The organism is Pseudomonas sp. MWU13-3659, assembly GCF_023757525.1.
Classification (GTDB): domain Bacteria; phylum Pseudomonadota; class Gammaproteobacteria; order Pseudomonadales; family Pseudomonadaceae; genus Aquipseudomonas; species Aquipseudomonas entomophila_E.
The window spans coordinates 1-50,954 of record NZ_JAMSHW010000033.1; the positions used below are offsets into that span (position 1 = coordinate 1).

Annotated in this window: 47 protein-coding genes and 2 tRNA genes; 23 read left to right on the forward strand and 26 right to left on the reverse strand. The window is 64.7% G+C overall.

The genetic code is table 11. The features are described from left to right. The first annotated feature begins 520 nt into the window (after positions 1-520). From NGM28_RS24845 to NGM28_RS24890, 10 genes are all read left to right on the forward strand, one after another. Positions 521-2,245 carry a tetratricopeptide repeat protein gene (locus tag NGM28_RS24845; RefSeq protein WP_240066598.1) on the forward strand — a complete coding sequence of 575 codons (1,725 nt, stop codon included), beginning with the start codon at positions 521-523 and terminating at the stop codon, positions 2,243-2,245. 3 nt (positions 2,246-2,248) lie between these two features. Then, positions 2,249-2,866: a lipoprotein insertase outer membrane protein LolB gene (gene lolB, locus NGM28_RS24850; protein WP_213659570.1), complete on the forward strand. Its 618-nt coding sequence runs from the start codon at positions 2,249-2,251 to the stop codon at positions 2,864-2,866. A 4-nt stretch (positions 2,867-2,870) separates the two neighbouring features. Further along, the gene (gene ispE / locus NGM28_RS24855; RefSeq protein ID WP_252091957.1) at positions 2,871-3,731 is read left to right on the forward strand and encodes a 4-(cytidine 5'-diphospho)-2-C-methyl-D-erythritol kinase; all 861 of its coding nucleotides are present in this window, start codon (positions 2,871-2,873) and stop codon (positions 3,729-3,731) included. Positions 3,732-3,751: 20 nt separating this feature from the next. Next, positions 3,752-3,826, forward strand: a tRNA-Gln gene (locus NGM28_RS24860). A gap of 45 nt (positions 3,827-3,871) precedes the next feature. Then, positions 3,872-4,813: a ribose-phosphate pyrophosphokinase gene (locus NGM28_RS24865; RefSeq protein ID WP_016391678.1), complete on the forward strand. Its 942-nt coding sequence runs from the start codon at positions 3,872-3,874 to the stop codon at positions 4,811-4,813. A gap of 123 nt (positions 4,814-4,936) precedes the next feature. Continuing rightward, positions 4,937-5,533: a 50S ribosomal protein L25/general stress protein Ctc gene (locus NGM28_RS24870; protein ID WP_011532196.1), complete on the forward strand. Its 597-nt coding sequence runs from the start codon at positions 4,937-4,939 to the stop codon at positions 5,531-5,533. Between the two features lie 79 nt (positions 5,534-5,612). Further along, a complete protein-coding gene (gene pth / locus NGM28_RS24875; protein WP_213659568.1) occupies positions 5,613-6,197 on the forward strand; it encodes an aminoacyl-tRNA hydrolase in 585 nt (194 codons plus the stop codon). A gap of 22 nt (positions 6,198-6,219) precedes the next feature. Further along, the gene (gene ychF / locus NGM28_RS24880; protein WP_252091960.1) at positions 6,220-7,320 is read left to right on the forward strand and encodes a redox-regulated ATPase YchF; all 1,101 of its coding nucleotides are present in this window, start codon (positions 6,220-6,222) and stop codon (positions 7,318-7,320) included. 168 nt (positions 7,321-7,488) lie between these two features. After that, positions 7,489-7,779 (forward strand): cupin domain-containing protein, encoded by a 291-nt coding sequence (locus NGM28_RS24885; protein WP_252091962.1) that lies wholly within the window; start codon positions 7,489-7,491, stop codon positions 7,777-7,779. A 211-nt stretch (positions 7,780-7,990) separates the two neighbouring features. Next, the gene (locus tag NGM28_RS24890) at positions 7,991-9,166 is read left to right on the forward strand and encodes an MFS transporter (RefSeq protein WP_252091964.1); all 1,176 of its coding nucleotides are present in this window, start codon (positions 7,991-7,993) and stop codon (positions 9,164-9,166) included. Here the strand turns inward: NGM28_RS24890 and NGM28_RS24895 are convergent. The 3 genes from NGM28_RS24895 to NGM28_RS24905 form a co-directional block, all read right to left on the reverse strand. Continuing rightward, complete coding sequence (locus tag NGM28_RS24895) at positions 9,144-10,070, reverse strand: LysR substrate-binding domain-containing protein (RefSeq protein WP_252092005.1); 927 nt, start codon at positions 10,068-10,070, stop codon at positions 9,144-9,146. The genes NGM28_RS24890 and NGM28_RS24895 overlap by 23 nt on opposite strands. Before the next feature lie 114 nt (positions 10,071-10,184). Beyond that, on the reverse strand, positions 10,185-10,805 hold the full coding sequence (gene ycaC / locus NGM28_RS24900) for an isochorismate family cysteine hydrolase YcaC (RefSeq protein WP_240066617.1): 621 nt from the start codon (positions 10,803-10,805) through the stop codon (positions 10,185-10,187). A 35-nt stretch (positions 10,806-10,840) separates the two neighbouring features. Continuing rightward, the gene (locus NGM28_RS24905; RefSeq protein ID WP_252091966.1) at positions 10,841-11,530 is read right to left on the reverse strand and encodes a hydrolase; all 690 of its coding nucleotides are present in this window, start codon (positions 11,528-11,530) and stop codon (positions 10,841-10,843) included. 541 nt (positions 11,531-12,071) lie between these two features. On the opposite strand from NGM28_RS24905, the gene NGM28_RS24910 reads away from it, so the two are divergent. From NGM28_RS24910 to NGM28_RS24925, 4 genes are all read left to right on the forward strand, one after another. Then, positions 12,072-12,461, forward strand: a complete 390-nt coding sequence (locus tag NGM28_RS24910; RefSeq protein WP_252091968.1) for a YybH family protein — start codon at positions 12,072-12,074, stop codon at positions 12,459-12,461. Positions 12,462-12,548: 87 nt separating this feature from the next. Next, on the forward strand, positions 12,549-14,048 hold the full coding sequence (locus NGM28_RS24915; protein WP_252091970.1) for a purine-cytosine permease family protein: 1,500 nt from the start codon (positions 12,549-12,551) through the stop codon (positions 14,046-14,048). 13 nt (positions 14,049-14,061) lie between these two features. Further along, positions 14,062-15,492, forward strand: a complete 1,431-nt coding sequence (locus NGM28_RS24920) for an aldehyde dehydrogenase family protein (RefSeq protein ID WP_252091972.1) — start codon at positions 14,062-14,064, stop codon at positions 15,490-15,492. Positions 15,493-15,665: 173 nt separating this feature from the next. Beyond that, positions 15,666-16,883 (forward strand): DUF3422 domain-containing protein, encoded by a 1,218-nt coding sequence (locus NGM28_RS24925; protein ID WP_252091974.1) that lies wholly within the window; start codon positions 15,666-15,668, stop codon positions 16,881-16,883. A 114-nt stretch (positions 16,884-16,997) separates the two neighbouring features. On the opposite strand, the gene NGM28_RS24930 is transcribed toward NGM28_RS24925, so the two are convergent. The 5 genes from NGM28_RS24930 to NGM28_RS24950 all read right to left on the reverse strand — a co-directional run bounded on the left by NGM28_RS24930 (position 16,998) and on the right by NGM28_RS24950 (position 24,202). Further along, the gene (locus tag NGM28_RS24930; protein ID WP_252091976.1) at positions 16,998-19,400 is read right to left on the reverse strand and encodes a DUF3772 domain-containing protein; all 2,403 of its coding nucleotides are present in this window, start codon (positions 19,398-19,400) and stop codon (positions 16,998-17,000) included. A 54-nt stretch (positions 19,401-19,454) separates the two neighbouring features. Continuing rightward, positions 19,455-20,513 carry a bifunctional DNA-binding transcriptional regulator/O6-methylguanine-DNA methyltransferase Ada gene (ada, locus tag NGM28_RS24935; protein WP_252091979.1) on the reverse strand — a complete coding sequence of 353 codons (1,059 nt, stop codon included), beginning with the start codon at positions 20,511-20,513 and terminating at the stop codon, positions 19,455-19,457. 131 nt (positions 20,514-20,644) lie between these two features. Then, complete coding sequence (locus NGM28_RS24940; RefSeq protein WP_252091981.1) at positions 20,645-21,271, reverse strand: DNA-3-methyladenine glycosylase family protein; 627 nt, start codon at positions 21,269-21,271, stop codon at positions 20,645-20,647. A gap of 137 nt (positions 21,272-21,408) precedes the next feature. Continuing rightward, positions 21,409-22,569, reverse strand: a complete 1,161-nt coding sequence (locus tag NGM28_RS24945; RefSeq protein ID WP_252091982.1) for an MFS transporter — start codon at positions 22,567-22,569, stop codon at positions 21,409-21,411. A gap of 418 nt (positions 22,570-22,987) precedes the next feature. Continuing rightward, on the reverse strand, positions 22,988-24,202 hold the full coding sequence (locus NGM28_RS24950; RefSeq protein WP_252091984.1) for an MFS transporter: 1,215 nt from the start codon (positions 24,200-24,202) through the stop codon (positions 22,988-22,990). Between the two features lie 192 nt (positions 24,203-24,394). On the opposite strand from NGM28_RS24950, the gene NGM28_RS24955 reads away from it, so the two are divergent. Further along, on the forward strand, positions 24,395-25,327 hold the full coding sequence (locus NGM28_RS24955) for a FecR family protein (protein WP_240066628.1): 933 nt from the start codon (positions 24,395-24,397) through the stop codon (positions 25,325-25,327). A gap of 96 nt (positions 25,328-25,423) precedes the next feature. Beyond that, positions 25,424-25,500 (forward strand) — tRNA-Met (locus tag NGM28_RS24960). 67 nt (positions 25,501-25,567) lie between these two features. On the opposite strand, the gene NGM28_RS24965 is transcribed toward NGM28_RS24960, so the two are convergent. Beyond that, entirely contained in the window at positions 25,568-26,185 is a 618-nt protein-coding gene (locus tag NGM28_RS24965; protein ID WP_252091986.1) for a LysE family translocator, read from the reverse strand. Positions 26,186-26,366: 181 nt separating this feature from the next. Between NGM28_RS24965 and NGM28_RS24970 the strand changes: the two genes are divergently transcribed. After that, the gene (locus tag NGM28_RS24970; RefSeq protein ID WP_252091988.1) at positions 26,367-27,272 is read left to right on the forward strand and encodes a LysR substrate-binding domain-containing protein; all 906 of its coding nucleotides are present in this window, start codon (positions 26,367-26,369) and stop codon (positions 27,270-27,272) included. Here the strand turns inward: NGM28_RS24970 and NGM28_RS24975 are convergent. Beyond that, on the reverse strand, positions 27,212-27,796 hold the full coding sequence (locus NGM28_RS24975) for a D-Ala-D-Ala carboxypeptidase family metallohydrolase (protein ID WP_240066631.1): 585 nt from the start codon (positions 27,794-27,796) through the stop codon (positions 27,212-27,214). The two genes, NGM28_RS24970 and NGM28_RS24975, sit on opposite strands and share 61 nt — an antisense overlap. 67 nt (positions 27,797-27,863) lie before the next feature. Between NGM28_RS24975 and NGM28_RS24980 the strand changes: the two genes are divergently transcribed. Beyond that, the gene (locus tag NGM28_RS24980; protein ID WP_252091990.1) at positions 27,864-29,027 is read left to right on the forward strand and encodes a hypothetical protein; all 1,164 of its coding nucleotides are present in this window, start codon (positions 27,864-27,866) and stop codon (positions 29,025-29,027) included. A gap of 102 nt (positions 29,028-29,129) precedes the next feature. Here NGM28_RS24980 and rimI read toward each other — a convergent pair whose 3' ends face one another. After that, positions 29,130-29,585 (reverse strand): ribosomal protein S18-alanine N-acetyltransferase, encoded by a 456-nt coding sequence (rimI, locus tag NGM28_RS24985; protein WP_011532177.1) that lies wholly within the window; start codon positions 29,583-29,585, stop codon positions 29,130-29,132. Continuing rightward, positions 29,582-30,373 (reverse strand): energy transducer TonB, encoded by a 792-nt coding sequence (locus NGM28_RS24990; RefSeq protein WP_240066633.1) that lies wholly within the window; start codon positions 30,371-30,373, stop codon positions 29,582-29,584. The genes rimI and NGM28_RS24990 overlap by 4 nt, the downstream gene beginning before the upstream one ends. A 305-nt stretch (positions 30,374-30,678) precedes the next feature. On the opposite strand from NGM28_RS24990, the gene mksB reads away from it, so the two are divergent. Genes mksB through mksF form a run of 3 tightly spaced genes read left to right on the forward strand, consistent with a single transcriptional unit; the run spans position 30,679 to position 35,493 of the window. Further along, positions 30,679-31,968 (forward strand): Mks condensin complex protein MksB, encoded by a 1,290-nt coding sequence (gene mksB, locus NGM28_RS24995; protein ID WP_252091992.1) that lies wholly within the window; start codon positions 30,679-30,681, stop codon positions 31,966-31,968. Then, positions 31,958-32,665: an Mks condensin complex protein MksE gene (gene mksE, locus NGM28_RS25000; protein WP_240066635.1), complete on the forward strand. Its 708-nt coding sequence runs from the start codon at positions 31,958-31,960 to the stop codon at positions 32,663-32,665. Before mksB ends, mksE begins: the two co-directional genes overlap by 11 nt. After that, a complete protein-coding gene (mksF, locus tag NGM28_RS25005) occupies positions 32,662-35,493 on the forward strand; it encodes an Mks condensin complex protein MksF (protein ID WP_240066636.1) in 2,832 nt (943 codons plus the stop codon). The genes mksE and mksF overlap by 4 nt, the downstream gene beginning before the upstream one ends. Before the next feature lie 126 nt (positions 35,494-35,619). Here mksF and thiO read toward each other — a convergent pair whose 3' ends face one another. The 5 genes from thiO to pilV are packed head-to-tail and all read right to left on the reverse strand — an operon-like array spanning position 35,620 to position 38,644. Further along, the gene (gene thiO / locus NGM28_RS25010) at positions 35,620-36,717 is read right to left on the reverse strand and encodes a glycine oxidase ThiO (RefSeq protein WP_240066637.1); all 1,098 of its coding nucleotides are present in this window, start codon (positions 36,715-36,717) and stop codon (positions 35,620-35,622) included. Positions 36,718-36,770: 53 nt separating this feature from the next. Further along, positions 36,771-37,169 (reverse strand): type IV pilin protein, encoded by a 399-nt coding sequence (locus NGM28_RS25015; RefSeq protein WP_252091994.1) that lies wholly within the window; start codon positions 37,167-37,169, stop codon positions 36,771-36,773. Between the two features lies 1 nt (position 37,170). Beyond that, the gene (locus NGM28_RS25020; RefSeq protein ID WP_252091996.1) at positions 37,171-37,641 is read right to left on the reverse strand and encodes a hypothetical protein; all 471 of its coding nucleotides are present in this window, start codon (positions 37,639-37,641) and stop codon (positions 37,171-37,173) included. Next, positions 37,638-38,285: a PilW family protein gene (locus NGM28_RS25025; protein ID WP_252091998.1), complete on the reverse strand. Its 648-nt coding sequence runs from the start codon at positions 38,283-38,285 to the stop codon at positions 37,638-37,640. Before NGM28_RS25025 ends, NGM28_RS25020 begins: the two co-directional genes overlap by 4 nt. Beyond that, complete coding sequence (gene pilV, locus NGM28_RS28740; protein WP_286089088.1) at positions 38,282-38,644, reverse strand: type IV pilus modification protein PilV; 363 nt, start codon at positions 38,642-38,644, stop codon at positions 38,282-38,284. Before pilV ends, NGM28_RS25025 begins: the two co-directional genes overlap by 4 nt. 142 nt (positions 38,645-38,786) lie before the next feature. Between pilV and NGM28_RS25035 the strand changes: the two genes are divergently transcribed. Next, positions 38,787-39,233 carry a GspH/FimT family pseudopilin gene (locus NGM28_RS25035; RefSeq protein ID WP_502943904.1) on the forward strand — a complete coding sequence of 149 codons (447 nt, stop codon included), beginning with the start codon at positions 38,787-38,789 and terminating at the stop codon, positions 39,231-39,233. A gap of 1 nt (position 39,234) precedes the next feature. Here the strand turns inward: NGM28_RS25035 and ispH are convergent, their stop codons facing one another. The 6 genes from ispH to murJ form a co-directional block, all read right to left on the reverse strand. Continuing rightward, positions 39,235-40,182 carry a 4-hydroxy-3-methylbut-2-enyl diphosphate reductase gene (gene ispH, locus NGM28_RS25040; protein ID WP_240066642.1) on the reverse strand — a complete coding sequence of 316 codons (948 nt, stop codon included), beginning with the start codon at positions 40,180-40,182 and terminating at the stop codon, positions 39,235-39,237. A 14-nt stretch (positions 40,183-40,196) separates the two neighbouring features. Next, positions 40,197-40,634, reverse strand: a complete 438-nt coding sequence (locus tag NGM28_RS25045; RefSeq protein WP_240066643.1) for an FKBP-type peptidyl-prolyl cis-trans isomerase — start codon at positions 40,632-40,634, stop codon at positions 40,197-40,199. Next, a complete protein-coding gene (lspA, locus tag NGM28_RS25050) occupies positions 40,627-41,142 on the reverse strand; it encodes a signal peptidase II (protein WP_240066644.1) in 516 nt (171 codons plus the stop codon). The genes NGM28_RS25045 and lspA overlap by 8 nt, the downstream gene beginning before the upstream one ends. Further along, the gene (gene ileS / locus NGM28_RS25055; protein ID WP_252092001.1) at positions 41,135-43,966 is read right to left on the reverse strand and encodes an isoleucine--tRNA ligase; all 2,832 of its coding nucleotides are present in this window, start codon (positions 43,964-43,966) and stop codon (positions 41,135-41,137) included. Before ileS ends, lspA begins: the two co-directional genes overlap by 8 nt. Then, positions 43,963-44,913 (reverse strand): bifunctional riboflavin kinase/FAD synthetase, encoded by a 951-nt coding sequence (gene ribF / locus NGM28_RS25060; RefSeq protein WP_252092002.1) that lies wholly within the window; start codon positions 44,911-44,913, stop codon positions 43,963-43,965. Before ribF ends, ileS begins: the two co-directional genes overlap by 4 nt. A gap of 119 nt (positions 44,914-45,032) precedes the next feature. Beyond that, entirely contained in the window at positions 45,033-46,571 is a 1,539-nt protein-coding gene (murJ, locus tag NGM28_RS25065; RefSeq protein ID WP_252092003.1) for a murein biosynthesis integral membrane protein MurJ, read from the reverse strand. Positions 46,572-46,820: 249 nt separating this feature from the next. Between murJ and rpsT the strand changes: the two genes are divergently transcribed. Next, positions 46,821-47,099, forward strand: a complete 279-nt coding sequence (gene rpsT / locus NGM28_RS25070; RefSeq protein WP_003247625.1) for a 30S ribosomal protein S20 — start codon at positions 46,821-46,823, stop codon at positions 47,097-47,099. A gap of 197 nt (positions 47,100-47,296) precedes the next feature. Here rpsT and NGM28_RS25075 read toward each other — a convergent pair whose 3' ends face one another. The 3 genes from NGM28_RS25075 to NGM28_RS25085 are packed head-to-tail and all read right to left on the reverse strand — an operon-like array spanning position 47,297 to position 50,859. Beyond that, positions 47,297-49,597: a PqiB family protein gene (locus tag NGM28_RS25075; RefSeq protein WP_240066647.1), complete on the reverse strand. Its 2,301-nt coding sequence runs from the start codon at positions 49,595-49,597 to the stop codon at positions 47,297-47,299. Then, positions 49,590-50,213, reverse strand: coding sequence for a paraquat-inducible protein A (locus NGM28_RS25080; RefSeq protein ID WP_240066648.1), 624 nt, complete (start codon positions 50,211-50,213; stop codon positions 49,590-49,592). The genes NGM28_RS25075 and NGM28_RS25080 overlap by 8 nt, the downstream gene beginning before the upstream one ends. Beyond that, complete coding sequence (locus NGM28_RS25085) at positions 50,200-50,859, reverse strand: paraquat-inducible protein A (RefSeq protein WP_213658356.1); 660 nt, start codon at positions 50,857-50,859, stop codon at positions 50,200-50,202. The genes NGM28_RS25080 and NGM28_RS25085 overlap by 14 nt, the downstream gene beginning before the upstream one ends. Between the last annotated feature and the right edge of the window lie 95 nt (positions 50,860-50,954).

Here is a 50,954-nt window from a genome sequence, read left to right on the forward strand (position 1 = left end):
AAATCAGATACTTAGAAAGCACGCATATCCATTTGGGTGTTCTTTTCAACTTGAACCATTCAAAAGTTGCGCAACTTCTTGCGCAGTGGTGGCAAAAAGTTGCGCAGTTGGCTGTACATGACGAATACCAAGGCCTGCATCGAACTATCCACACACTTATCCACATTTGAGTGCGCAACTTCTTGCACAGTTGACCGGAAAGTCAAAAACAAAAAAACGGTGGAAGCAATAGCGTTGTGTTGAGTGGGCCGGCCTCTTCGCCAGCAAGCTGGCTCCTACAGGTACGGTGCTGGGGCTGGGTACCTGTAGGAGCCGGCTTGCCGGCGAACCCAGACGACACCGACCGCCATAAGAAGCAACCGTTGACTAGCCTGTTGCCATGCCTGTGCACGAACCTCCCACGCCAGGCATTGTCCCTATGACCGAAGCCACGCTTCACACCACGACCTTCGCAGGTGGGTTTGCCATCGCGCTTGTGTCATCATGCTCCGACCGCCGGTTAGCCCTTCTAAAGCCTTCTATGAACAGACCCTACGCATTGCTGCTTGCCTTCGCCCTGCTCCAGGGCTGCCAAAGCCTGGCCCCGCAGAAGACGGACGACCAACCGCCCGCCGCCAACGCCGGCAAGAGCGCGGAAAAGCCCGTGGTGTATGGTTCGTTCACCCAAGACACGCTCTACAGCCTGCTGGTGGCCGAGCTGGCCGGCCAGCGCAACCGCTTCGACATCGCCCTGGCCAACTACGCCGACCAGGCGCAGAAAACCCAAGACCCTGGCGTCTCCGAGCGCGCCTACCGCATCGCCGAATACCTCGGCGCCGACGAGCCGGCCCTGGACAGCGCGCTGATCTGGGCCCGCAACGACCCGCAGAGCCTCGACGCCCAGCGCGCCGCGGCCATCCAGCTGGCCCGCGCCGGGCGCTACGACGACTCCATGGCGTACATGGAGAAAGTGCTGCAGGGCAAGGGCGACACCCACTTCGACTTCCTCGCGCTGTCCGCCGCCGAAACCGACCAGGCCACCCGTGACGGCCTGATGCAGAGCTTCGACCGCCTGCTGGTGAAGTACCCCGACAACGGCCAGCTGGTGTTCGGCAAGGCGCTGCTGCTGAACCAGGACGACAAGCCCGAACAGGCTCTTGAACTGCTGGAAAGCCACCCGGCGCAGAACGGCGAGATCGCTCCGATTCTGCTGCGCGCCCGCCTGCTGCAAGGGCTGGACCGTGGCCCGGAAGCGCTGCCGCTGCTGCGCGGGGCGATCCGCGACAACCCCGACGACAAGCGCCTGCACCTCACGTATGCGCGCACCCTGGTTGAGCAGGACCGCATCAACGATGCCAAGGCCGAGTTCGAAAGCCTGCTGCAGCAGTACCCGGAAGACGACGAGATCCGCTATTCCCTGGCCCTGGTGTGCCTGGAAACCAAGCAGTGGGATGAAGCCGAAGGCTACCTGCAGGAAATGGTCGAGCGCGACGCCAACACCGACGCCGCCCACCTGAACCTTGGGCGCATCCGCGAGGAGCGCCACCAGCCGGCTGCCGCCCTGCGCGAATACGCCTTGGTCGGCGCAGGCCCGGATTACCTGCCGGCGCAACTGCGCCAGGCCGACATCCTCATCGCCAATGGCCGCAGCGCGGAGGCCTCGCGCCTGCTCGCCGAAGCCCGCGAGGCGCAGCCCGACTACGCCATCCAGCTGTACCTGATCGAAGCCGAAAGCCTGGGCAACAATGGCAAGGAGGCCCAGGCCGCGCAGGTGCTGGAGCAGGCGATCAAGCGCTACCCGGACGACCTCAACCTGCTCTACACCCGCGCCATGCTCGCCGAGAAGCGCAATGACTTGGGGCAGATGGAAAAAGACCTGCGCGCCATCATTGCCCGCGAGCCGGAAAACGCCATGGCCCTCAACGCCCTGGGCTACACCCTGGCCGACCGCACCACCCGCTACACCGAGGCGAAAGCCCTGATCGACAAGGCCCACCAGCTGACCCCGGACGACCCGGCGGTGCTCGACAGCCTGGGCTGGGTCGCCTACCGCATGGGCAACCTCGACGAAGCCGAGCGCCAACTGCGCCAGGCCTTCGAACGCTTCCCCGACCATGAAGTCGCCGCCCACCTGGGCGAAGTGCTGTGGGCCAACGGCAAGCGCCGCGAAGCCCGCCAGGTCTGGGGCAAGGGCTTCGAGGCCCAACCCGACAGCCCCATCCTGCGCAAGACCCTCCTGCGCCTGACCGGATCCGAGAGCCTGTAAACCATGTTCCTGCGTCATTGCATCACCTTCACCCTCATCGCCCTGCTCGCCGGCTGCGCCGGCTTCGGTAGCAAGGAAGCCGTGCAAGGCCAGGGCAACCCGCAACTGTGGCGCCAGCACAAGCAACAGTTGAGCAGCCTCGACGGCTGGCAGATCAACGGCAAGGTCGGCATCCGCGCGCCCCGCGACTCGGGCAGCGGCACGCTGTTCTGGCTGCAGCGCCAGGACTACTACGACATCCGCCTGGCCGGCCCGCTCGGCCGTGGTGCCGCGCGCCTGACCGGCCGCCCCGGCGGGGTGATGCTGGAGGTGGCCAACCAGGGCCGCTTCGAAGCCGACAGCCCCGAAGCCCTGCTGGAAGAACAGCTCGGCTGGCGCCTGCCGGTGTCGCACCTGGTCTGGTGGGTGCGTGGCCTGCCCGCCCCGGACAGCAAGAGCCAGCTCACCCTCGACGGCGACAGCCGCCTGGCCCGCCTCACGCAGGATGGCTGGCAGGTCGAGTACCTCAGCTATATAGAGCAGAACGGCTACTGGCTGCCCGAGCGCCTGAAGCTGCACGGCGAGAACATCGACGTCACCCTGGTGGTCAAGGACTGGCAGCCGCGCCAGCTGGGGCACTGAGGCGATGGAAAAGCTCACCCTGCCGGCCCCGGCCAAGCTCAACCTGTGGTTGCACATCACCGGCCGCCGCGCCGACGGCTACCACGAGCTGGAAACCGTGTTCCAGTTCCTCGACCACGGCGACGAACTGAGCTTCTCGCTTCGCGAGGACGGGGTGATCCTGCTCCACAGCGAAATCGCCGACGTACCCCACGACAGCAACCTGATCGTGCGCGCCGCGCGCAAGCTCCAGGAACAGTCCGGCACCAAACTCGGCGCCGACATCTGGCTGCACAAGGTACTGCCCATGGGCGGCGGTATCGGTGGCGGCAGCTCCGACGCGGCGACCACCCTGCTGGCGCTCGCCCACCTGTGGCAACTCGACTGGAACGAGGATCGCCTGGCCGCGCTGGGCCTCGCGCTCGGTGCCGACGTGCCGGTGTTCGTGCGTGGCCACGCCGCGTTCGCCCAGGGTGTCGGCGAGCAACTGACCCCGGTCGACCCCGCCGAACCCTGGTATGTCGTGCTGGTGCCGCAAGTGTCTGTCAGCACAGCGGAAATTTTTTCGCATCCGGAGTTGACACGTGATTCTCTCCCCCTTAAGATGCGCCCCGTTCCCGAGGGAAACAGTCGAAATGACTGCCAACCGGTAGTAGAGCAACGTTACCCCGAAGTTCGCAATGCGCTGATTTCACTGGGTAAATTCACGGAAGCTCGAATGACCGGCACTGGAAGTTGTGTGTTTGGGGCCTTCCCAAGCAAAGCCGAAGCTGATAGAGTTCTGGCCCTTCTTTCAGAGACCCAAACAGGGTTTGTGGCGAAAGGAAGCAATGTTTCGATGTTGCATCGCAAGCTGCAAAGTCTGATCAAGAAGTCGAGTTCATAAGAATTCGCAGCAACAGATACAGGGGCGTCGCCAAGCGGTAAGGCAGCAGGTTTTGATCCTGCCATGCGTTGGTTCGAATCCAGCCGCCCCTGCCATTTCTTATACTCATCCAGGTTACCCTCAGCCTTCAGGTACTGCGCGTGTCCAAGATGATGGTCTTCACGGGGAATGCAAACCCCGATCTGGCTCGGCGTGTCGTACGTCAGCTGCATATTCCACTGGGTGACGTTTCTGTCGGTAAATTCTCCGACGGCGAAATCAGTGCTGAAATCAACGAAAATGTCCGCGGTAAAGACGTCTTCATCATTCAGCCCACCTGTGCCCCAACCAACGACAACCTGATGGAACTGGTGGTGATGGCAGATGCCTTCCGCCGCTCCTCAGCGTCGCGAATCACCGCCGTGATTCCCTACTTCGGATACGCCCGCCAGGACCGCCGTCCGCGTTCGGCACGTGTAGCCATCAGCGCCAAAGTCGTCGCTGACATGCTCACTGTCGTGGGTATCGACCGTGTACTCACCGTCGACCTGCACGCTGACCAGATCCAGGGTTTCTTCGATATCCCCGTCGACAACATCTACGGCTCGCCCGTACTGGTCGACGACATCGAAGACCAGCGTTTCGAGAACCTGATGATCGTTTCCCCGGACATCGGTGGTGTTGTGCGCGCACGCGCCGTCGCCAAGTCCCTGGGTGTCGATCTCGGGATCATCGACAAACGCCGCGAGAAGGCTAACCACTCCGAGGTTATGCACATCATCGGCGACGTCGAAGGACGCACCTGCATCCTGGTAGACGACATGGTCGACACCGCCGGCACCCTGTGCCACGCGGCCAAGGCCCTGAAAGAACACGGTGCCGCCAAGGTCTATGCCTACTGCACGCACCCTGTCCTGTCGGGCCGCGCGATCGAGAACATCGAGAAGTCGGTACTGGACGAGCTGGTGGTGACAAACACCGTGCCGCTGTCCGCCGCTGCTCAAGCCTGTGACCGTATCCGCCAGCTGGATATCGCACCGGTTGTCGCTGAAGCGGTACGCCGCATCAGCAACGAAGAATCGATCAGCGCGATGTTCCGCTAAGCGGAACACTCGCTGACGAAAAGCGCCCCGCCCCAACACTGGTTGTTGGGGCGGGGCTTTTTTGCCATCCCCGTCTGGCGCTGGTCGCAAACGCCTTTCGGGAGGCTATTTTGGAGAAACAAAATGACTGACTTCATCCTGAACGCCCAAGCGCGTACTGACCTGGGGAAAGGTGCGAGCCGCCGCCTGCGTCACTCCGCCAACATCCCTGCCGTTGTCTACGGTGGCGATAAAGAAGCCCAATCCCTGACCATCGTGGCCAAGGAAATCGCCAAGCTGTTCGAAAACGAAGCTGCCTTCAGCCACGTGATCGAACTGAACGTCGATGGCGCCAAGCAAAACGTCGTGGTCAAGGCCATGCAGCGTCACCCGGCCAAAGGCTTCATCATGCACGCCGACTTCGTTCGCGTCGTTGCTGGCCAGAAGCTGACCGCCAAGGTTCCAGTTCACTTCGTCGGCGAAGAAGCCCCGATCAAGAAAGGCGGCGAGATCTCGCACGTCGTTTCCGAAATCGAAGTGTCCTGCGAAGCCAAGGACCTGCCTGAGTTCATCGAAGTCGACCTGTCCAAGGCCGAAGTCGGCACCATCATCCACCTGTCGGACCTGAAAGCTCCGAAAGGCGTAGAGTTCGTTGCTCTGGCCCACGGTGATGACAAAGCTGTTGCCAACGTCCACGCCCCGCGCGTTGCCGCTGAAGCTGCTGAAGGCGCTGCCGAGTAATCCACTCGCACGCCGGCGTTGATCGGGTTACAGTGCCGCGCGCACCGTAACCCACCAACTCCAAGGAAGAGCCCCTGACGTGACCGCCATCCAGTTGATCGTCGGCCTGGGTAACCCCGGCCCCGAATACGAACAGACCCGGCATAACGCAGGGGCTCTTTTCGTTGAACGCCTTGCCAGTGCCCAGCGCGTGTCGCTGACCGCTGACAAGAAGTATTTTGGCCTGACGGCTAAGTTCAGCCATCAAGGCAACGATGTTCGTTTGCTGATCCCCACCACCTACATGAACCGTAGCGGCCAGTCCGTGGCGGCTCTGGCCAATTTCTTCCGCATCAAGCCGGAAGCGATCCTGGTGGCCCACGACGAACTCGACCTGCCCCCCGGCGTCGCCAAGCTCAAGAGAGGCGGCGGCCATGGCGGGCACAACGGCCTGCGCGACATCATCGCGCAGCTCGGCAACCAGAACGACTTCCACCGCCTGCGGCTTGGCATCGGCCACCCGGGCGACGCCAAACTGGTCTCCAACTTCGTCCTGGGTCGCGCGCCGCGCGCCGAGCAGGAGAAGCTCGACGCCAGCATCGATTTTGCCCTCGGCGTGATGCCCGACGTGCTTGCCGGCGACTTCGCCAAGGCGATGCGCGAACTGCACAGCCAGAAGGCCTGACACTTTAGAAAGGGGAATACCCATGGGTTTCAATTGCGGCATCGTCGGCCTGCCCAACGTCGGCAAGTCCACCCTGTTCAACGCCCTGACCAAGTCTGGCATCGCGGCGGAGAACTTCCCCTTCTGCACCATCGAGCCGAACAGCGGCATCGTGCCGATGCCCGACGCGCGCCTCAACGCGCTGGCCGAGATCGTCAAGCCGAACCGCATCCTCCCCACCACCATGGAATTCGTCGACATCGCCGGCCTGGTCGCCGGTGCCTCGAAGGGTGAAGGCCTGGGCAACAAGTTCCTCGCCAACATCCGCGAGACCGACGCCATCGCCCACGTGGTGCGCTGCTTCGAAGACGAGAACGTGATCCACGTCTCCAACAGCGTCGACCCCAAGCGCGACATCGAGATCATCGACCTCGAACTGATCTTCGCCGACCTCGACAGCTGCGAGAAGCAACTGCAGAAGGTCGCGCGCAACGCCAAGGGCGGCGACAAGGATGCCCTGGCGCAGAAGGCCATCCTGGAAAAACTGATCCCGCACTTCACCGAAGGCAAGCCGGCGCGCAGCCTGATGAAGCACATGGCTGACGACGAGAAGGCCGTGATCCGTGGCTTCCACCTGCTGACCAGCAAGCCGGTGATGTACATCGCCAACGTTGCCGAAGACGGCTTCGACAACAACCCGCACCTGGACGTGGTCAAGGCCATCGCCGAGGAAGAAGGCGCGGTCGTGGTGCCGGTGTGCAACAAGATCGAAGCCGAAATCGCCGAGCTGGACGAAGGCGAAGAGAAGGACATGTTCCTCGAGGCCCTGGGCCTGGAAGAGCCTGGCCTGAACCGCGTGATCCGCGCCGGCTACGAGCTGCTGAACCTGCAGACGTACTTCACCGCTGGCGTTCAGGAAGTACGTGCCTGGACCGTGCGCGTGGGTGCCACCGCACCGCAGGCGGCTGGCGTGATCCACACCGACTTCGAGAAAGGTTTCATCCGCGCCGAAGTGGTGGCCTATGACGACTTCATCCAGTTCAAGGGTGAAGGCGGTGCCAAGGAAGCTGGTAAGTGGCGCCTGGAAGGCAAGGACTACATCGTCAAGGACGGTGACGTGATGCACTTCCGCTTCAACGTCTGAGCCAACAGGCCACGATGGGAAAAGCCCCTTGAGCGTTCGCGTTCAAGGGGTTTTCTTTTTTCTGCGGCTTAGGTGAGCTTTTCGCTGACTGACTGCCAGCAGATTTGCATTTATCGCCCCCTGCGGCCCGGTCCAGGCTAGACGCTTTTGCGCAGACAGGACTCGCTCATGAAACACGCTCGCCCCCAGGCTATCCCTACCGTGCAGGTGGACACCGACGAGGTCATCGTCACCGAATGGCGCTTCGCTCCTGGCGCCGAAACCGGGCGTCACCTGCATGGCCATGACTATGTGGTGGTGCCAATGACCGACGGCACCTTGCTGCTGGAGACCCCGGAAGGTGAGAAACGGGCAGCACTGGTGGCGGGGCAGAGTTACTTCCGCAAGGCGGGGGTCGAGCATAACGTGATCAATGCCAGTGACCATGAGATCGTGTTCATCGAGACCGAATTGAAGTAGTTCATCTGTGCGGGGCGGTTCGCCGGCAAGCCGGCTCCTACAAGGACGGCGCCGCACCTTCACCCACCTTGCGCAACCGTCTACAATTCTTCCTGCTTGAACCGGGATAACCGAAGCACTGCCTCGAAACCCGATGGACCTGACCACTGCCGGTCAACCGTCGGGACAAATGGGTCCGGACCTTGGCCGGCCTGTTTATCGGAGGCAACACATGAACCCGCGTATCTGGCTGCTGGCCCTGGCGACATTCGTCACGGGCATGGCGGAAAACATCACGGTCGGCATCCTGCCGGCATTGGCCGATGGCCTGGACGTTCCGCTCGGCGTGGCCGGGCAGCTGACCACCGTCTTCTCCCTGAGCTTCGCCCTCGCCGCGCCCTTCTCTCCCCTGCTCACCACACGCCTGCCGTTGCGTGGCCTGCTGTGCGCCACGCTGGCGTTGTTCGCCCTGTGCAACCTGCTGGCGGCATGGGCGCCCGGTTATACCGCGCTGTTGATCGCCCGCATCGGCATGGCCGCGACCAGCGCACTGACCTGCCTGACCTGCACCTTGATGGCCACGCGCATGGCGCCTGAAGCCCTGCGCGGGCGCGCCATCGGGGTGATCTTCATGGGCATCTGCAGCTCGCTGATACTCGGTGTGCCAGCCGGCATGCTGCTGTGCGACGCCTTGGGCTGGCGCGGCGTGTTCGTCGGCCTGAGCGCACTGGCGGTGGCGGTACTGCTGATGGCCTGGCGTGGGCTGCCGACGCTGCCGAGCAACGAACGCATCGCCCTGGCCAGCTACGTGCGCCATCTGCGCGACAGCCGCCTGACGGCCGCGCAGGGGGTGTCGCTGTTGATGATCGCCGGGCATTTCACCGTGTTCGCCTACCTCGCCCCCTATGCCCAGCAGGTCGCCCACGTGCAGCCACACTGGCTGGCAGCGGTGTTCGCGGCATTCGGCATCGCCGGTGTCTCGGGCGGCTATATCGGTGGCTGGATGGCTGATCGACTGGGTGTGGCCAAGGCCATCCTGATAGCGCCTTTGCTGTACCTCGCCAGCCTGCTGGTGCTACCGCTGAGCGCAGGTACGCCATGGCTGTTCCTGCCGGCGATGATGCTCTGGGGCGGGTTGAGCTGGACCACCTCGCCGGTGGTGCAGAGCTACCTGGCCAAGCGTGGGGAGGAGACCTTCCCGGCAGGCATGAGCCTGAACATGTCGGCCATGCATCTGGGCGTCGGGCTGGGTTCGGCCATCGGCGGCGTGGTGATCACCGAAGCCACGCTGGCGGTCACGCCATGGGCCGGAGCGTTGCTGACAACCGTAGCGGCAGGGCTGGCGACCTGGGCGGCGAGCCTGCCCAAAGGCCATGCAGCCGGCATCAGCGAACGCGAACTGGCTTAGCCTGGGTGTGCTCCTGCTCGAACGCCTCGGCGAGAAAATCGATCAGCTTGCGCACCGCCGGCATCAGGCCGCGCCGGGAAGGGAACAGGGCCACCACCTCCCCTTCTCGGGGCACCCAGCCCTCGAGGGCGTGGACCAGCCGCCCGCTGGCAAGGTCAGCGCTCACCGCCTCTTCCGGCAGCAGCACCACGCCCACCCCCGCCAGGGCCCCCGCGCACAGCACCGCCAGGTCATCCGACACCACGCGCGGGCGGTGACGCACGCTGGCCTCGGTGCCCTCTGGCCCCTCCAGCATCCAGCTGTAGTCCTGCACGTTACCGCCCCAGCTCAGGCTTGGCAGCGTCGCCAGCTCCGCGGGCGACGCGGGGCGCCCGTGCTCAGCCAACAAGTCGGGTGAAGCCACCAGGCACTGCCGGCTCGGCGCGAGCCTACGCATGACCAGCTCACTGCTTTCCAGTGGCTGGTGCTGCACGCTCAGCACCAGGTCGAAGCCCTCGCCGATCACATCCACCCGGCGGTTGTAGCTTTTGACCAGCAACTCGACCACCGGGCATTGCGCCATGAAGTTCGCCAGCATCGGCGCCAGACGTGAATCGAGCAGCAGGGTACTGCTCGCCAGGCGCACGATGCCACGGGGTTCGCCGCGGTTGCGCTCGACCGCATCCTCGGCGGCAATCGCCTGTTCGAGCATGCCCAGGCAATGGCGGTAGTACTCCAGGCCCACTTCAGTGACCTGAAACTGCCGCGTGGAACGCTGGATCAGGCGCACGCCCAGCCGCTCCTCGAGCTTGGCCACGCGCCGGCTCAGGCGCGACTTGGGCAGGCCGAGGATACGCCCGGCAGACGCGAAGCCGCCGTACTCCACCACCTTGGCGTAGAGGTACAGGTCATTGAGGTCGAACATCGGCAACACTCGTCCACGGTTCACCGCTGCATCATCCGTCATGCGTCGAGGATCGTCACGGTGGTCGTGGCACCATGACCGGCCCGGGCCCCGACGAGGGGCCCAGGCACACAGTCACTTGGCCAGCTTGCTGTAGCTGGTCATCAGGTTGCGATAGTCGGGGATGTGGTTGGAGAACAAGGTGCCCAAGCCCTCGATATCGTTGCGCCAGTCACGGTGCAACTCGCAGGCCACGCCAAACCAGGTCATCAGTTGCGCGCCGGCAGCCTCCATGCGCCGCCAGGCCGAATCGCGGGTCAGCTCGTTGAAGGTACCGGAGGCGTCGGTGACCACGAACACGTCGAAACCTTCCTCCAGTGCCGACAGCGCCGGGAAGGCCACGCACACTTCCGTCACCACGCCCGCGATAATCAGTTGCTTCTTGCCGGTGGCCTTCACCGCCTTGACGAAGTCCTCGTTATCCCAGGCATTGATATTGCCGGGGCGGGCGATGTACGGCGCGTCCGGGAACTGCTCCTTGAGCTCGGGCACCAGCGGGCCGTTGGGGCCGGTTTCGAAGCTGGTGGTGAGCAGGGTCGGCAGCTTGAAGTACTTGGCCAGGTCCGCAAGTGCCAGTACGTTGTTCTTGAAACGATCAGGGTCGATGTCGCGCACCAGCGACAGCAGCCCGGTCTGGTGATCGACCAGCAGTACCGCGGCGTTGTTCTTGTCCAGGCGCTTGTATTGGAATGCCATGATGCTTCTCCTTGCGTGGATTGGAATGCGTGGGTTCAGTTGCGTTGCGAATCCAGCTGCTCGTGCTCGGTGACGACGGCCTGCGCCTTCGTGTAGCTCTCGATCAGCAGTTGGTAGTGCGGGAACACCGCGCTGTAGGCTTCGGCCCACTGGGCGGCATCCGGGCGGTTCCAGGTGCGTTGCACCTCGGAGCAGACGGCGGCGGTGTCCATCGGCACCACGCCGGCCTGGACCACCCGCGCCAGGGTCACTTCCTGGGCCATCTTGGAATAGGTGCCTGACGCATCGATGACCGCGAACACCTGGTAGCCGGCGGCCACCGCGCTGATGCTGGGGAAGGCCATGCACACGCTGGTGATGGTGCCGGCGATGATCAGTTGCTTGCGCCCGGTCGCTTTCACCGCGGCAACGAACTCGGGGTTGTCCCAGGCGTTGATCTCGCCTTTGCGGGCTACATACTTCGCGTGCGGCGCGGCCTCATGGATTTCCGGAATCAGCGGGCCGTTGGGCCCTTGCGGTACCGATGCAGTGGTGATGACGGGGATTTTCGCCAGGCTGGCGATCTTGGCCAGGGTGATGGCGTTGGCCCGCAGTTCGGTCATGGGCATGTCCTTGACCGTCTGGAACAGGCCGCTCTGGTGGTCGATCAGCAGCATCGTGGCGTTGTCGGGGTCGATGCGCGGCACCTGGCCTTCGAAGTTGGCGGCTTGCGAGAAATTGCTCATCGTTCTCTCCTCTATGATTTGGAGAACAGGCCATCCTGGCCGATGCGGTCGGGCCGCGCCCCACAACTCCACCGTGGGGATTAACAGAGTAGGCAACGCAGGCTGAACGAAGCGACCGTCAGTCGGCGGGCCATGGCAGATGCCCGTGCGGCCTGTGGCCAGGCGGGCGGCAGGACCAACGGTAGAGAGGAGAGACGCCGGCCGGTAGGCCCATGGGTGAACCCTCAGCGTTGCGCTGGGGGAACGATGATGGATGTAAAGCGGTGCGGCTGTCCGCGAGCACGGGGCAAGCTGATCTGGCACGACCTCTGTAGGAGCGGCTTTAGCCGCGATCATCCGCGAAGCGGATGCCAGGTACCGTGATACCCGCATCGCGGCTAAAGCCGCTCCTACAGAGAGCTCCGTTTCCTGGGCAGGAACTCGCCCATGCATTGGTTCACGATTTCCTGAACTGATTATTTGTCCACAGCGATTTTTCCCTCTGCCCACCCCCACCAGAATCGCTTCACCAACAATCACAATAAACCGTGAGGCCACTCCTGTGGACCAGACACTCCAGGTACGGCAAGCCGCCGCCGACCTCGTCGCCGCCTTCGCCAGCAACGACACCGCCCGTTACTTCGCCTGTTTCAGCGAAGACGCCACCTTCCTTTTCCATACTGTGCCGCAACCGCTGCTGTCGCGCCGCGCCTATGAAGATCTCTGGGCGAGCTGGCAGGCCGGCGGCTTCGCGGTGCTCGGCTGCGAATCCAGCAACGCGCAGGTGAGCCTGCAGGGCGACCTGGCCATCTTCATGCACGACGTGGCCACGCGCCTGCGCGTCGCCGGTGAAGTGCTCGACCTGAACGAGCGCGAGACCATCGTCTTCCGCCTGCACGGCGAACGCTGGCTGGCCTGCCACGAGCACCTGTCGGTCGTCTCGCCAAGCTGATCTCTTTCCAAGCGGCCCTGCCGCACTGCCATCGCACCCACAACAAGGCCGCCCGACGGCTGACAACATTCGCGCTGGAGCACCCCCATGAGCCACTCGACCGGTATCGAGACCAATGGTGTCGAACAGATCCCCGACGATCAACGCGACGCTTCCCCGCTTGACCTGTTCCGCCTGATCTTCGGCGGCGCCAACACCTTCGCCACCGCGGTGCTGGGCAGTTTCCCGGTACTGTTCGGGCTGTCGTTCCAGGCCGGGGTCTGGGCGATCCTGCTCGGCGTCGGCGTGGGCGCGCTGATCCTCGCGCCCATGGGCCTGTTCGGCGCGCTCAACGGCACCAACAACGCGGTGTCGTCCGGCGCGCACTTCGGCGTGCACGGGCGTATCGTCGGTTCGTTCCTGTCACTGCTCACCGCCGTGGCGTTCTTCTCACTGTCGGTGTGGAGTTCGGGCGACGCCTTGGTTGGCGGCGCCAAGCGCCTGGTCGGCCTGCCGGAAAACGACCTCACCCTGGGCCTGGCCTATGGCCTGTTCGCGGTACTGGTGCTGGTGGTGTGCATCTTCGGTTTCCGCTTCATGCTGTGGGTCAACAAGATCGCGGTGTGGGCCTCCAGCCTGCTGTTCCTGCTGGGCATCTTCGCCTTCGCCGGGCCCTTCGACGCAGGCTACGCTGGCAGCGTCAGCCTCGGCCAGGCGGGCTTCTGGGCGGCATTCGTCGGTGCGGCGATCCTGGCCATGAGCAACCCGGTGTCGTTCGGCGCTTTCCTCGGCGACTGGTCGCGCTACATCCCGCGCGAAACGCCCAAGTCGCGCATCATGCTGGCGGTGATCCTCGCCCAGGCCGCCACGTTGATCCCGTTCCTGTTTGGCCTGTGCACCGCCACCCTGGTGGCCAGCCAGGCGCCGGACTACATCGCCGCCAACAACTACGTCGGTGGCCTGCTGGCGATCTCGCCGGGCTGGTTCTTCCTGCCGGTGTGCCTGATCGCGGTGATCGGCGGCATGTCCACCGGTACCACGGCGCTGTATGGCACCGGCCTGGACATGTCCAGCGTGTTCCCGCGCCTGCTCAGCCGCGCCGCCGCCACCCTGCTGATCGGTGTGCTGGCCATCGGCTTCATCTTCGTCGGCCGCTTCACCTTCAACCTGGTGCAGAGCGTGTCGACCTTCGCCGTGTTGATCATCACCTGCACCAGCCCGTGGATGGTGATCATGATCCTCGGCCTGATCACCCGTCGCGGTTTCTATCACGCCGACGACCTGCAGGTGTTCACCCGCGGCCAGCAAGGTGGCCACTACTGGTTCGACCACGGTTGGAACTGGCGCGGCATGGGTGCGTGGATCCCCAGCGCGGTGGTCGGCCTGTGCTTCGTCAACCTGCCGGGGCAGTTCGTCGGCCCGCTGGGTGAACTGGCTGGCGGCATCGACCTGAGCCTGCCGGTGACCCTGGGTATCGCCGCCGTGCTGTACCCGATCCTGCTCAACCTGTTCCCCGAACCCGCTGGCGTGTATGGCCCCCGGGGCCCGCGCTGGGTGCGCTGCAAAAGCACGCCCGTGAAGCCCGTGACCACCGCCGAAATGGCCTGACTGGAATCCGACCATGACCACACCTCACTACATCGACGGCCGCTGGGTCGAAGGCCAGGGCAGCGACTGCATCGTTGTCCACAACCCATCCGACGGCCAGCCGTTCGCCGAACTGACAGCCGCCAGCACCGACCAGGTCGACCAGGCCGTGGCCGCCGCGCGCCGCGCCCTGGCCTCCTGGAAGACCGTCAGCGCAGCCGAGCGCGCCACCTACCTGCGCGGTTTCGCCGAGCAGTTGGGCCAACGCCGCGATGAGCTGATCGCCCTGCAGATGCGCAACAACGGCAAGCCGCGCCACGAAGCTGAGATCGACCTGGACGACGCCATCGCCACCTTCGCCTACTACGCCGAGCTGGCCGAGCAATTGCCGGCGAAAAACCGCGACGTGCCCCTGGCCGCGCCGGGCTTTACCGCCCGCACCCGCCTGGAACCTGTTGGCGTCGTCGGCCTGATCGTACCGTGGAACTTCCCGCTGGTGACCAGCGCCTGGAAGCTCGCCCCGGCCCTCGCGGCGGGCTGCACCGTGGTGCTCAAACCCTCCGAAGTCACCCCGCTGATCGAACAGGCCTACGGCCAGATCGCCGAGCAGCTGGGCCTGCCGGCCGGCGTGCTGAACATCGTCAACGGCAAGGCCGAGACCGGCGCCGCCCTGAGTGGCCACAACGGCCTGGACAAGCTTTCGTTCACCGGCAGCAATGGCGTCGGCAGCCAGGTGATGCGCGCCGCAGCGGCCCAGTGCCGGCCGGTGACCCTGGAGCTGGGCGGCAAGTCGGCCATCGTGGTGTTCGATGATTGCGATGTGGATCAGGCGGTGGAGTGGATCGTCGCCGGCATTACCTGGAACGCTGGGCAGATGTGCTCGGCCACCTCGCGGCTGCTGTTGCAGGAGGGCATTGCCAACGCGCTGCTGCCGCGCTTGCAGGCAGCGCTGGAGGCGTTGCGCGTGGGCAACCCGCTCACTGAGGAAGTCGACATGGGGCCGCTGACCAGCCAGGCGCAGTGGCTCAAGGTGGCCGGCTATTTCGCCACTGCCCGCGAAGAAGGCCTGAAGTGCCTGGCCGGCGGCAAGGCGCTGGACCGTGACGGCTGGTTCGTCAGCCCGACGCTGTATGTGGAGGTGCCCGAGAGCAGCCGCCTGTGGGGCGAGGAGATCTTCGGGCCGGTGCTGTGCGCACGGCGTTTCAGCACCGAAGCCGAAGCCATCACCCAAGCCAACGACAGCCGCTTCGGCCTGGTGGCCACCGTCTGCTCCGCCGACCTGGAACGCGCCGAGCGCGTGGCCGACGCACTGGAGGTCGGGCATGTGTGGATCAACTCGGTGCAGGCGGTGTTCGTCGAAACTTCGTGGGGTGGCACCAAGGGCAGTGGGATCGGGCGTGAGCTGGGGCCCTGGGGGTTGTCGGGGTATCAGTCGGTGAAGCATGTGACGCGGTGCCTGGGCTGAGGGCGTAATCCCGCCTTCGCCTGTTCCGGCCCCTTCGCCGGCAAGGCCGGCTCCTACAGTCGCCACGTTCATTGTAGGAGCCGGCCTTGTCGGCGAATGAGCCGTGACTTTTCCCCTCCGCCGCGAAGTCCCACCTCCTGGTAGCCCCACAATCACAACACCAGGCCAGCCCCATGCACCCTCTTCGCACCGCCCTGCACAACGAACTGCACGCCCGCCCGTCGCTGTATTTCGACGACCCTGCCCACGTCCACCACCTCGCCCTGCTCGGCGGCGAGGCCGACTGCCGGGCCCTGCTGCAACGCTGTTGCCCCGAGGCCCTCGACACCCAGGCTGCACAGGGCATCACCCGGCTCGACGGCCACCCGTTCAAGTGGGAGCGGCACGCTGAGTTTTTCACCCTCACCCTGGTGGTGCCCTGCGCCAGCCACGACAGCGACTGGCAGCCTCTACCCGCCGCGCTCGCCGAGGCCATCGCCCCGCAGGCGGCGCAAGTGATCAACGCCGTGCAGGTGCTGGTGCGCGACGAACAGGGCCTGGACCTCGCCCGCTACGGTTTCAAGGACCCGTGCGGCTCCAGTGTCGGCGGTGGCGATGCGGTGGTGTGGAGCGATTTCCGCCTCACCGAAGACGGCACCAACCGCTTGCTGTTCATCAACCGTCGGCTCAACGCCTACCGCCAGGGCCGCATGATCCGCCGCCTGTTGGAGATCGAGACCTATCGCATGATGGCCTCGCTGACCCTGGACACGGCCAAGGCCCTGGGCCAGGAGCTGGATGGTTTCGACAAGACCCTGGTCAGCCTCTCCGAAGGCAGCACCAATGTTGCGCCCCACGACTCCAAATCCCTGCTCGAAGCCATCGCCCACCTGTCGCGCCAGGTGGTGGATCGCACGGTACAGACCCGCCACCGCTTCGGCGCCAGCCAGGCCTATGCGCAACTGGTGTTCGAGCGCCTGGGCGAACTGCGCGAAAGCCATGTCGCCGACTGCCAGCGCCTGGGGGTGTTCATCGAGCGGCGCTTCAAGCCGACCCTGCGCTACTGCATGGCCACCGAGCAACGGCTGGAACAACTTGCGAAGAACGTCGCCAACCTGGGCGACCTGCTGCAGGCGCGGGTGCAGGTGGAAATGGAAGAGCAGAACGCCGAGATCCTGCGCAGCCTCAATGCCCGGGCTGATGCCCAGGTGAAGATCCAGCGGGCGGTGGAAGGCTTGTCGATCATTGCGATCACCTACTACCTGTTGAACCTGTTCAAGCTGCTGTATGGCGGGTTGAATGTGCTGGGGGCGGGGTTGACGGCACGGGAGGCCCTGCTAGGGATGGCACCAGTGGCAGGGCTGTTGCTGCTGGTGATCCTGCTGAGGATTCGAAAGGCCAAGCAGCATTGAGTACCAATGGGGCGCTTTGCGCCCATCGCGGGTAAACCTGCTCCTACAGGGGCAGCGTTGAGCCTGTAGGAGCGGGTTTACCCGCGATGGGCTGCAAAGCAGCTCCAACGGGCATCAAGCGGACTCGTCGGCCGCCCGCCCGCTCTCCTGCACCAACACCATGCTCTGCGGCGAAGACAGGGCAATGCCCTCCTCGCGCAAGCGCCCGAGGATGGTGAACAGCAGGTCGCTGCGCGTGCTCGATACCTGCCGAGGCGAAGCCACATAGCCACTCACCCCGATCACCATGCCACTGCTTGTCAGGTCCTTGAACGTCACCGACGTGGCCGGCGCATCGAGGATCGACTCGTGTTCCTTGTACGCTGCCAGCAGCACCTCGCGCACTTTCCCGGGGTCGGTTTCCAACGGCAGCGTCAAGGTGACGCTGACTACCCCGAGGGCGTTGGCCATGGTCACGTTGCGCACGTTCTGCGAGATGAACTGCGAGTTGGGCACGATCACTGTCGAACGGTCGGACATCTGGATCTCGGTGGCGCGCACGTTGATCCGGCGAATATCACCTTCGACACCGGCCAGGCTGACCCAGTCGCCCACCTTCACCGGGCGCTCCGTAAGCAGGATCAGGCCGGAAATGAAGTTCTGCACGATCTGCTGCAAACCAAAACCGATACCCACCGACAGCGCACTGACCACCCAGGTCAGGCTGGTCAGGTTGATGTGCAGGGTGGACATCACCAGCATGGCCAGGAACAGGAAGCCGAGGTAGCCGACCAGGGTCACCAGCGAGGCGCGCATGCCGGCGTCCATGTCGGTTTCCGGCAGCAGGCGCTCGCTCAGCCAGCGCTTGACCACGCGGATGGCGAACCAGCCGCCGAGGAAGATCGCCACGGCCAGGAAGATGTCCTGGGGCACGATGTTGAGGTTGCCGAGTACCTTGCCGCCGGTGCCGTCCCAGTCCGCCAGGCTCAGCAGCAGCTCGCCCGGGCTGGTGCCCGAAGGCATGAACACCAGCAACGCGGCGGCGAACAGCAGCAGCGTGCGGCCGATACCCGCCAGCACCGTGCTGGCCTGGGCCTGGTGCCGTTGCTGCAGGCCCAGGGCCGAGGCCAGGGCCAGGCCACCCGGCTGGCGAGGGGACAGCAACGTTTCGCACAAGTCGCCGAACACCGTGACCAGCAGGTAGGCGCAGGTCACCACCACGCTGATCCACAGCAACTTGGCGGTGAGGAAGTACGCCAGCGTCAGGTAGCCAGCCAGCAGCGTCAACAGGATCGCCACCACCCACACCACGATCACGAACGGGATCAGCCCGGCCAGCCCTTTCGGACGCTCCAGGTCATGCAGACGATGGGCGCGGCGATAGCGCAGCAGGGCCACGACAAACAGCAACGACACCACCAGCGCGGTTACGCCGTTGGTGGCCAGGGTCAACGCCAGGCTGGTACCGATCACGCTGTTGATGCGCTCCTGGGTGAGCAGCACCATCAGCGCCAGGGCCAGGGCCTTGGGGAACCAGCCCAGGGCGCTGGCCACTTCGTCGGCGATGGGTGGCAAGCGCCAGGATGGGCGCTGCAGCATCAGCATGGCGCGGCCCAGGCCGGAGATGAAGGCGCTGAACACCACGAGGGCGAGGATGTGGTTAGTCAAGCTGGCGAGGTCGGGGCCCAGGTCGGCGCTGCTTTCCAGGCCCCAGCGCAGCAACGACACCGAACCGGAGATGGTGCCCAGGGTCGCCAGGCTGACACTCAGCGCCAGGGCGCTGCGGCGCAGCCGGCCTTCGGGCAGCCAGCGAATCATCGCATCGGCCAGCAGCCGCTCGAGCACCCGGCGCACCAGGGTCCAGACCAGCACGGCGGCGACCAGGGCGGTGATGAACCACCAGCGGTGCTCGGCGCTGAAGGCACTGGCCATGGCGTCCGACGCCTCGCCGCGCAGGTCGCGCAGGCGGGCCACGTCGTCGTCGGTAGGGCGGATCAGGCTCGACCAGAACGCCGGGCTCAACGGGCTGGCGGCGCGGCTGGTGATCTGCGAGTTGAACAGGCTGCGGCGCAGGTTGACGATTTGGGTGGACAGGTCACGGGCCGACTGGGCCAGCGTGGTGGCGTCCTTCTGCTCGGCCAGTACTTCGTTTTTTTCGTCGGTGAGCTGCTTGCGCTGGCGGGTCAGGCTCAGGGCCTCTTCCGGCATCTGCGGGCCGAGCACGTTGAGCTGGTCGTCCAGGCGTTGCACGTCGGCGGTGCGCTGGGTGACCAGCACATCGGCCTGACGCTGCACCTGCAGAGCCGACTGGCGCAACTGCGCGAGCAGGTCGTCGTTGGCATTGCTGGTGACGCCCTGGCGGATCTGGTCGAGCCGTTCGCTCAACTCCTCCAGGCCAGCGTTCTCGTCCAGTACCTGCTGTTCGGCCACGGCCAGGCGCGACACCGGCGTGGCCGGCTGGGCCCAGGCGGGCACGGCCACGCACAACAGCAGGGCCAGAAGCCCCGCATAAAATCGGTCAAGGCTGACACGCCTCATCGAATGTTCCTCTATACAACTCGACAGGGCGTGAATTCTACGCGGTCCGGGCGCTTAAGAGAGTGCCGTTTCTCGGTCCAGCAGCTGCCGTTTGCGTTCAACGCCCCAACGGTAGCCGCTGAGGTCGCCGTCGCGGCGCACCACCCGGTGGCAGGGGATGGCCACGGCGATGTGGTTGGCCGCGCAGGCCTGGGCCACCGCCCTGAACGCCTTGGGCGCGCCGATGCGCTCGGCGATGTCGGTATAACTCACCCGGGTGCCCGCCGGCACCTCGCGCAACGCCTGCCAGACCCGCTCCTGGAAGGCCGTGCCCTGCACGTCCAGCGGCAGGGCCAGCCCCAGCGCCGGGGCTTCGACGAAGCCCACCACTTCGGCGACCAGCCGTTCGAAGCCGGTATCGCCGCCGATCAATCGCGCCTTGGGGAACTGGTCCTGCAGTTCGTCGAGCAATGGCTCGGGCTCGTCACCCAGCAGGATCGCGCAGATGCCCCGCTGGCTCTGGGCGACCAGGATCGCCCCCAGCGAACACTGCCCCAGGGCAAAGTGAATGGTCGCGCCCTCTCCGCCCGCACGGTACTCACGCGGGCGCATGCCCAGGCGTTCAGCGGCGCTTTCGTAGAAGCGGCTGTTGGAGTTGTAGCCGGCGTCGTAGATGGCTTCAGTGACACTGGGGGCATTGTCCAGGCGCTCGCGCAGGCGCCGGGCACGGAACGCCGAGGCGTAAGCCTTGGGCGTCAGGCCGGTTTCGGCCTTGAACAGACGGTGCAGATGGAAAGGGCTGAGGTTCAGCGCCGCACCCAACTGGTCGAGGTTGGGCGCGGGGTCGCTGGCTTCGATCAGGCGGCAGGCGCGGGCCACCAGGTCGCTATGGCGCATGGCCTGGGTACCCCCTGCACAGCGCTTGCAGGCCCGATAGCCGGCGGCTTCGGCCTGGGCGGCGTCGGTGAAGAACTCGACATTCTCGCGCTTGGCCTGGCGCGACTTGCACGCTGGCTGGCAATACACCCCGGTGGTGCGCACGGCATAGACGAAATGGCCGGTGGCGGCGGTGTCGCGGGATTGCACGGCCTGCCAACGGGCGGCTTCGGTGGTGTAGGTCGGGACGGGGTTCATGGCGTCTCTCCAGGCGTCGATAGGTTCAGCCTGACAGCAGTGGCTGGCGCGATCACTCCGATTCTTGCAGGTAATTCATCTAGTGGCTGGTTCGCCGGCAAGCCGGCTCCTACAGAGAATGCGCAGGTCAATCAGGCCCGCCACAGGTACCAGGCCGCCACGGTGCGATAAGGACTCCACGCCTGCCCCAATGCGCGCATCCGCGCTGGCGTCGGTGCCTTTTCCAACCCTTTCATCCGGCGATACCCCTCGCGCACGCCAAAGTCATCCACTGGCAGGATGTCCGAACGCTCCAGGCTGTAGATCAGCAGCATCTCCACCGTCCACCGTCCGACCCCACGCAGGCTCACCAGGCGTTCGACCAAATCATCATCGGATAGCAGCAAGGCCTCTGCCCGACTGGGTACAACACCCTCCAGATGCGCTTGGGCGATGCCATGGAGCGTCGCGGTCTTGCTCGCGGAAAACCCGCAGGCCCGCATCATCTCGGGGCTGGCCGCCAGCAACTGTTCCGCCGTCGGGAATGCTGTTTCGGGAAACAGTGCCAGCAAGCGCCCGAGGATCGCCTCCGCTGCCCGTGCATGCAATTGCTGGTAGGCGATCGCCCTCACCAATGTTTCATAGGGCTCTCGACCAGGTGTGGCCTGGTGCAGGCAAGGGCCGGTGACGGCGATATGACGCGCCCAGTCCGGGTCCTGGCCAGCCAGGTGCTCGCTGGCTGCGTCAAAGGCCTGGGGCGAAAGGTCGGCAAGGATCATCGGCATGGCTCGACAACGGTGGAACCTCCATCCTAGTCCAACCGCTCCACGATGAAACGACCCTTCTTGCGCCCAACGCCGAACCTGTAGGAGCCGGCTTTGCCGGCGAATGCGCCAGCACAGTCAACACAAGGCGCTCAGTCCACCACCGCCTGCAACTTGCCCGCCCGCCGATACGCCTGCCGCGCAAAACACACGAACAACCCCGCCATCAGCGCCAACGCCATGGGCAGCCCATGGGGCGCCACATCCATCGCCGCACCGCTGACCAGCGGCCCGACCAGGCTACCCACGCCCCAGAGCAATCCGACACTGGCATTGGCCGTGACCAGGTCCTGCCCCTTGAAGCGTTGCCCGATCAGCACCAGCGCCAAGGTATAGATGCCTCCCGCGACCGCCCCGAGCACCACCAGCAACGGCCACAACAGCCAGGTCATCTGCAACAGCCACGGCAGGGCGATACCGATGCTCATCGCCACCAGCCCGCATACCAGGTGCAGCCCGGTGCGCTCGACCCGGTCGGCGAGCCAACCCAACGGCAGTTGGAAGACCATGTCACCGGCAAACACCACGGTCACCATCAAGGCCGCCACGCCCACGGCAAAACCATGACTGGTGGCATACACCGGCAGCAACGACAGCACCACGGCATCAAAAAACGAGAAGAACAGCACCGCCATGCACAGTGCCGGCGCGACGCGGAAGAAACCGGCCAGGCCGAAGCTCTTCTCGCCTTCATCGCCGTGTTCGACATGGTCGTTGGGCACGGTGAACAGGATGCAAATCAGGGCCAGCCCATAACAGATGGTGACCACGGCGGTCAGCCATGGGCTGTCGGCACCGAGCAGCGCCAGCAACGCCGGGCCGAGGACCTGGAAGCCGGTGAAGCTGGTGGCGTACAGGGCCATGATCTTGCCGCGGTTATGGTCCGGGCACAGCTCGTTGACCCACGACTCGCCAAGGATGATCGCGATGCCCATGCCGATCCCCAGCCCCAGGCGCAGCAGCGCCAGCCACAGCATCGAGTCGAACGCCCACTCGAGCAAGGCGATGCTCAGGGTGCACAGGCTGAAGCTCAGCAGGTAGATGACGCGTCGGGTCAGGTGCTTGCAGCAGGCGTCGACCATGAAGGCCGAGAGCATCATGCCCGCCGCCGGAATCGCCGAAATGATGCCGATTTCCAGCGTCCCCGCCCCCGCCTCGTGCAGGCGCAACGACACCAGCGGCAGGCTCGCCCCGAGGCTGAAACCGACCACCGACACGGCGAACAACAGGCCCGCCAGCAAACGCATGTTCATGTACCACTCCTTGCAAGCCGGCGTGCAGGGGCTCTGGCCCTGGCCGACTGGAAAATCCGCTGAAAGATGTTCGAACGCAGGCGCCCGCAGTCACACCGAAGAGGTGCTGGACGCAGGGGCGCGGATCAGTTCAGGGCAAGGTGTGGCGAGAAAGTGAAAGCGAACAGCACGCTGCGCCGACGCTTGAGCACCGTGTCGCTCGGCCACGCGCGGCGCGCTGTCGGGGCGACAGGCTGGCGGTGTGGATGAGCACTACGGTTCATTGCATCGATTACGCAGGTAAAGAGGAGGCGGCACTCTAGGCCATCGATGAACGGCGCGTCAATCGTGCGCCGACCGGTTCGCCGGCAAGCCGGCTCCTACGGGTTTCAATGATCGACAACACACTGTAGGAGCCGGCTTGCCGGCGAATCGCTGATCAACGCTTGCCGGTAGACGGCAGGAACACCGCCAGCAACCCGAACAACGGCAGGAACGAACACACCCCATACACATATTCGATCCCGCGCAGGTCGGCCAGGTAACCCAGCAACGCCGCGCCGATCCCACCAAAGCCGAACATCAGCCCGAAGAAGATCCCGGCGATCATCCCCACGTTGCCCGGCACCAGTTCCTGGGCATACACCACGATGGCCGAGAACGCCGAGGCCAGGATGAAGCCGATCACCACGCTGAGCACGGTGGTCCAGAACAAGTCGGCGTAAGGCAGTACCAGGGTGAACGGCGCCACCCCGAGGATGGAGAACCAGATCACCGCCTTGCGCCCGATACGGTCACCGATCGGCCCACCGAAGAAGGTGCCGGCCGCCACCGCACCGAGGAACAGGAACAGGTGCAATTGCGAGCTGGCCACCGACAGCTGGAACTTCTCGATCAGGTAGAAGGTGAAGTAGCTGGTGAAGCTGGCCATGTAGAAGTACTTGGAGAACACCAGCAACCCCAGCACCACCAACGCCAGCATCACCCGCTGGCGCGAGATGCCATGGGTGGCCTGCGCCGCCTTGCGCGCCTTGAACTGGTTGAGGTGGTCCTTGTACCAGCGGCGCAGCATCAGGGTGACGGCGAAGAAGAACAACCCGGCCACGCCGAACCAGGCCACATGGGTCTGCCCGAACGGAATGACGATGGCCGCCGCCAGCAGTGGGCCGAACGCGGAACCGGCGTTGCCGCCGACCTGGAAGCTCGATTGGGCCAGGCCGAAACGCCCGCCCGAGGCCAGGCGGGCGATGCGCGAGGTCTCCGGGTGGAAGGTCGACGAACCAATGCCCACCAACGCCGAGGCCAGCAGGATCATCGGGAAGCTACCGACGAAGGCCAGCATCACGATCCCCACCAAGGTGCACAGGGTGCCCAGGGGCAGCAGGTTGGGCGTCGGCCGCTTGTCGGTAAAGAAGCCGACCCACGGCTGCAACAACGAGGCCGTAACCTGGAAGGTCAAGGTGATCAGGCCGATCTGGGCGAAGCTCAGGCCATAGTTGGCCTTGAGCATCGGGTAAATCGCCGGCAGCACCGACTGGATCAGGTCGTTGATCAGGTGCGCCAGGGCGCAGAAACCGATGATGCGCATCACCAGCGGATTCGCCGGGCTTGCCGGGCTGCTCGCGCTGGAACTCTGGGTGTTGCTGATGGCCATGGGCTGGATTTCCGTCCGCAGGTTGGGATCCGATTATCGTGAAACAAATAGATACGAAGCTACCTTTTTATTTCCCCCTGCCATCCATCGAGTGCGTACTTGTAAATAATTCTCAATATAATTAGCATCCTTTGCCTCCTTACCCGTAAACGCTGGGCAAAACTGCCCTGCCCTTGCGAGCAGTCCGATCCCATGACCCCGATGCCCGCCTTGCCCCCCACGCCCGATCCCGAGCAGGAAGCACTGGACTGGTTCTCCCGCCTGCGCCAGCCCGGCTGCGACGAGGCCCTGCGCCAGGCGTTCGGTCAATGGTGCCAGGACCCGCTCAACGCGCGCGCCTATGCGCAACTGGAAGCCTACTGGCAGCAGCTGCAGGCCCCGGCGACGCCACCCCGCCCGCGGGTCGTCGAAGTTCGCCGCAGCCGTGCTGGCCTGTGGCTGGCGGGCTTGTTCCTGGCGCTGCTGAGTGTGCTGGCGGTGCTCTACTGGCCATTGATGCAACGCCTGGCCAGCGAGCTCAGTACTGACGTCGGCGAGCGCCGCAGCGTGCGCCTGGCCGATGGCTCGACCTTGCACCTGGACAGCGCCAGCGCGATGAATGTCGACCTGCGCGGGCGCACCCGCCTGCTGCAGCTGGTGCAGGGCCAGGTCTACCTGGAAGTGATGCTCGATGGCCGAGCCATGGAGGTGCAGGTTGGCGACACCCGGATCCAGGTGTTCGGCACCCGCCTGCAGATCGCCCGCCACGGTAATCACGACGAGCTGGAAGTGCTCAGCGGCAGGGCCACTGTCGTGCAAGGCAGCGACCAGCGCATGGTCAGCGCCGGCGAGCGGGTCACCTTCAGCGAGCAGCGGATCAACCCAGTCGAAAAGATCACCATCAAGTCCGCCGATGCCTGGCGCGACGGTCGGCTGCTGGCCAGCAACATGCCACTTGGGGAAGTGGTGGAGCGCCTGGCCGGCTATCAAGGGATGCGCGTCTGGTGGCAGGACGAACAGGCCGCGTATCGTCGCGTGAGCGGTGAGTTCGACCTGGATCACGCGGGCCAGAGCCTGGACACGCTGGCTGCCGGGCAGCAACTGCGGCTGTATAGCGTGCTGGGCCACTGGCTGATCGTGCGCTGAACCGGGCTTTCCGGCTAAGCGTTTGAAAGGTTGGAAATTTTTTTTGAAATCAGTGTTGACAGGACCGCGTTTCGAGCTAATAATGCGCGCCAAGTTGGCTACATAGCTCAGTTGGTTAGAGCATAGCATTCATAATGCTGGGGTCCGGGGTTCAAGTCCCTGTGTAGCCACCACCTTCTAAAAGGGCTTATCGAAAGATAAGCCCTTTTTCTTTGCCTGCGAAAAAGCAGCCGATCTCGGCTACTTCACCCCCGCCACTGCCACCGCCATTCCCAGGCCGATCAACGCCACACCGATCAACCGGTCCACGATCACCTGCCGTTCAATCATCGCCTTGCGCAACCCTGCACTGGAAAAGAACACCGCCACCAGGCTGAACCAGATCCAGTGGGCGAACGACATGAACGCGCCATAGGCGAAATCCACAGCCAGCGGGCTGCCCGGTTGCACCACCTGGGTATAGGCGCTGACCACGAAAAGCATGGTCTTGGGGTTCAGGGCATTGGTCATGAAACCGGTACGCAACGCGGCAAACATACTGGCCTGACCGCCGGACGCCTGTCCGTCGAGGCAGATGCGCGTGGTATTGGTCAGCGACTTGTAGCCCAGGTAGACCAGGTACCCCGCCCCCACCACCTTCATCGCCAGGAACAGCGCCGGGCTCTGGCTGATGACCACGGCGATGCCGAGCACGGTGTACAGCACATGCACCTGCACGCCCAGGGCGATGCCCATGGCGGCGGCCAGCCCGGCCTTGCGACCTTGGGCGTAACTGCTGCGGGTGACCATGGCGAAGTCGGCACCCGGGCTGATGACAGCCAGCACGGTAAACAGGGCGACGGCGATGAGTTCATTCACGAAAGCGTCCTCGATAGGCGATGAAAATTCACTTAGACCGTGATTATCGAGGCACTTCAAAGCAGTAAAAATCGATTTATAGTAAGGCAAATACGCTAGTTTTCGTCACAGATATGGACTCACGCCACCCTGTAGGAGCCGGCCTTGCCGGCGAAGAGGCCAGATAGGACAACACCCTCCCATGAAACTTCCCCCACTCAACGCCCTGCGCTACTTCGACATCGCCGCCGAAACCGAAAGCTTCGTGCGCGCCGCCGAACACCTGCACGTCACCCACGGCGCCGTCAGCCGCCAGGTGCGCCTGCTCGAGGAAAGTCTCGGCGTGGAACTGTTCGATCGACGCAACCGCGCCCTGTTCCTGACTGGCGCAGGTCGCGAGTTGCAGGCCACTACCCGGGCCATCTTCGATCAGCTCGAACAGACGGTGCAGCGCCTGCATCCACCCACCCACGACAACGTGCTGGTGCTCTCGTGCGAGCCGACCATCGCCATGCGCTGGCTGATCCCCCGCCTGCCGCGCTTCCATGCCGCACACCCCGACCTGCAATTGCACCTGGTGGCAGCCGGCGGGCCGGTGGACTTCGCCCGCGCGGGCGTGGACCTGGCCCTGCGCCGCGATGACTTCCACTGGGACCGCCAGCTGCACAGCCTGAAGATCTGCGATGAATGGATCGGCCCCGTCGCCACGCCGGGTTTCAAGGGCCAGCGCCTGCTCCACAGCGCCACCCGCCTGGACGCCTGGGCGACCTGGCTGCGCCTGAGCGGCCAGGGCCTGAAGCAAGGAGAACGCAGCGACTTCGAACACTTCTACCTGTCGCTCCAGGCCGCCGGCGCCGGCCTGGGGCTGGCCATCGCCTCGGCGCTGATGGTGCGTGACGAGCTGGACAATGCTCAGCTAGAGGCGCCTTTTGGCTTCCTGCGCGACGGCTCCAGCTACCACCTGCTCAGCCCACGGCCGCTGGATGACGGCGGCAAGCGCCAGCGTTTCGCGCAGTGGGTCAGCGGTGAATGCCAGGCCTGCCTGGCTCACCTGGGCTTGACGCAGAACGACGAGCCGGCGCCGCCATCGCCGCCCCACGTGCGGTAACCCGCCGTATCGATGTGAATACGGCCCGACGGGTAGCGCCCCAACCCCATGTTCCAGGCCTCGCCATGCTGCTGCCAGAAACGACAAAGCGGGTTGGGATCGGCCCAGGGTGGCAGCAGCAAATCGACGGCGAAGGCACGCATGTGCGCGCTGCTCGGCGCGCCGCCCGCGCAAGCATTGAGCTGTGGATCACGGTAAGCCGAAACCACCTCGAACTGACGCAGTACACCCTGCTCATCCAGCGTCTTCAGCAGTGACAGCGTCGAGCGCACGGCCGGCCAGTGGCTCGCCGGCGGCACCGCGAACGGTGAAGCCCGGCAGAGGCGCCAGTCCGAGGCCGAGCGCAGCAACTGGTGGATCGGCACCACGCCATACAGCCGCGCATCCACCAGCATGTTGCGAAAGGCGCGATTTTCATGGTCCCCCGCCCATTGGGCGAACATCCACACATCACGCTCATCGGCCTGGACGGCACTCATCCCCAGCCAGCCAATGGCCACTAGCCACAATCTGCTGCTTTTCATCCCCCCTCCTCTTCCTCCACCATGGGCGCGCCCGCCGCCCCTGGCGGCCACTGACAAGGAGTTAAGCATGCACAAGATTGCCCTATCGGGTCTGGCCGCCCTCGCCTTCAGCGGCCTGGCCGCGGCCGACGCGCAGATCGACCTGGGCGACGCCAAGCGCGTCACCCGCCTGTTCGCCTACCCCAACAACTGCAACGTGATCTGCTATCGCGACTGGACACTGGAGCAAACCGTCGAGCACTACCTCACCCAGAGCGTGCGCCGCGATGGTTACGCCAACGCCAAGGTCACCGTGAACCGCGACAACGACAAGCTGCATGCCCAGATCACGGATGTTCCCGCTGGCTATACCGAGCCCCTGCGCAAGCTGCTCGACAGCGGCGAACTGGCCTACCAGGGCGCCACCCAGCTCAACCAGAAAGGCGGCTGGGACTTCAGCTGGTACCTGTTCCTGCCGCTGGGGATGGCCCTGGAGAATCGTCGCAGCGTCGAACTGCTGCACTTCCCGCCGGATTATTCGCTGACCCACTACCAGGACTACCTGAAGTCCAATACCACCGACCGCTGGGCCGAGCTGCTGACCTTCAACGGCGTCGACGCCACCCAGACCCCGGCCTACCAGACCATCGTCGACATCGCCCCGATCGCCGCGCCGGCCAGCGCCGGCAAGGATCTGGAAGGGGTCTACAGCTACTTCAACGACTACCAGGTGCGCATGGTCAAGGAAGTCGCCCTCACCCACGACGGCAAGGGCGCCTTGCCGATGGTTGCCTTCGGTTCCCCCGTGCGCAGCTGGATCCAGCAGCAGTATGGGCCGAAGGTGAATGTGCTGGGGCTGGTCAGCATCAGCCCCGAGGCCGGCAGCGCCAAGGTGCCGGTGCTCGGCGCCAACCACCCGAGCGCCATCTGGTACGCCGCCGACCCGAAAGGCTACGACGGAGACCAAGACAAGGCTGACGCTGCGGGCCTGAAAATGATGGGCCAGGATCTCTCCGTCGCCTGCTGGCAGGCCGGCATGGGCCGCAATCCGCAAGCGGATGCCAAGCTGACGCTGGATGCCTGCACCACCAAGTGGCAGGTGACCCAGAAGAAGCAGACCTGCGAGCTGTTCTATCGCACGATTCGCGAGATGACGCCGGAGCAGGCGGCGGCAAAGTGCAATACCGGGCCGGTGACGCGTAGCCTGCGCGATTTGCGCAAGCCGCTGGAAGTGGAACATCCGGAGATCTGAGGCGCTTGTGCGAGGGGCCGCCGTGCGGCCCATTCGCCGGCAAGCCGGCTCCTACAGGTAAGGTAGGAGCCGGCTTGCCGGCGAATGGGCCCCACCGCGATATCAGTCTTCCAGCAGCGTGCAGGCCATCACCAGCGCATCCTCACGCCCGCCCGCCACCGGGTAGTAGTCCCGGCGCCGCCCAACCTCGTTGAACCCGTAACGCTCGTACAAGCGGTAGGCTGACTGGTTGCTGGCGCGCACCTCGAGGAAACACTCACGCCCATTGAGCTGGTAGGCCCGCGCCATCAGGTGCTCGAGCAGCCGCAGACCCAGCCCGCAGCCCTGGTTCTCGGGCTTGACGGTGATGTTGAGCAGGTGCGCTTCGTCGATGATCACGTTGATCACCCCATGCCCCACCTGCTGCTGGCCATCGAACATCAGCCACACTTCGTACGACTTCAGCGCATCCTGGAAGATGCCCCGGGTCCAGGGATGACTGAACGCGGCATATTCGATCTTAAGCAGGGCATCCAGATCCGCCTCGGTCGCCGGGCGGAAACTGATCGATTCACTCATTCAACGCTCTTCCAGCGCGCCATCAGCTGGCGCATGGCTTTCCAGACGTCCGCCTTGCGCTGCGGCTCGTCCATCAACAGTTCAAGGCCGGGCAAGGCCCAGGCGTCGCCGAGCAGGTCGACCTTGAGTTCTTGGTAATAGGCCTCGGCATCCGCCTGCCCGGCAAAGCGCACGGCCGGCAGGCCGACCAGCCACAGGCAGCTGCACGGTGCTTCCTCCAGGCGCGCGGCGATGAAGCCCTGGACGAAGTCCCGGGCGGCATCGGGGCCCTGGTCCATGTTGCCGCGCACCAGGAACGGCCAGCGCACCGGCTCGCCGATGATCTGCGGCGCATCCGGCAGGCCGGCTGCGCGCAGCATGTCCTTGAGCAGCAGGTAGGACGGGTCGCGGCTCTGGAAGGGCTGGCCGGTGGCCAGCTCCACCAGCAGCAGGCAGCTGCCGGCGCGCAACAGTTGCAGGGCAAAGCGTGGCGGTGGAACAGGGGCTGGACGCGGCGCCGGCGCCGCCTCCTCGGTTTCGACCGGCTTGGCAGCCGGCTTCGGCGCGCTGCCCGGGCGCGGGATCTCGATCTTCGGCCGCTCGGCACGGGCCTGGGGCGCGGCGGGCGCTTCGCTCGAAGCCGGTGCGGGGGCCGCCGGGCGCGTGCCGAACTCGACGTCTTCGACCGGTGCAACCGGCAACAGCAGTTCGGGCCGTGACGGGGCGGCGAACGGCAGTTCGGCGCGCGGCAGCCAGTGCACCACTTGCATGGCGGAAAGGTAGGCGCGACGGCGGGACTCGATGAGCAAGGCGCGGGTATCCGGGAAAAATCAGTCGGCCATTCTAACGCCGTTACCCAGGATGCGCCGCAACAGATTGTCGACCATCGCGGGAGCAACTGTCTTGCAGGGTGTTCGAAAATTACGCCACCTCCTGTAGGAGCGGCCTTGTGCCGCTCCTACAGAGATCGCGTAAAGCGAAGGGGGGAGCGACAGGCCCAGCGAATCCCCTAAAAAGAATCAGGGTTACCCCCATCTACAGACCAAGGGGTGAATTCCTCCCCCCCGGATGCAGTACAATCGCCCCTTTTATTTGGCAACGAGTCGACCCGCCAATGATCGAACCCAAGCGCGTCCTGCGCGCCCTAGCCGAACACTGGGCCCTGATCGAGCCGCTGTGCGAGCGCTTCGACCAGGGTACCCTGAGCCTGGTCGAGCTGCGCCAGCAGCTGGCCCGCCAGCAGGTGGAAAGCACCCCGCAGGACATCACCCAGCTGCTCGACGTATGGATCCGCCTGGACATCCTGGTCCCGGTGGCCAAGAGCCCGAACCGCTTCGAGCTCAACGCGCAGATCCACGACTTCCTCGCCTACCTGCGCCGCGAGCACCGGCTGGGCCTGTGCCTGGAGATCGAGGCGTACCTGCGCCACCTGGAACGCCTGGCCGGGCATATCCAGGATGCCTTCGACAACCGCGACAGCGACGACCTGGCGCGCCAGCTGCGCCTGCTCGACATGCGCGTGCGCGATGTATTGAAGAAGCTCGACAACGACGAGCAGGCGCTGGTGGCCGTGGCCGAACGGGCCAAGACCAGCAACCGCCAGATCCCCCTGCGCCAGCGTTACGCCGAAGTACTGGCGACCTGGGACGAATACGTCGAGCCGATGATCCAGCTGGTCAACGCCGACGGCGCCTTCGAGCAGGGCGTGCGCAAGGTCGAGACCGTGCTGCTGCGCCTGCTGGGCGAGCAGGCGCGCCTGGGCCACCTGGTCGACGACGACATGCTGCTGCGTACCCACGCGCGCATCCTCGAGATGCAGACCAGCGCCCAGCTCACCCTGCGCCACGCCCGCGAACTGCTGCTGCCGCTGCGTGAAGAAGCGCGCCGGCACAACGCCGTGACCCGCGGCGCGGCACTGGCCTTGTCGGTCATCCGCAAGAAGGGCATCGACGCCGTGCCGCAGGCGGCCATGCCGCTGTTCACCCGCCCACAGAGCACCTTCCTCGGCAGTGCCAGCCAGGTCGAGGCCTACGTTTATGCCCTGGCCCGCTTCGAGCCGAAGCCTGCGCGTTTCCCGAAAGCGCACAAGACGCAAAAGGGCCCGCTGCCCCGCGCCCCGCGCACGGTCAAAGAGATGCTCGAGCGTTGCGAAGACGCCCTGCCGCTGCCGGACCTGATGGTCTGGCTGCTGGATCAGGAGCCCGAAGGCGCCACCGACGAGCTGCTGTACTGGTTCTCGCGCCTGTCGCGCGAAAAGCGCTTCAGCCGCGAGCGCCTCGACCGCCAGGAATACCTCACCCGCGAACACCTGGTCAGCCTGCGCTCCTTCGCCCTGACTTCCAGCCGCGACAACAAGCCGGCGACCACGACCGAATCCACCGTGAGCCCCACCCATGCATCTTGATCTCTCCGAACTGTCCCAGCTCGCGCCGATCTTCCGCGAGCTGTTCAAGGGCTTCCACATCAGCCGCCGCGACCCGGAGCTGTACGCCCAGCTGTCGAACTTCCAGGACCAGTACCGCACCCTGTTCAAGGCCCTCGGTTTCGAGCTGGTCTGCGACACCCGTGGTTTCTACTACTTCGTCCCGGAACAGGCCGCCGCGCAGGTCAACAAGACCGCCCAGCGCCTGTCGCTGTTCACCTTCATTCTGGTCGAGCACCTCGCCGACCAGGGCCGCGACCCGATGGCCGTGCTTGACGGCGGCAGTATCGGCCGCGACGAACTGCCGTCGCTGCTGGACAAGTACCGCGACCTGTTCCTGCAGGCCGAAGTGCAGACGGTCGACGAGCTCGAAGAGAAGATCATGCGCCGCATGACCCAGCTGGGCTTCGCCTTCGAAGAAGGCGGCATCTACCGCTTCATGCCACCGATGCACCGCTTCCTCGACGTGTGCCTGGCGGTCCAGCAGGACCGCGACCTGGCCGCCACCCTGCACAGCGACCTGCCGCTGCCGGTGCCCGTGCTGGTGGTGGAAGAGACGCCCGAAGAACTCAACCGCACCGACGACCCGCTCGACCTCACGCCGTTCGATGGCGAGGAGAGCGAAGAGGATGCCCTGGCCCGGGCGATCCGCGAAGAGCAACAGGAGATTGACGCATGAGCCAGGAACGCTACGGCATCCGCCGCTTCGCACTGCTCAACACCGCCGGCTACAGCCTCGGCCTGTTCCCCCTGGAACACCCGCTGTCGGTCTATGGCGCCAACAACCTGGGTAAATCGGCGTCGATCAACGCGCTGCAGTTCCCGATCCTGGCGCGCATGTCCGACATGAGCTTCGGCAAGTACAGCCTGGAACAGTCGCGCCGCTTCTACTTCGCCACCGACACCAGCTACATCCTCTGCGAACTGAACCTGCCCCACGGCCCGCACGTGATCGGCGTGGTCGGACGCGGCCCGGGCGGCGGCTTCGGCCACCAGTTCTTCGCCTACCAGGGCGAGCTGGACCTGGCCCACTACCAGAAAGACGACACCTGCCTGCGCCAGAAGGAGCTGTTCACCAACCTCGAGCGCAACGGCTTGAAGGCCTACGAGCTCAAGCCGGACGAACTGCGCCGGCTGCTGGTCGGCGGCCACACCTCGGTGCCGCTGGACCTCACCCTGATCCCGCTGCGCTCGACCAGCGAACAGAGCCTGAAGACCTTCCGCGCCCTGTTCATCAACCTGCTGCACATGCGCGAAATCACCGCCGCCAAGCTCAAGCAGCTGTTCCTCGACGCCTTCGAGCACAGCCTGCGCTCGGGCAGCGTCGACTACATCGCCGCCTGTGAAGAGGCCTTCCGCGACGTGCGCCGCATGGAAGGCGACTACAACGCCCTGGTGGCCGCCGGCCCCCTGGTCGAGGCCCTGGCCGGCGGCGTGGCCCAGCGCGACATCCTGCGCGGCAAGCTGCACCGTATCTCGCCACTGCTCGACAACCTGCTGGGCACCTGGCAGGACTACGCCATGGCGCGCAAGGAAGAGCTGGTCATCCAGTCCGAGCACTACCGTGGCGAGCAGGACCGCCTGCAGAACGACCAGCGCGGCGGCACCCAGGAGCTGATGCGCCTGGAGCGCGAGATCACCGGCATCCAGCGTTGGCTGGGTGAGCTGTCGGTGCTCAAGCACCGCTTCGCCCTGGTCACCGACGTCAAGGTACTGGAACAGCAACTGCTGGCCGCCAAGGACGCCCATGACGAACTGGCCGGTGCCCTGGCCCAGTCGCGGCAGTTCTCCGCCGAGGACCTCGACGAGCGCGTGCGCGACCTGGAAAAACGCGTCAAGGCCGTCAAGCAGCAGCTCGACCACGCCGACAACAACAGCTACGCCCGCCTGCGCGAAGAGTTCTCGCAGCAAGATGTCGACCGCCTGATGCGCCTGTTCAACGGCGCACTGTTCAGCCTGCCGCTGGGTGACCGCGGCATCGAACTGGACGAAAGCGACGTGTGGGTGAAAACCCTCGAAGGCGTGCTCGACCGTTTCAAGGGCGAGCGTTTCGAAGTGCCGGGCCTGTCCATCGACATCTCGCACATCGACCCGCCCGCGCTGCAGGCCCTGGCCGACCGCGCCGCCCTGCGCGACCAGAAGGAACGCCTGGAGAAGGAGCTCAAGCAGCTCAAGACCCAACAGGCCGTGGCCCTCGACCGCGCCGCCAGCAAGGCGCAGACCGAAGCCCTGTACCAGCAGGTGCTGGATGCGCAGAAAGCGCTGGAAGACTTCCGCCGCACCGAGACCCTGGCCGCCGAAGAGCCGGAAAAGATGGAGCAACTGGGCCAGCTGGAAGCCGCCCAGGACGAGCTCAAGCGCTCCAGCGACGCCTTCACCGAGCGCGTCCAGCAACTGTCGGCCAAGCTGCAACTGGTAGGCCGGCAGATCGCCGACCTGGAAGCCAAGCAGCGCACCCTGGAAGACGCCTTGCGCCGCCGCCAGCTGCTGCCGGCCGACCTGCCGTTCGGCACGCCGTTCATGGAGGCGATCGACGACTCCATGGACAACCTGCTGCCCCTGCTCAACGACTACCAGGACAGCTGGCAGGCCCTGCAGCGCGTGGACAACCAGATCGAGGCGCTGTACGCCCAGGTGCGCCTGAAAGGCGTGGCCAAGTTCGACAGCGAAGACGACATGGAGCGCCGCCTGCAGCTGCTGATCAACGCCTACTCGCACCGCACCGAGGAAGCGCTGACGCTGGCCAAGGCCCGTCGCGCGGCGGTCACCGACATCGCCCGGACCCTGCGCAACATCCGCAGCGACTACGACAGCCTCGAGCACCAACTAGCGCTGTTCAACCGCGAGATCAACAAACGCCAGGTATCGAACCTGGAGAGCTTCCGCGTGGTGCTGGCACCGAACAAGGAAGCGCTCAAGCACATCGACCAGATCATCCACAGCGCCGGCCAGTACGAGGAAGGCGAGACGCTGTCGGTGTTCGACCTGACGCAAAACACCGACCAGGACCACAAGAACGAAGAGGCCAAGGAGTACCTGGCACGGCTGGTGGCAGCCAACCACAACCAGCTGGGCCTGAAGGACCTGTTCGAACTGGCCTTCGAGATCACCAAGATCAACAGCCAGCCGGTGATCCACGCCGACATCGACGGCGCCGCCTCGAACGGCACCACCATGACCATCAAGGCGCTGACCAACATGTACCTGTTGCTGCACCTGATGGACCGCGACCTGGCCGGGCGCATCCGCCTGCCGTACTACCTCGACGAGGCGGCGGACATCGACGAACGCAACCAGGCAGCGTTGCTGGAGACCAGCCAGCAGCTGGGCTTCGTACCGATCCTGGCGAGCGTGAAGCCGCAAGTGTCGGCGCGAGTGGCGATCGACCTGGAAGGTGGCAGCGGGCCGAACGGGATCTACATCGACGAGGCGGACTGGAAATACATCAGCCGTCGCGACGAGGTGAAGGCCATCGTGCGCGAGGATGAGGCCGAGGAACTGGCCTGACGCAATGGGGCCGCTTTGCGGCCCCGGCGATCTTTACATCACCGCTGAAATCCTGGGGCTGCCACGCAGCCCTTTCGCGGCACAAGGCCGCTCCTGCAAGCATGATGCATGGCTTGATGCCCGTGCTCAGCCCAGACGCCCTCCAGGCGCATAGGGCGCCGGATCGATGATCGGCTCACGCCCCAGCAGCAGGTCACTGAACAGCTGGCACGACGCCGGCGCCAGCACCAGGCCATTGCGGTAATGGCCGCAGTTCAACCACAGCCCCTGATGCCCCGGCACCGCACCGATGTACGGAATGCCTTCTGGCGACCCCGGACGCAAACCCGCCCAGTGCCCGACAACCTCGGCATCAGCCAATGCCGGCAACAGCTCGATGGCCGACGCCTTCAGGCTCTCCAGCGCATCCTCGGTCGGGGTCTTGTCGTAACCGGCGTGCTCCAGGGTGCTACCCACCAGGATGTGCCCATCACGGCGCGGGATCGCGTAGCGCCCCTTGGCCAGGACCATGCTGGGGAGGAAGTCCTCGGCGCACTTGAACAGGATCATCTGGCCCTTCACCGGCTCCACCGGCAGTTCCAACCCCAGTGTCTTCAGCAGATCGCCGCTCCAGGCACCGGCACTGAGCACCACCTCATCGGCAGCCAGCACGCCATCCCCCGTACGCACTCCCGTGACACGCCCGCCATCCAGCTCGAAACCGGTGATCTGGCAGTGCTCGCGCAGGGTGACGTTGGGTAGCGCCTGCAGCGCGGCCTTGAGCGACTTTACCAAGCGCGGGTTGCGCACGTTGGCTACGCCAGCCATGTAGATCGCGTGCCGGTAACCCGCACCTAAGACCGGAACCGCGTCATAGGCCGCCGAAATGTCCACGGTACTCAGCGGCCGCTGTTCCCGCGCCGCCCAGGCCAGTGCCTCGGCTTCATCGTCCAGGTCCAGCCAGTAGAGCCCGGTGGTGTGCACCTCGGGATCGACTCCGGTGCTGGCGAACAGGCGCTCGCCCAACTGTGGATAAAAGTCCTGTGACCAATGCGCCAGCGCGGTCACCGCCGGGCTGTAGCGCCACGGATACAGGGGCGAGACGATACCACCACCGGCCCAGGACGACTCCCGCCCCACCTCGCCCTGGTCGCACACCACCACCCGGTCGACCTCGGCGGCCAGGTTGAACGCCGTCAGCAGGCCAATGACTCCGCCGCCGACAATCACTACTTGCTTGCTCATCGTTCGATCCAACACCTGAAGTAATTCCACGGTGCACGGGCACCTTCTGATCTTCAGCTTCCCCAGCAGGCCACGGCGTCTTCACCGCCACCTGGATTGCCGCGCACGCCCGTGTGCTCGAGCTGGAAGTCGCCGCAGCGGTCCTGTGCCATCAGGGCATTCGGCAGGCGAATGGCGAGTAACACGAACGCTTCGCTGTCGCGCCGGGCCCGCAGACGGTAATAGCGATTGCCGGCCGGCAGCGGCGTGGTCAACTGCTCATTGTCCGCGTACTCACCGACGCGTGCACGGTGCTGTTCCAGGCGCAAGGCCGCGTCCTGCAGCAGGCCGACCACCTCGATGCGCGCGGCGCGCCGGAGCTGGTCGCTGTAACTGGGGTAGGCAATGGCTGCCAGCATGCCGGTCAGCGCCACGACAATCAATAATTCGATCAGACCAAGGCCGCGCTGCACCTCAATGCTCCGCGAGGCGTTGGCGCCAGCTGACCCGCCCGGAGAGCAACGGGCCGTCCAGGGCATATACGGCCTCCAGGAACTGCCGGCCCTGCGATTGTCGGCTGAGGGCCGTCACCCGGAACAAGGTGACTTGCCCTTCCACAGGCCCTCCAATCGCACGCGCACTCGTCCCGAGGTTCTGCAACAGCACGAACCCGCTCGCTGTAGGCAACCAAGGCAGGCCAGGTTCACGCTCGGGAAAATCCGGTGGAAGACAGGCTTGGCACAAGGAAGGAGGCGCATCGAGCAACAGCAAGGCTCCCTCGAGCAGGCTCGCCTCAGCCTGCTCGAAGGCCCGCGCCGTGCTCCGCTGTTCGCCCGCCAGGCGCTGCTGCAACAGCGCCTCCTGCAACGCCATGGCACTGAGCAGCCCTAGCAGCAGGCTCAAGGTCAGTGCCGTCAGCAGGACCACGCCCCGCTGCCCGCTCATGCGCCGCTCCACGGATTGCGCACGGCCACACTCATTTCATGACGCCGTTCCAGCCTGTGCCGCCTGTCGTGCAGGATCAGCCGGATATCCACACGCCGCCCCTCCTCGGTTTCGACTTCACTCACCTCGAACGCCCGCACGTTGTCGATCAGGCTGACATGCTGGGCGTTGGTGGTGAGCATCAAGCTGCCATTGCGCAGGCGATAACCCACCCGGCGGATGGGTATCGCAAGGACCTGCGGGCTTGCGGAATGGGGCCCGACCTCGACTCTGGCCCAAGTGCGGCAGTCGGTCAGCACGGTCCAGTCCGCCACCCCGAGCAGACCAGGCAGCTCGGCCCCCACCAGTGTCAGGCTGTCGCCAGTGCTATCGATTGGCCTGGCAAAAGCCTGGGCGGCAAGCGGGTCGACAAAGTCCTCGGGTTCCAGACGCAAACAGCCGAACATACCCGCCATGCGGATATCCTCCGACAGGCGCTGCAGGACAAGCCGGGCATCATCCTGCAGACGCGCCTTCACGCCTTGCAACTGCCAAGCCTGGTGGGCAGATCCGAACAGCTGACCTGCCGCCGCCAACAACAGCAGCCCCAATGCAAGCGCCAGCAAGACCTCGATCAGGCCAAGCCCGTGCTGGAGCCCTTTCACGGCAACACCTTGCCCTGCAGGCTCAGCGAGGGACGCTGTGCGTTTCCTGGTGCTGACCAGGCAAGCTCCATCGACAGTACGCCCGAAGCCCAACTCACCCGCCCTTCGGCCGAGAGCCCCAACATCTCCACCACCTGGGCCCGCCAGGCTGCTTCTTCACCCGCCGTCAGCGTACCGACAGACCTCGCCCGCTCCAGCATGTTCTGGGCAAGCTGCACGGCCTGGCCATCGAGCTGCGCGCTATCGCTTACCTGCAAGCTGCGCAGTTGCAACGCGGCTGACGCAAATACCCCCAGCGCCAGCACGGCTATCGCAAGCAACACCTCCAGCAGCGTCATCCCCGCTTCCCTCACTTGCATTCCCTGCCCTCCCAGGAGCTTTCCTCGCCATTTGCCTGAACCGGCTGACTGGCGCCCTCGGCCATGCAGCCGGAAGCTTCAGCGAAGCAGGTCCAGGGAGGAATGCACGGTGAGGCAACAGGGAGTAACACTGATACAAATGATGTGCGCACTGGCGGTGGCAGGCCTTCTGACGCACCTTGGCACGACGGCCTACACAACTATCAGCGAAACCCTTCATCAGGCGGCCACGGCCCGGGAACTGGCACAAGCGCTACGTGCTGCTCGCAACCACGCCATGCTGCGACAACAGGCAGTACGGGTGAGGCCGCGGGAGGGTGACTGGAGCAAGGGCTGGCGTGTGACGTTGGAGCGCAACGACGAGCTATTGCGTGAGTACCAACTGGTACGGCCGCTGAGAATAACCGCGAGTTCAGCCAGGGAAGTGAGGTTCAGCAGACGCGGCGCACCGCTGGGGGAAGGATTCGGTGGCACCACGCTGGACATCTGCCAACGCACCACCCTGCTCAGCCGCCACCAGGTAGTGCTGAGCCCCAGTGGCCGGGTCAGCCTGCGCAGCGACGAGGGCCGCCGCTGCGCAGGGCCCTGAGTCAGATCAGCGAGCGGACCCGCAGTTCCTTGGGCATGGAGAAGGTGATGTTCTCCTCGCGCCCGTCCAGCTCTTCGGCGCCGGTGGCGCCCCAAGCCTTGAGCTGGTCGATCACACCCCGCACCAGCACCTCGGGGGCGGAGGCCCCGGCGGTGATGCCGATGCGCTGGACGCCGTCGAACCAGCTGCGTTGCAGGTCTTCGGCACCGTCGATCAGGTAGGCCGGGGTGCTCATGCGCTCGGCCAGCTCGCGCAGGCGGTTGGAGTTGGAGCTGTTGGGGCTGCCGACCACCAGCACCACGTCACACTCGTCGGCCAGTTGCTTGACAGCATCCTGACGGTTTTGCGTGGCGTAGCAGATGTCGTCCTTGCGCGGGCCGCCGATGTTCGGGAAGCGTTCGCGCAGGGCGTCGATCACCCGGCTGGTGTCATCCATCGACAGGGTGGTCTGGGTGACGAAGGCCAGGTGGTCCGGGTTGCGTACCTGCAGGGCGGCGACGTCCTTCTCGTCCTCGACGAGGTAGATGCTGCCGCCGTTGCTGGCGTCGTACTGGCCCATGGTGCCCTCGACCTCCGGGTGCCCGGCGTGGCCGATGAGGATGCACTCACGGCCATCACGGCTGTACTTGGCGACCTCGATGTGCACCTTGGTCACCAGCGGACAGGTGGCGTCGAACACCTTCAGGCCGCGGCCGGCGGCTTCCTGGCGCACGGCTTGCGAAACGCCATGGGCACTGAAGATGACGATGACGTCGTCCGGCACCTGGTCCAGCTCTTCGACGAACACCGCGCCACGGTTGCGCAGGTCTTCGACGACGAACTTGTTGTGCACCACTTCGTGGCGCACGTAGATCGGCGGGCCGAAGACTTCAAGGGCGCGGTTGACGATCTCGATCGCCCGGTCGACCCCCGCGCAGAAGCCGCGCGGGTTGGCGAGTTTGATTTGCATGCTCGGCTCCCGGCTCACAAGGCCTTCACGTCGAGGATCTGCACCTCGAAGTTCAGGGTCTTGCCGGCCAGTGGATGGTTGAAGTCGATGGTCACCTGGTTGTCGTCGAACACCTTCACCACGCCTGGCAGCTCGGTGTTGGCGGCGTCGTTGAAGATCACCAGCAGCCCTTCGGACAGCTCCATGCCTTCGAACTGCGAGCGTGGCATCACCTGCACGTTCTGCGGGTTGTGCTGGCCAAAGGCGTTCTCCGGAGCGATGGTCAGCTTGCGCTGGTCACCGGCCTTGAAGCCGAACAGGGCGCTCTCGAAGCCTGGCAGCAGGTTGCCGTCGCCGACCTTGAACGTGGCCGGGGCCTTGCCGAAGGTGCTGTCGACGGTGTCGCCGTTTTCCAGGTGCAACGCGAAGTGCAGGGTCACTTCGGTGTTCTGGCCGATACGGGTCTCAGTCATGGACGGCTTCCTCGGACTTCTTGCTCTTGAACATGTCCAGCGCCAGCATCACCGCACCCACGGTAATGGCGCTGTCGGCCAGGTTGAAGGCCGGGAAGTAGTGACGGTTCTGCCAGTGCACCAGGATGAAGTCGACCACGTGGCCCAGCACGACGCGGTCGTACAGGTTGCCCAGCGCGCCACCCAGCACCAATGCCAGCGCCACGGCCAGCCAGGTTTCGTTGCGCCCCAGGCGCTTGAGCCAGACCACCAGCACGGCGCTGACCACAATGGCGATCACCGCGAACAGCCAGCGCTGCCAGCCAGAGCTGTCAGCCAGGAAGCTGAACGCCGCACCGGTGTTGTAGGCCAGGGTCCAGCTGAAGTAGTCGGGGATGACCACGATCTGCTGGTACAGGCTCAGCGCACCCTCGAAGTAGACCTTGGTGGCCTGGTCGAGGACCAGGACCACCAGGCTCAGCCAGAGCCAGGCAAGGCGCCCGAAGCGCCCCGCGGAAGCGTTAGGCATAGTGGCGCACCTCACCGGAACCGCTCAGGTTGTCCGCGCAACGGGCACAGATTTCCGGGTGCTCCGGGTGGCTGCCGACGTCGGCGCGGAAGTGCCAGCAACGGCCGCACTTGGCGTGGCCGGACTTGACGACCTTCAGCTTGAGGCCTTCGACTTCGGTTGTCACGGCATCGGCCGGTGCCTGGACGAACGGCACGACGCTGGCAGCCGAGGTGATCAGCACGAAGCGCAGCTCGTCGCCCAGCTTGTCCAGGTCGGCGGTCAGGCCTTCCTCGGCGAACAGGGTGACTTCGGCCTGCAGGTTGCCGCCGATGACCTTGGCGGTACGCTGGTTCTCCAGCTCCTTGTTGACCGCCGCCTTGACCGCCATCACGCGGTCCCAATAGGCGCGGTCCAGTTCAGCGTCAGCTGGCAGTTCGCTCAGGCCTTCGTACCAGGTGTTGAGCATCACCGACTCGTTGCGCTCGCCCGGCAGGTACTGCCAGATCTCGTCGGCGGTGAACGCCAGGATCGGCGCGATCCAGCGCACCAGGGCCTCGCTGATGTGGTACAGCGCGGTCTGGCAGGAACGGCGGGCGACACTGTTGGCGCCGGTGGTGTACTGGCGGTCCTTGATGATGTCGAGGTAGAAGCCACCCAGCTCCTGCACGCAGAAGTTGTGGATCTTCGAATAGACGTTCCAGAAACGGTACTCGCTGTAGTGCTCTTCCAGCTCGCGCTGCAGCAGCAGGGTGCGGTCGACCGCCCAGCGGTCCAGGGCCAGCATGTCTTCGGCTGGCAGCAGGTCGCGGGCCGGGTCGAAGCCGGACAGGTTGGAGAGCAGGAAGCGCGCGGTGTTGCGGATGCGGCGGTAGGCGTCGGCGCTGCGCTGCAGGATCTGCTCGGAAACGGCCATTTCACCGGAGTAGTCGGTGGCCGAAACCCACAGGCGCAGGATGTCGGCACCCAGGGTGTCGTTGACCTTCTGCGGCTCGATGGTGTTGCCCAGCGACTTGGACATCTTGCGGCCGTTCTCGTCCACGGTGAAGCCGTGGGTCAACAGCTCGCGGTACGGCGCGTGGCCGTCGATGGCGCAACCGGTCAGCAAGGATGAGTGGAACCAGCCGCGGTGCTGGTCGGAGCCTTCCAGGTACAGGTCGGCGCGCGGGCCAGTGGCGTGCCCGATGTCGTGGGAGCCGCGCAGTACATGCCAGTGAGTGGTGCCGGAGTCGAACCACACGTCCAGCGTGTCGGTGATCTTGTCGTACTGGCCGGCTTCGTCACCGAGCAGTTCCTGGGCGTCCAGCTTGAACCAGGCCTCGATGCCTTCCTGCTCGACGCGCTTGGCGACTTCCTCCATCAGCTCGACGGTGCGCGGGTGCAGCTCGCCGGTCTGCTTGTCGAGGAAGAACGGGATCGGCACGCCCCAGTTGCGCTGACGCGAGATGCACCAGTCCGGGCGGTTGGCGATCATCGAGTGCAGGCGCGCCTGGCCCCAGGCCGGGACGAACTTGGTCTCTTCGATGGCTTTGAGCGCACGCTCGCGCAGCGGCTCGCCAGTGGAAGGCTGCTTGTCCATGCCGACGAACCACTGCGCGGTGGCGCGGTAGATCAGCGGGGTCTTGTGGCGCCAGCAGTGCATGTAGCTGTGGCTGATGGTTTCGGTGTGCATCAGCGCGCCGACTTCGCTGAGCTTTTCAACGATGGCCGGGTTGGCCTTCCAGATGAACTGGCCGCCGAAGAATGGCAGCGACTCGACGTACACGCCGTTGCTCTGCACCGGGGTGAGGATGTCGTCGTTGACCATGCCATAGCGCTTGCAGGTGACAAAGTCGTCTTCACCGTAGGCCGGCGAGGAGTGAACCACCCCAGTGCCGGCACCCAGTTCGACGTACTCGGCCAGGTAGATCGGCGACAGGCGGTCGTAGAACGGGTGACGGAAGTTGATCAGTTCCAGCGCCGAACCTTGGGCGGTGGCGATGACCGAGCCTTCCAGGTTGTAACGCTTGAGGCACGATTCGACCAGCTCTTCAGCCAGCACCAACAGGCGCTCGCCGGTGTCGACCAAGGCGTATTTGAAGTCCGGGTGGATGTTCAGCGCCTGGTTGGCCGGGATGGTCCACGGAGTGGTGGTCCAGATCACGATGGCGGCCGGCTTGCCCAGCGCGGCCAGGCCGAAAGCGGCGGCCAGCTTGGCTTCGTCGGCGACCGGGAAGGCGACGTCGATGGTCTGGGATTTCTTGTCGGCGTACTCGACTTCGGCTTCAGCCAGGGCCGAGCCGCAATCGAAGCACCAGTTCACCGGCTTCAGGCCCTTGAACACGAAGCCCTGCTTGACCATTTCGGCCAAGGCGCGGATTTCGCCGGCCTCGTTGGCGAAGTTCATGGTCTTGTACGGGTTGTCCCAGTCACCCAGCACGCCCAGGCGGATGAACTCGGTCTTCTGCCCCTCGATCTGTTCGGCGGCGTACTCGCGGCACAGCTCGCGGGTGCGGTCGGCGGTGAGGTGCTTGCCGTGGGTGACCTCGACCTTGTGCTCGATCGGCAGGCCGTGGCAGTCCCAGCCCGGTACGTACGGCGCGTCGAAGCCGGACAGGGTCTTGGAGCGGACGATCATGTCCTTGAGAATCTTGTTCAGCGCATGACCGATGTGGATCTTGCCGTTGGCATAAGGCGGGCCGTCGTGCAGGACGAACTTCGGACGATCCTTGCCAATCTCGCGCAGCTTCCGGTACAGGCCAATGCTGTCCCAGCGCTGCAGGATCTGCGGTTCGCGCTGAGGCAGGCCGGCCTTCATGGGGAAGGCGGTGTCCGGAAGGTTAAGCGTGGCTTTGTAGTCGGTCATTTCAGGCTCTTCGTTAGCGGTTGAGCGTGCCAGTGGGCACGTGCGGCGGCGATGTCCGCGTCGATCGCCGACTTCAGCGCCTCCAGGGAGGCGAAACGCTGCTCTTCACGCAGCTTGTGGTGGAATTCCACCGTCAGGCGCCGGCCATACAGGTCGCCGGCGTAATCCAGGAGATGAATCTCCAGGTGCGGGCGCCCATCACCGCTGACGGTGGGACGCACGCCGATGTTGCCGACACCCGGCCAGGCCTTGCCGTCGATCTCGATGCTGGCCAGGTAGACCCCGGACAGCGGCACGCGACGGCGCTTGAGCTGGATGTTGGCTGTAGGTGTTCCAAGCTGGCGGGCCAGCTTCTGGCCGTGCAGTACACGGCCGGTGATGCGATAGGGGCGGCCCAGCAGGTGTTCGGCCAGTTCGAAGTCGCCATCGGCCAGGGCCTTGCGCACTTCGGTGCTGCTGACCCGCAGGCCGTCCTGGATCACGGTGTTGGCGGCTTCGACGGTGAAACCGTGCTGCTTGCCGGACTCGGTCAGGAAGCCGAAGTCGCCAGCGCGGTCGCAACCGAAACGGAAATCGTCCCCCACCTCGAGATGGCGCACGCCCAGGCCGTCGACCAGGATCTGCTCGACGAATTCACAGGCGCTGAGCTTGCTCAGGCGCTGGTTGAAGGCCAGGCACAGCACCCGGTCGATGCCTTCGGCGGCCAGCAGCTCGACCTTGTCGCGCAGGCGCGCCAGGCGGGCCGGTGCGGTGTCGGGGGCGAAATACTCGCGCGGCTGGGGTTCGAAGATCACCACGCAGGTGGGCAGGCCCAGCGCCTGGCCGCGTTCGCGCAGGCGCGCGAGGATCGCCTGGTGACCCCGGTGGACCCCGTCGAAGTTGCCAATGGTGGCGACACAGCCCCGGTGCTCGGGGCGCAGGTTGTGAAGACCTCGAACCAGCTGCATAACGCGCTTCTTGCTCATAAAGTGGCCGATTATAACCACACCCGGGCGCTGACGACAGGCGGCAGCGCCACCGCGGGGCATGGAATGCGAAAAACCGACGCCTGACCCTTTTTACCGCCTCAGTGCATCGCCTTGCGGGCGAAATGCCGTGGGCGGAAACCACACAGGAACAAGCAGCCGAAGTAGGTCACCACGCCGGCCGCGATCAGGCCGCCCAGGCGCAGGAAGCGCGCCAGCATGTCGCCCTGCGCCCAGGCCGGCAGGTAATGCATGCCCAGCAGCAGCACGGCGGACATCAAGGTCACCGCCAGCACCAGCTTGAGCAGGAACGCTGTCCAGCCCGGCTGCGGCTGGTACAACCGTTGGCTGCGCAGTTTCCAGAACAGCAAGCCGGCATTGAGACAGGCCCCCAGGCTGATCGCCAGGGCCAGCCCGGCGTGGGCCAGCGGGCCGACCAGGGCCAGGTTGAACAGCTGGGTGCAGACCAGGGTGAAGATCGCGATCCTCACCGGCGTGCGGATATTCTGCTGCGCATAGAAGCCAGGTGCCAGTACCTTGACCAGGATGATCGCCAGCAGGCCCACCGAATAGGCGATCAGCGCGCGCTGGGTCATGGCGGCGTCGAAGGCGGTGAACTTGCCGTACTGGAACAGCGCCACGGTCAAAGGCTCGGCGAGGATCGCCAGGGCCAGGGTGCAGGGCAATACCAGCAGGAAACACAGGCGCAGGCCCCAGTCGAGGATCCGCGAGTACTCTTCACGGTCCTTGTTGGCGTAGGTCTTGGCCAGCGTGGGCAGCAGAATGGTGCCAAGCGCCACGCCCAGCACGCCGGAGGGCAGTTCCATCAAGCGGTCGGCGTAGTACATCCACGACACCGACCCCGCCACCAGGAAGGAGGCGAAGATGGTGTTGATGATCAGCGAGATCTGGCTCACCGACACGCCGAGGATGGCCGGCAGCATCTGCTTGAGCACCCGCCATACGCCGGCATCGCGCAGGTTCAGGCGCGGCAGCACGAGCATACCGATCCTCTTCAGTGCCGGCAGCTGGTATAGCAACTGCGCCAGGCCACCGGCCAGCACCCCCCAGCCCAGGGCCATGATGGGTGGGTCGAAGTAGGGCGTGAGGAACACGGCGAAGGCGATCATCGCCACGTTGAGCAGCGTCGGCGTGAAGGCCGGCACGCTGAAGCGGTTCCAGGTGTTGAGGATCGCGCCGGCCAGCGACGACAGCGAGATCAGCAATATATAAGGAAAGGTCACCCGCAGCAGCGAAGTGGTCAGCTCGTACTTTTCAGTGTTGTCGACAAAACCAGGGGCGGTGGCCCAGACCACCCAGGGGGCGGCGAGGATGCCGATCACGGTGACCAGGGCCAGGGCCAGGGTCAGCAGGCCGCTCACATAGGCGATGAAGGTGCGGGTGGCCTCCTCGCCCTGCTGGGTCTTGTACTCGGCCAGGATGGGCACGAACGCCTGGGAGAACGCCCCCTCGGCGAAGATTCGCCGCAACAGGTTAGGCAGCTTGAAGGCGATGAAGAAGGCGTCGGTGGCGACGCCGGCACCGAAAACCCGTGCCAGGATGGTGTCGCGCACGAAGCCGAGCACCCGGGAAATCATGGTAATCGAGCTGACTGCGGCCAGGGATTTGAGCAGGTTCATCGAAAAGTTTCACGCCAAGGGCAGAGGGCGCTGCCAGACAGCGTCCGAATGTGCGATACTCCCGCGCCTTCGCAGGGGAGCCAAAAATTCCCGAGTTTACAGGTCGCGCCGCAGAAAGGAATCTTTCCGCTCATCGACCCACCACTCGGCGGAACCTTGCAGGTGGCCTTGACATCCGTTCGACTCGTCGGCATGATTCGCGGCCTATTTTGTTTGCTATTTACCTAAAGTCTTTCGAGGAGCTCGACGGTGGCCAACACACCTTCCGCCAAGAAACGTGCAAAACAGGCTGAGAAGCGTCGCAGCCACAACGCCAGCCTGCGTTCCATGGTCCGCACCTACATCAAGAATGTAGTCAAAGCCATCGACGCAAAAGACGCCGAAAAAGCGCAAGCCGCTTACGTTCTGGCTGTGCCTGTAATCGACCGTATGGCCGACAAGGGCATCATCCACAAGAACAAAGCTGCTCGCCACAAAGGCCGTCTGAATGGCCACATCAAGGCGCTGAAAGAAGCTGCAGCTGCCTAAGCGACGTTCTTGTCGAAAAAACCGACCCTAGGGTCGGTTTTTTTATGCCTGTGATTTACCTGCGCCATGCACCGCCCCTCGTAGGAGCCAGCCTTGCTGGCGAAAGGGCCAGCACAAACGTGTCGCCCATACCGATGCATTCGCCGGCAAGCCGGCTCCTACGGGCCGATGGGGCCGCCTGGCGACCCCGCTCACCATCACTTGCCAATCTGAATCTTCGGCGCCCACTCCAGCCAGGCATCCTCGGGCTTGTCGAACAAAGCGAAGGTCTGCTGCGGCCGTGCCGGGTTGCCCATCTGCTCGCCATCCGGGGTGGCGAAGGCGATGCCGCCTGCGATCAACGTTTCCACCGACTCGGTGCGCACCGTGGCGCCCTTGAACAGGCCCCAGTCGAAGCCAAACCCGCTGCTGTTCCAGAACCGGCTACCACCGCGCACCAGGCCGGCATAACGCGGCTCGATGAGGATGTGGATAAGCACCCGGTCGGCAGTCTGGCCCAGCTCGAATCCAACGACCTTGCCCACGGTGACCTCGCGATACGTCACCGGCACCCCCGGCTTGATCGAGCCACGTCGTGGCGCGCTCAGGGTCAGCGGCAGGCCGACCTCCTCCCCCTTCACTTCAGGCGCATCGGCAAGTGCAATGAAATCGCGCTGCGGCCCCTTGTCCTTGAGCGCCGGCAACACTTCCAGGTACTGGCCACCGACCAGTGTGTCAAGGTTCTCGGTACGCACCAGGCCCAACGCTGGCTTGACCACCCAGAACTGCGTCCCGGCACGGGCGATACGCTCTGCTGACTGGGTGATGCGCGCCCTGAGCAACACGGCCTGCAGGTCGCTCGTCAGGTCGACACTTTCGACACTGCCCACGTCGAGCCCACGGAAGCGGATGGGTGTGCCGGGCTTGAGACCATCTGCGCGCTCGACGCGGATGGTGACCAGTGTACCGGCACGGTTGGCCGCGTCCTGGCTTTCATGCAGGCGGAAGCGCGGGATACGGCGCTTGAGCGGCACGTCGGGTTTTGGGGTGTCGAAGGCGATACCGCCCGCCATGAGGGTCTGCAACGACTCACTCTTGACCTGAATACCCGACAACCCGCCGGTCAGGGTGATACCGCTGGCATTCCAGAAGCGCGTGGAGCCATTGACCAGGTTGGCGTATTCCTTCTCGATGTGCACACCGATCAGGATCCGTTTGCTGTTGCGCGCGAACTGGTAGCTTTGCACGCTACCCACTCGCACTTGGCGATACATCACCGGGCTGCCGACCTCCAGCGATCCCAGAGTGTCGGCGAACAACACCATGTGCAGGCCCGGGGCTTTCAAATCCAGCGGTGGCGCCTTGGCGCGCGCCTCGAACTCGCGCAGGGGCTTGGCACCCGGCTCGCCCGGGCGAACAGCGATGTAGTTGCCCTTCACCAAGGCCTCGAGGCCCGTGATACCCGCGAGCGAGATGGACGGTTTGACCACCCAGAACTGTGTCCCTTCGACCAGATAATCTTCCGCCAACGGGTCCAGGGTCAGCTCGGCCATGGCGTTGGAGAGGTCACCTTCAATCTTCAGGTCCTTCAGCGTGCCGACCTGGATGCCTTTATAGAGAACGGGTGTACGGCCTTTCTGCAGGCCCTCGAAGTCACTGAGCTTGACCTTCACACGGATGCCGGCCTGGGCGGCATCGAAATCCTCGTACAAGCGGAACGGCAGGCTTGGGTCGGTGGGCGGGCTGTCCTTGCGATTCTCGGGCGTGGCGAAGGCAATACCGCCGGCAACGATGCTCGACAGCGACTCGGTACGCACTTTCACGCCGGAAAGGTCGGCGTCGATACTGACCCCGCTGGCATTCCAGAAACGCGTGTGCTTGCGCACCAGGCTCGCATAGGCCGGGGCGATGAACACCTTGATCTCCACCGTGCCCTGGTCCTCGGACAGGCGATAGCTCTTCACCCGGCCGACCTGGATCTGCTTGTAGAACACCGGGCTTTCGCGGTTGAGCGAACCCAGGCGGTCGGCCTTGAGGGTCAGGTGCAGGCCAGGCTCCTCATCGGACAGGGGTGGCGCCTCTTTCAGCGCGGTGTAGCGTTTGGTCAGCTCACCCTCCCCTGGGTCCACGGCAATGTAATTGCCGGAGACCAGTGTCTCCAGACCTGAAATACCCGCCAGGCTGACGCTCGGCTTCACCAGCCAGAAGCGCGTGCCCTTGGTCAGGTGCGGGCCCGCCTCCTTGCGCATCTCGATGGTGGCGACCACACCGCGGTTTTCCCCCTTGTCATCCAGCACCAGGGCGACGACCTTGCCCACCGACATGCCCTTGTAGATGACCTCGGTCTTGTTGGCGACGATGCCCTCGCCGCTCTCGAAGCGCACCTGGATCTCGATACCGGCATCGCGATAGGCCTGCCAGGCCAACCAACCGCCGATCGCCAAGGCAATCAGCGGCAGGATCCAGATGGCCGACCAGTTCGAAGCAGGCCGGGTTTTAGCCGTAGGCAAATCACTCATGGTCGTCATCCGACTCCGTGTTATCCCAGATCAGTCGGGGATCGAAAGTTAAAGCGGCGAGCATCGTCAGGATCACCACGGTGGCGAAGGCGACGGCGCCCAGGTTGGCTTCGACACTGGCGATGCGGCCGAAATTCACCACCGCCACGAGGATGGCGATGACGAAGATGTCCAGCATCGACCAGCGGCCGATGAATTCGATGAAGCGGTACATCAGGATGCGCTGGCGTGCCGACAGCGGCTGGTGACGCTGCACCGAGTAGAGCAGCAGGGCGATGCCTACCAGCTTGAACGTCGGTACCAGGATGCTGGCGATGAACACCACCGCGGCAATCGGCAGCATGCCGTGCTTGAGCAGGGTAATGACGCCCGACATGATCGTGTCGGGGCTACCCTGGCCCAAGGCGCTGACGGTCATGATCGGCAGCACGTTGGCCGGGATGTAGAGCACCATCGCCGTGATCAGCAGCGCCCAGGTGCGCGCGATGCTGTTGGGCCTGCGCGCATGGACCACGGCGCCACAACGGGTGCATGCCTGCGAAGAGCTATCAGGCTCATGCCGGTTGAGCTCATGACACTCGTTGCAGATCAAAATACCGGCATCAATCGCCCGCATGGACATCCTCCCCGGACAACGCCACCCAGATCTGGTGGGGTGACATCACCACCTCCAGCCAGACCTGGACCAGCAATAGGCTGATGAAGCAGAACAGGCCAAGGCCGATGCTCAGCTCGGCCAGGTCGACCAGCTTGACGATGGCCACCAGCACGCCCATGAAATAGACCTCGAGCATCCCCCACTCACGCAGGTGGTGGTAGATACGATAGATCAGCAGGCCGTAACTACGGCCGACATTCAGGCGAATGCTCAGCAGCACAAGCAGCTGGCACAACAGCTTGAGCAATGGGATAGCCATGCTGCAGAGGAATACGACAACGGCAATGCCGCGCATCTGCGAATTGTACAGGCCGAGCACGCCACTCCAGACCGTATCGTCGGAGGTCTGGCCCAGCAGGTGCAGTTGCATGATCGGCAGGAAGTTGGCTGGCACGTAGAGCAGCAAAGCTGTCAGTACCAGGGCGAGGCTGCGATTGACGACATTGTGACGGTGAGCGTAGAGCTCATAGCCACACCGCGGGCAATGGGCCTTCTCGTCATTCTGTAGCGTCGTCTTGCGCATCAGCAGGTCGCACTCGTGGCAGGCCACAAGGTCATCCAGCGGCAACTGCGCGAGCGCTTCGGGATCGGAAGGGTTGGGCATAAGGAAGTTCTGAATGGATGCGTCGGCTCTATTCTAGTGTTCTGACTCGAATTATGGGAGACGACCCTTGTGAAGAGCTGTTGTAGGAGCCGGCG

Coding starts and splice junctions, on each gene's coding strand:
- mksF (WP_240066636.1), top strand. CDS start 32,662: ATGAGCCAGGAACGCTACGGCATCCGCCGCTTCGCACTGCTCAACACC.
- mksE (WP_240066635.1), top strand. CDS start 31,958: ATGCATCTTGATCTCTCCGAACTGTCCCAGCTCGCGCCGATCTTCCGC.
- NGM28_RS24920 (WP_252091972.1), top strand. CDS start 14,062: ATGACCACACCTCACTACATCGACGGCCGCTGGGTCGAAGGCCAGGGC.
- ada (WP_252091979.1), bottom strand. CDS start 20,513: ATGAACCCCGTCCCGACCTACACCACCGAAGCCGCCCGTTGGCAGGCC.
- NGM28_RS25020 (WP_252091996.1), bottom strand. CDS start 37,641: ATGAGCGGGCAGCGGGGCGTGGTCCTGCTGACGGCACTGACCTTGAGC.
- NGM28_RS24890 (WP_252091964.1), top strand. CDS start 7,991: ATGAACCCGCGTATCTGGCTGCTGGCCCTGGCGACATTCGTCACGGGC.
- ileS (WP_252092001.1), bottom strand. CDS start 43,966: ATGACCGACTACAAAGCCACGCTTAACCTTCCGGACACCGCCTTCCCC.
- NGM28_RS24980 (WP_252091990.1), top strand. CDS start 27,864: ATGCACAAGATTGCCCTATCGGGTCTGGCCGCCCTCGCCTTCAGCGGC.
- pilV (WP_286089088.1), bottom strand. CDS start 38,644: ATGCAAGTGAGGGAAGCGGGGATGACGCTGCTGGAGGTGTTGCTTGCG.
- NGM28_RS24975 (WP_240066631.1), bottom strand. CDS start 27,796: ATGAAAAGCAGCAGATTGTGGCTAGTGGCCATTGGCTGGCTGGGGATG.
- NGM28_RS24930 (WP_252091976.1), bottom strand. CDS start 19,400: ATGAGGCGTGTCAGCCTTGACCGATTTTATGCGGGGCTTCTGGCCCTG.
- lolB (WP_213659570.1), top strand. CDS start 2,249: ATGTTCCTGCGTCATTGCATCACCTTCACCCTCATCGCCCTGCTCGCC.
- NGM28_RS24885 (WP_252091962.1), top strand. CDS start 7,489: ATGAAACACGCTCGCCCCCAGGCTATCCCTACCGTGCAGGTGGACACC.
- ispH (WP_240066642.1), bottom strand. CDS start 40,182: ATGCAAATCAAACTCGCCAACCCGCGCGGCTTCTGCGCGGGGGTCGAC.
- NGM28_RS24945 (WP_252091982.1), bottom strand. CDS start 22,569: ATGAACATGCGTTTGCTGGCGGGCCTGTTGTTCGCCGTGTCGGTGGTC.
- NGM28_RS25075 (WP_240066647.1), bottom strand. CDS start 49,597: ATGAGTGATTTGCCTACGGCTAAAACCCGGCCTGCTTCGAACTGGTCG.
- mksB (WP_252091992.1), top strand. CDS start 30,679: ATGATCGAACCCAAGCGCGTCCTGCGCGCCCTAGCCGAACACTGGGCC.
- NGM28_RS24915 (WP_252091970.1), top strand. CDS start 12,549: ATGAGCCACTCGACCGGTATCGAGACCAATGGTGTCGAACAGATCCCC.
- NGM28_RS24925 (WP_252091974.1), top strand. CDS start 15,666: ATGCACCCTCTTCGCACCGCCCTGCACAACGAACTGCACGCCCGCCCG.
- NGM28_RS24905 (WP_252091966.1), bottom strand. CDS start 11,530: ATGAGCAATTTCTCGCAAGCCGCCAACTTCGAAGGCCAGGTGCCGCGC.
- NGM28_RS25035 (WP_502943904.1), top strand. CDS start 38,787: ATGTGCGCACTGGCGGTGGCAGGCCTTCTGACGCACCTTGGCACGACG.
- NGM28_RS25045 (WP_240066643.1), bottom strand. CDS start 40,634: ATGACTGAGACCCGTATCGGCCAGAACACCGAAGTGACCCTGCACTTC.
- rimI (WP_011532177.1), bottom strand. CDS start 29,585: ATGAGTGAATCGATCAGTTTCCGCCCGGCGACCGAGGCGGATCTGGAT.
- lspA (WP_240066644.1), bottom strand. CDS start 41,142: ATGCCTAACGCTTCCGCGGGGCGCTTCGGGCGCCTTGCCTGGCTCTGG.
- thiO (WP_240066637.1), bottom strand. CDS start 36,717: ATGAGCAAGCAAGTAGTGATTGTCGGCGGCGGAGTCATTGGCCTGCTG.
- NGM28_RS24940 (WP_252091981.1), bottom strand. CDS start 21,271: ATGATCCTTGCCGACCTTTCGCCCCAGGCCTTTGACGCAGCCAGCGAG.
- NGM28_RS24845 (WP_240066598.1), top strand. CDS start 521: ATGAACAGACCCTACGCATTGCTGCTTGCCTTCGCCCTGCTCCAGGGC.
- ycaC (WP_240066617.1), bottom strand. CDS start 10,805: ATGGCATTCCAATACAAGCGCCTGGACAAGAACAACGCCGCGGTACTG.
- NGM28_RS24950 (WP_252091984.1), bottom strand. CDS start 24,202: ATGGCCATCAGCAACACCCAGAGTTCCAGCGCGAGCAGCCCGGCAAGC.
- NGM28_RS24870 (WP_011532196.1), top strand. CDS start 4,937: ATGACTGACTTCATCCTGAACGCCCAAGCGCGTACTGACCTGGGGAAA.
- NGM28_RS24895 (WP_252092005.1), bottom strand. CDS start 10,070: ATGTTCGACCTCAATGACCTGTACCTCTACGCCAAGGTGGTGGAGTAC.
- ribF (WP_252092002.1), bottom strand. CDS start 44,913: ATGCAGCTGGTTCGAGGTCTTCACAACCTGCGCCCCGAGCACCGGGGC.
- murJ (WP_252092003.1), bottom strand. CDS start 46,571: ATGAACCTGCTCAAATCCCTGGCCGCAGTCAGCTCGATTACCATGATT.
- ychF (WP_252091960.1), top strand. CDS start 6,220: ATGGGTTTCAATTGCGGCATCGTCGGCCTGCCCAACGTCGGCAAGTCC.
- NGM28_RS25085 (WP_213658356.1), bottom strand. CDS start 50,859: ATGCCCAACCCTTCCGATCCCGAAGCGCTCGCGCAGTTGCCGCTGGAT.
- ispE (WP_252091957.1), top strand. CDS start 2,871: ATGGAAAAGCTCACCCTGCCGGCCCCGGCCAAGCTCAACCTGTGGTTG.
- NGM28_RS24970 (WP_252091988.1), top strand. CDS start 26,367: ATGAAACTTCCCCCACTCAACGCCCTGCGCTACTTCGACATCGCCGCC.
- NGM28_RS25080 (WP_240066648.1), bottom strand. CDS start 50,213: ATGCGGGCGATTGATGCCGGTATTTTGATCTGCAACGAGTGTCATGAG.
- NGM28_RS24955 (WP_240066628.1), top strand. CDS start 24,395: ATGACCCCGATGCCCGCCTTGCCCCCCACGCCCGATCCCGAGCAGGAA.